Consider the following 55,879-nt stretch of genomic DNA (forward strand, 5'->3'; position numbering starts at 1 on the left):
CGCCAGACGAGGAAACCGTTGATCGAACCAAGCGCTGCGCCGATCACGACTGCTGCAAGGATGAGAACGATGAGCGGCAGTCCGGGAAAGGTGGCATTCATCATCGCGATCGCCATGCCGGTAAAGGCGAGGTTGGCTGCGACCGAAAGGTCGATCGATTTCGTCAGGATGACGGTCATCTGGGCAAGCGCCAGGATGATGAGGATGGCCGTATCGTTAAAGATGCCGGCGAGATTATCCGGTGTCGAGAAATCGGCTGCGCGCGTCGAGAAGACGGCGATCATCACCACGATGATGGCAAAGAGCAGGGTTTCGCGTTTTCTGATCAGTCTCATCATGCCCGTCACCTCATGCATTTCCGGTCGCCGCGCGCACCAGCGCTTCCGGCGAAAGCTGATCGCGTTCGAAGAACCCCGCCGACAGGCCTTCCTTCATGACCAGAACGCGGTCCGACATGCCGATGATCTCGGGCAGTTCGGAAGAGATCATGATGATGGAGAGACCTTCGGCCGCAAGCTCGCTGATGAAGCCATGGACGGCAGCCTTCGAGCCGATGTCGATACCCTTGGTCGGTTCGTCGAGGATGATGACCTTCGGCTTGGTGGCGAGCCACTTGCCGATGACGACTTTCTGCTGATTGCCGCCCGATAGCGTGCCGACAGGTACGGATAGGGCCGCAGCACGCAGGTCCAGGCGCTCGGCATATTTGCGGGCAAGCGCGAATTCTTCCGCAGCCTGCAGGAAGCCCTTGCGCGAGGTGCGAGTCAGCGACGGCAGCGTCATGTTCTGATAGATCGGCATCGGCAGCGCCAGACCGTGGCGGCCGCGCTCTTCCGGCACATAGACGATACCGGCGCGGATGGCATCATGCGGCGAATTGATCGAGATCTCGCGGCCTTCAAGCGTCAGCTTGCCGGAAAGCGGCTTGGTAATGCCGAAGAGCGATTGCGCCAGTTCCGAGCGCCCGGCGCCGATCAGCCCGTAGATGCCGAGGATTTCGCCCTTGCGCAGCGTCAGCGAGATATCGCGGAATTCGGAGCGATGGCTGTATTTTTCGACTTCGAGCACCGGGCCGCCGATTGCCACATCGATCTTCGGGAAGGCGTTTTCGACATCGCGGCCGACCATCATGCGGACGATTTCGTCCTGCGGCGTTTCCTTCAGCTTCCCGTGACCGACGTCGCGGCCGTCGCGGAAGACGACGTAATTGTCGGCGATCTCGTAGAGCTCGTCGAATTTGTGACTGATGAAGAGGATGGCCTTGCCGCTTGCCTTCAAGCCCTCGACGATGCGGAAGAGATCGTCGATTTCCTTGCGCGAAAGGGCGGCGGTCGGTTCGTCCATGATGACGATGCGGGCCTCGATCGACAAAGCGCGGGCGATCGCCACGAGATGGCGCTGCGCGATCGAGAGGTCCTTCAGGCGGATCGTCGGATCGATATTGCTTTCAAGCGAGGTCAGCAGCGCGCGCGAGCGGCTGTTCATTTCGCTCCAGTCGATGGTGCGCCAACGCGTGCGCGGCGCATGACCGAGGAAAATATTCTCGGCAACCGAAAGCTCATCGAAGAGCACGGTCTCCTGGTGGATGGCGGTCACACCTGCATCGATCGCGGCTTGTGCCGTCGCAAAGTGCACCGGTTTGTCGTCGACAATGATCTCGCCCTCATTGGGGCGGTAGATTCCAGTCAGGATCTTGACGAGCGTCGACTTGCCGGCGCCATTTTCGCCGATCAGTGCCGTCACCTTGCCGGGATAGAGCGCGATGCTGACATTATCGAGCGCCTTCACGCCCGGAAAGATCTGCGAGATGCCGCGCATTTCCAGAATGGCGGTCGCGTCATCGGGTTTTGGGTCCGAGACGGGATGTTGAAGGGCAGGGGTCATCAGCAAGCTTACCACCGTCGAAAGAGAAGCCCGGCGGCAAAGCCGCCGGGTGTCCGTTCATGATCTCTGAAATCAGAAGACCTTGGAGAACTGGTCGATGTTCGAGGCATTGTAGACGAAGGGGTCGGCCATTGCGGCTTCGCCGTTGTCGCCAATCTTGATCTTGCCCATGCGGCCGGCTTCGATTTCGCTGCCCGGCTTGCCGTCGGCATCACCCTTTGCCAGGTGATAGGCGATCTGCGTTGCGGAGTAACCAAGGTCGATCGGGTTCCAGATGGCGAATTCCTTCGTGGCACCCGACTTGATCGCGCCAGCCATTTCAGAGGGCAGGCCGAGACCGGTGACGTAGACCTTGCCGACCAGACCCTTGTCTTCGACAACCTTGGAGGCTGCGAGGACGCCGACGGTCGTCGGAGCGACGATGACCTTGACGTTCGGGTTGGACTTCAAGAGGCCTTCGGCTTCACGATAGGACTTGTCCGAAAGGTCGTCGCCGTAGACGGTGGTGACGAGGTTGAGGCCCGGGAAGTCCTTGAGCTGCTTCTTCATCTGGTCGATCCAGATGTTCTGGTTGGTCGAGGTCGTCGTTGCCGACAGGATGGCGAAGTCACCCTTGCCGCCATCAAGATGATCCTTGGCAAGCGTCAGGCACATCTTGCCGATCAGCTCGTTAGACGACGGGTTGAGCTGCAGGATGCGGCCTTCAGGAGCAACGCCGGAGTCCCAGGAAATAACCTTGATACCACGCTGGGTGGCCTTCTTCAGCGCCGGAACGACGGCGTCGGGGTCGTTTGCCGAGATCGCGATGGCATCGACGCCCTGAGCAATCAGCGAGTTGATCACTTCGATCTGGCCTTCGGCCGTCGTGCTCGTCGGGCCGGTGTAAATGACTTCCACCCCGCCGAGTTCCTTGGCCGCTTCCTGGGCACCCTTGTTGGCAGCGTCGAAAAAGCCGTTGCCGAGCGACTTTACGACGAGGCCGATTTTGATGTCCTTGGCGCTTGCGGCGCCAGCCATCATGGCGACGGCAAAAGCCACACCGATTGCAAGTGTCTTTGCAAGTTTCATGTCATGTCCTCCCACTAAGATTTAGACTTCCACACCTCGCCGACGCCTCATGCGACCGACGAGGAATCCTCCTTCACAGCCTGGGCCACCGCGCTTGCCACGACGAGCCGCACACCGGCATTCTCGATCATGCGGGCCGCTTCCTCCGAGATGCCGTCATCGGTGATGACCACAGATACGCGGTCGAGCGGGCAAAGAATGAGGCTCGACCGGCGATTGAATTTGCTTGAATCGACCATGACGATGAGTTCGTCGGCCTGGTGCATCAGTTTCTGCTCGCTCTGGATGATGAGGGCATCCGCCTCCATGATGCCGAGCGGGCCGACGCCCTGGGCGCCGATGAACATGCGCCGCGCATAGAAATTGCGGATCGCATCATTATCGAAAGGGGACAGGATCAGGCTCTGCTCGCGATAGATCGCGCCGCCCGGCACCGTCACACTGTTCTTGGAATGCTTCACCAGATGTTCGGCGATGGCGAAGGAATTGGTCATGACCTGCATGCGATGGCCGGCCATGTAATGCACCATCTGGAAAGTGGTTGTGCCGCCATTGATGATGATGGCATCGCCCGCCTCACAGAGATCGACGGCTGCACGCGCGATTGAGCGCTTTTTATCGATATTGACCGATTCTGATACCCGGAAGGGGCGACCTGCAAGATTTCCGAGCTGCGGCGGGTGCACAGCCTCCGCTCCGCCACGAACGCGCCGGATCTTACCCTGCACGTGAAGAGCCGCAATGTCGCGCCGGATCGTCGCTTCAGAAGCGTCCGTCAGCTCGGAAATGTCCTGAATCGTAACGACGGACTTCTCCTGGACGGCGCTTAAGATAATGCGATGGCGTTCGCGTTCGTGCATTGGGCTCCTCCTCTTGTCATATTTATTTCGCATCCGTTAAAGCCTGTCAATCAGAAACGATCATAAATTTTCATATTGCGATGCAACATAATCGAATTTGATCGTTTTCGATTGACAAGCGCCATTTTGATGCGCGATACCGTGAGCGAAAGGGCGTGCTGATCGCGGCGCCCCGCAGGCCTATACACAAGCCTATATGGGAGGATGACATGGCGGCAAAGGTTCGACTTCTCGAGAACCGGTGGGATGATGCTTATGCGGCAGGCCTCGATGAGCCCGGCAAGCTTCTCTATCGCTCGAATCTGCTCGGTGCCGACAAGCGCATCACCAATTACGGTGGCGGCAATACTTCGGCCAAGGTCATGGAGACCGATCCGCTGACCGGTGGCAAGGTCCAGGTTCTCTGGGTCAAGGGCTCGGGCGGCGATGTCGGCACGATCAAGCTCGACGGTTTCGCGACGCTTTATCAGGACAAGCTGGAATCGCTGAAAGGCATCTACAAGGGCGTCGAAGACGAAGACCGCATGGTCGGCTTCCTGCCGCACTGCACCTTCAATCTGAACGCCCGTGCCGCCTCGATCGACACGCCGCTGCATGGTTTCGTGCCCTTTACACATGTCGACCACATGCATCCGGACGCGATCATTGCGATCGCCGCCTCCAGGAACTCAAGGGAATTGACCAAGCAGGTCTTCGGTGACGCGATCGGCTGGCTGCCCTGGCGCCGCCCGGGCTTTCAGCTCGGCCTCGATCTCGAAGCCTTCGTCAAGGCGAACCCTGACGCAAAGGGCGTCGTGCTCGAAAGCCACGGCCTCTTTACCTGGGACAACGATGCCAAGGCCTGCTACGAGCTGACGCTCGATATCATCAACAAGGCGATCGAATGGTTTGCCGGCGAGACTGAAGGCAAGACGATCTTCGGCGGCGCCGTTGTTGAAAGCCTGCCGGTTACCGAACGTCGTGCCATCGCCGCCCGCCTGATGCCGGAAATTCGCGGTCGCATCGGCAAGCAGGAGCGCAAGCTCGGCCATTTCGATGATCAGGATGCGGTTCTGGAATTCGTCAACTCGAAGAACCTGCGTCCGCTCGGTACGCTCGGCACCAGTTGCCCTGACCATTTCCTGCGCACGAAGATCCGCCCGCTGATCGTCGATCTCGATCCGGCAAAGCCCGACGTCGATGCGATCATCGCCGGGCTCGACAAGGCGCTCGAAGACTACCGCGCCGATTACGCCCGCTATTACAACAGCTGCAAGCATGACAATTCGCCTGCCATGCGTGACGCCAATCCGGTGATCTTCCTGGTGCCGGGCGTCGGCATGCTCTCCTTTGCCCGCGACAAGGCGACGGCCCGTATTGCCAGCGAATTCTATGTCAACGCCATCAACGTGATGCGCGGCTCCTCGACGGTTTCGGAATACCAGGGACTGCCGGAACAGGAGGCCTTCGATATAGAATACTGGCTGCTCGAAGAGGCCAAGCTGCAGCGCATGCCGAAGCCGAAGAGCCTTGCCGGCAAGGTTGCCTTCGTCACCGGTGGCGCCGGCGGCATCGGCCGCGCAACGGCCGCCCGCCTCGTCGGCGAGGGTGCCTGCGTGGTGCTTGCCGATATCGATCAGACGGCCCTTGAATCGACCGAAGCTGAGTTTGTGAAGAAATACGGCGTGGATGCTGTCCGCACTCTAAAGCTTGACGTCACCAAGGAAGATGGGGTCATCGCCTCCTTCGCAGAATCCTGCGTCGAATTCGGCGGTATCGACATCCTCGTTTCGAATGCCGGCATCGCTTCTTCGGCACCGATCGAAACGACTGAGCTGTCGACCTGGAACCGCAACATCGACATTCTCGCGACCGGCTACTTCCTCGTCTCGCGTGAAGCCTTCCGCCTGTTCCGTCGTCAGGCGCTCGGCGGCAATGTTGTCTTCATCGCCTCGAAGAACGGTCTTGCCGCTTCGCCGAATGCGGCTGCCTATTGCACGGCGAAGGCTGCCGAAATTCATCTTGCCCGTTGCCTAGCGCTGGAAGGCGCAGAGGCCGGCATCCGCGTCAATACGGTCAATCCCGATGCGGTGCTGCGCGGCTCGAAGATTTGGAGCGGCGAGTGGCGCGAACAGCGCGCTGCTTCCTCGAAGATCGAGGTGGATGATCTCGAGGAACATTACCGCAAGCGCTCGATGCTGAAGCTCAACGTCTTCCCGGAAGACATCGCCGAAGCCGTCTACTTCCTGGCGTCCGATCTTTCGGCCAAGTCGACCGGCAATATCATCAATGTCGATGCCGGCAACGTTCAAAGCTTCACGCGCTGATAGCGAGCGGCGGGCGGCACTGCCCGCCGCAAAATCTCTGGGAGGAAGACATGGCTGAATTCAGGATTGCGCCGGATCTGGTCGCAACGGAAAACGACAAGCGCGCTGCTGCGCTGAAGGCTGACTATGAAGCGCTTGGTGCAACGCTTGCACGCCGCGGCGTTGATATCGAAGCGATCACTCGCAAGGTTTCGGAATTCACCGTTGCCGTGCCCTCCTGGGGTGTCGGCACCGGTGGTACGCGCTTTGCCCGCTTCCCCGGCACCGGCGAGCCGCGCGGCATTTTCGACAAGCTCGACGATTGCGCCGTCATCAACCAGCTGACGCGCGCCACGCCAACCGTTTCGCTGCATATTCCCTGGGACAAAACCGATGTGAAGGAGTTGAAGGCGAAGGGCGATGCGCTCGGCCTCGGTTTCGACGCGATGAATTCCAACACCTTCTCGGACGCGCCTGGCCAGAAGCTGACCTATAAATATGGTTCGCTCAGCCACACAGATGCGGCGACCCGCCAGCAGGCGATCGAGCATAATCTTGAATGTATCGAGATCGGCAAGGCGATCGGCTCCAAGGCGCTGACCGTCTGGATCGGCGACGGCTCGAACTTTCCCGGCCAGAGCAATTTCACCAGGGCTTTCGAGCGCTACCTTGCCTCGATGGCGGATATCTACAAGGCCTTGCCGGAAGACTGGCGGCTCTTCTCCGAGCATAAGATGTACGAGCCGGCCTTCTATTCGACGGTCGTACAGGACTGGGGCAGCAACTATATGATCGCCCAGACGCTCGGTCCTAAGGCCTATTGCTTGGTCGACCTCGGCCACCATGCGCCAAACACCAATATCGAGATGATCGTCGCCCGGCTGATCCAATTCGGCAAGCTCGGCGGCTTCCATTTCAACGACTCGAAATATGGCGATGATGACCTCGATGCCGGCGCGATCGAGCCCTACCGCCTGTTCCTCGTCTTCAACGAGCTCGTCGATGCCGAACAGCGCGGCGTCAACGATTTCCATCCGGCTCATATGATCGACCAGTCGCACAATGTGACGGACCCGATCGAAAGCTTGATCAACAGCGCCAACGAAATCCGCCGCGCCTATGCGCAGGCCCTGATCGTCGACCGCAAGGCGCTCGAAGGCTATCAGCAGGATAATGATGCGCTGATGGCGTCGGAGACGCTGAAGCGCGCCTACCGCGCCGATGTCGAGCCGATCCTGGCCGAAGCCCGCCGCCGCGCGGGCGGCGCCATCGATCCGATCGCCGCCTACCGCGCCAGCGGCTACCGTAAAAAGGTAGCTGCCGAGCGCCCCGCCTCCATCTCCGGCGGCGGTGGCATCATCTGAATGAACGGAAGCCGTTGATCACGGCTTCCACTTTCCTGCAACCTGCCGGGTGGCGACATTCAGCCGGTTCCAGACATTGATACTGGCGATCGCGATGACGAGGGCCGCAAGGCTCTTGCCGTCGTAGTGACGGGTGCATTCGTCCCAGACCTCATCCGGCACGGGATCGGCGCGGTCACTGAGGCGGGTAACCGCTTCCGTCAGCGCCAATGCCGCACGCTCGGCATCGCTGTAATAAGGGGCGTCACGCCAGCCTGCGACGGCAAACAGCCTCTCATCGGTCTCGCCGTGTTTGCGGGCAATGCGCCAATGACCGTCGATACAGACGCTGCAGCCGTTGATCTGGCTGGCGCGCAGATAGATGATCTCCAGAAATCCCGGCGCGAGCCCGGCTGTGGCCGGCAGTTTGCCGAGGGCATTCAGTGCCTGCATGGCTTCCGGGATGACGAGGGCTGGATTTCCCATTCTCTCTTGCATGTTCAATCTCCTGATGACCTGTTTCGTTTGACGCAGAGCCGGCTGGTTGCCGGTTTTCGTTCGTCATAGGCCTGACGGATCAGAACGAGGCAATGTGACGAGGGGCAGGAGAAAAATATGAGAAGCAGATCCCGGCGGCTCCTATGCCGACGATAACGATATCCGGATCAGAGGTGATCATGGGCGCGAATATAGCGCTTCTTATCTGTGGCTATTTATCTGTGGCTATCCATTATCCCGGTCAGGCGTGGACTTTATAGCGCAGGGCGACCGCGCCGTTGTCCTTCGTCTCGGCGGAGATCAGCGATAGCTGCGTCTTGCCCGCCAGTCCACCTTCGAAGGTTACGACAGGCTGGCCGCCGCTGCCGTCCAGGGCCGGCGCGACAAGCAGATAGAACTCGTCGATTAGCCCCGCAGCAAAGAAGGTGCCGTTGATCGCAGCGCCGCCTTCGAGCAGCAGTTTGCGGATGCCGAGTTCCTTGTTCAACGCATCGAGCGCTGCGGGCAGGTCGATCTCAACTGACGGCGAGACGATATAGGAGATGCCGTCGGCGGCGAGTTCCGCAAGATGTGTGTCCGGCACGTTGTTGCCGAGGATGACGACGATATGGTCGCCATCGATGTCGGGCCGCGTAAAATGCAGCTTGCCCGATGTGTCGAGGGCGATCGCGTAGCTGTTTGCCTTGCGATCGGCAAAATGGTTTGGCCGATCCACCGAGCCTGTCGATTTCGGCGGATGCGGCTCTCCCTTTGCCATTTCGGCCATGGTTATGCGTCCGACGATCCAGGCGTCGCCCTGCAGTTCTTCATGTGTCGTTTGATAGAGAGCTGTCCATTCCTTGCGGCCGCCATCGGGGCTTTCCGTCCACTTGCTCGGGTGCAGGCCGCCGTCGAGCGACGACATCATCAGGCAGACGACTTCCGGTTTCATGGCAATTCCTTTCCGGCAGGTGAGGCAGGCAATCAGAACTTGATCGAAAGGTGGCCGCTGTCAGCAATGACAACGGTCGCGTCGGCATAATGTTCGATCTCGGGATAGCCCTGCAGCGAATGCTTGTGCCCGGCGGCCGTGATCACCATGATGTCGGCTCCGGCTGCTAATCCCGCCTTCACGCCGGCTTCGACATCTTCAAAGACCAGGCATTCATGCGTCGCAAAGCCGAGCTTTTCAGCGCCGAGGATATAGCATTGCGGGTCGGGCTTGCCGATGGTCACGTCTTCAGCCGTCACGATAGCCTGCGGCATTGGCAGCCCGGCTGCCTCGAGCCGTCGCTCCGCAAGGCGACGCGGTGAAGAGGTGACAATGGTCCACCGGTTTGGCGGAAGCGACGCCAAAAAATCGGCAGCACCCGGCAGTGCGACGACGCCTTCGACATCCTGGATTTCCTCTTCGGTGATCTGTGCAGCTTCTGCTTCTGCATCGACGCCCGGAAGGTTCAGCCGCCGGATCGTGTCGATACCGCGCGATCCGTGCATGATCGGCAGGAATTTTTCCACATCCAGTCCGTGCCGCTCGGCCCAGCGTCCCCAGACGCGCTCTGCTGATGCCGTCGAGCTCAGGATCGTGCCATCCATGTCGAACAGGAAGGCGGCATATTGTTTTGAATTATCAGATCGGAAGGACATTGGGAAACACCATAGGGAGGGATATGCGCGCCATCAGCCAACGAAAAATGCGGCAGGTCAAGTCGCCAGTAAAATTTCAGGGGGCTTGATGCGATGCCGCTCCTGTCACATCGTCCCGCTTCCGTTCGTCATGGCATTTGACGCAACAGGATGAGGAATGGACCGATGGACGAGAAACAATGGCTTGCCGATGAATTCGAGGCGAACCGTGGGCATCTGCGGGCCGTCGCCTTCCGCATGCTCGGCTCCCGCACAGAAGCGGAGGACGCGGTGCAGGAGGCGTGGCTGCGCCTGACAAGGTCGGACAGAGGCAACGTCGACAATCTTACCGGCTGGCTGACGACGGTCGTGGCGCGTATCTGCCTTGATATGCTGCGTTCGCGCAAGACACGCCGCGAAGAGCCTCTCGACCTGCCGGTGCACGGCGCGATTGTCGATATCGCCAGCAATCCGGAGCGGGAGGCGGCTTTCGCCGATTCGGTCGGTATCGCCCTGCTCGTCGTTCTGCAAACGCTTTCGCCGGCCGAACGTGTCGCTTTCGTGCTGCATGACATGTTCGATCTACCCTTCGAAGAGATCGCGGCGGTCATCGGGCGAAATGCAGCCGCCGCCCGGCAGCTTGCCAGCCGCGCCCGGCGCAGGGTGCAGGGGCAGCCGGAAACGCCAGACGTCGACCTTGCGCGCAAGCGAAGCATCGCCGAAGCCTTCCTCGTCGCCTCGCGCAACGGCGATCTGGCAGGGCTGATTGCGGTGCTCGCGCCGGACGCGGTCTTCCGGCCGGATGCGGCCGCGATCCAACTCGGCGATGTTGCTCCGCTTCACGGCGCTCAGGCCGTCGCCGAAAACTTCAAGGGACGGGCGACCTCGGCAAAAGTTGCACTTGTCGATGGCGAAATCGGTCTTGTTGTCTTCATCCAGGGACAGTTGCGCGTTGTGCTGGCGCTGAGCTTCGACGGCGACAGGATCTCGACGGTCGATGCAATCGCCGATCCGGATCATCTGCGCGATATCGGTTATTCGATCTTCGAAGGCTGAGCGACCATATTTACTGGTGTTTCAGACAGGTGGCCTCAGATCGGGTCGCCGGGCAAAGCGCAATGCTGGCCCGGCGATGGGCGATCTGCCATTGACCGGCGGACGTCGCGGCACCGGCGGTCCGGATGGCGCTTGCCGTAAGACTGAGGCTGGCGCTTAATGGCTGCGCCAGCCCATCAGTTTTTCGATACGCTCGGCCGAGTTACGCACCTGAGCTGTATAATGGCCTTCGTCCGAAAAGGCCTTCTGTTCCGGCAGAACGATGGAAATGGTGGCGACACACTGGCCCTCACGATCGCAGATCGGCGAGGCGATGCAGGCAACCGCATAATCGGATTCGCCAGCCTGGATCGACAGGCGCGATTCAAAGGCCTTTCCGGCGGATTCCGATAGAGTGGCAGGATCGATTTCGGCGCGTCCCGTCGGCGAGGAGCGGGCGCAGCGCTTGAAGAGTTCGACACGCTCGTCTTCCTGCAGGTGTCCAACCAGCAAGCGGCCAGACGCTGTCCAGTTGAGCGGCACACGAGTGCCGACCCGAGAGGCGACCTGGAAATGGCTGGGGCCATCGGCCATGGCGAGAACCAGCATGAAATCGCCGTCACGGCCGCAGACCTGAACGGTCTCACCGGCCTGCCGACAAAGGTCATGCATTTCGTGCGTCGCGACGCTCATGAAATCGAGCGATCGCGCATAGGCAAGGCCATAATGATAGAGCCGCGCGCCGAGCCAGATCGAGCCGTCGGACTGCCGCGTCAGCATGTTCTTTTCGACCAGGTCGTCAACGATGACATAGACGGTCGAAAGAGGCGCCTTCACGGCTTTGGCGATGGCATAGACGCCAGCCGGCGATCCGGTCTCGTAAAGATGGTCGATCACCTGGAGCGCGCGGTCGATACCGCTGACGCGCGCACGGCGTACGCCCTTGGCGCCGGTCTCTTCGGCCGGGCCCTCATCTTCGGAGTGGATAGCGGGTGATGTCTTTCCGTCCAATTCAACATACCTCTGATATTATGCGTGCCTGTTACATTACTATGGCATAGTTGTTTGCGAAGCAAATCGCAAAATTTTTGGATATAAAACTTCTGGTAGCTGCCGCAGATAATTCTTGAAAGGCGGTGAGTGTTGTCACCGGATTATGCTGCGATTGCAGCCGGCAAATCTATTTGCGAGTGCCTTATCGTGCATCGTCGATGTCAGTGCCGGAACAACGAGCCGCAGCCCGAGTTTTGTCCCATCAGCGATACCGGCTGATCGGATGTGGGCCAAGTCTCCTGCCAGACATTGCGGTCAGCGGTGGCAAGCCAACGCCCCTTTTGCGGGCTTGCCGAAGCCACTGCCGGTGGTGTCGTCAAGAAGACGGCGTCGCCGGCGGCGAGCCTTTCAAGATCGTGGGAAGAAAATATTCAGGAAATCAATGTCGATGTGCGCACTCGTCGCATCGCAAGGGCTGCCGCCTGTTGACAGCGGCAGCCCGTCTGGGAACAGGGCTTATCCCCAGTGCCGATCGGGCCTTGTAGGGCCAGCGGTCAGATCAGCCGAAGCAGGGCATCGCCGGTAGATTGGCGCGGCTGGCAAAGGACCCGATCATTTCGCTCACCGTGGAGGGACGCGGCTCGCGTTTGTGTGCCGCCGTCTCAAGGAGTTGCTTGAAGTCTTCAAGCTTCACGCCATCGGCGCGGAGCACCATGGCGATCAGCGGGTCGCGAAGGGCTTCGGAAATGGTCAAGTCTTCTCTGGTCTTTCTCATGGTACGGTCCTCCTTTCGTGGGCGGTCGCCCGTGTTCCACTCCTGCTGCCAAGCGCTCCTGGCATTGACTTCGGCGAAGAGTGGTGTTACCGGTAAGTAACAATGCATTTGTTACCGATCGGTCACATCGATGTCAAGGACTTCGTCCGCGAAAAAATCAGAATCATTGAATGAAATCTCCGTAGCTGCTTCAGACGATCGAATCCCCCCGCGGGAGCGTATTGTCTCGACCGCTTCGGAGCTTTTCCGTGAGCGCGGCATTCGCGGCATTGGCGTCGATGCCATTGCGGATGCTGCCGCCACCAACAAGATGACCCTTTATCGGCATTTTGGCTCCAAGGATGAACTGGTCTGCGAGACGCTACGCCGCGCCTCCGAAAAGGCCGAGAAGATCTGGCGCGATCTCGAAGCCGCCCATCCCGGCGACGCGCGTGGTCAACTGCTTGCCTGGGTCGAGGACCGGGCTCACTGTCTGAACGGCGAGCCCGCAGGCTGCGATCTCGCCAATGCCGCTATCGAATTGAAGGGTGAAGGTCATCCGGCTCACGAGTTGATCGAGCGCCACAAGGCGATGCAGCGCAATCGTCTCGCCGCACTTTGCGTGGCTGCCGGCGCGCGCGAGCCGGAACTTCTTGCCGACACGCTGACGCTGCTGCTCGAAGGCGCGCGCGTTACCCGCCAGGCCATGACGGACGGTGGCTGTTCATGCCATTTCGAAAAAGCGTGCAACGTCGCGATTTCCGCCTTCGGCTGACATTGATGCGGCCAAGGAGCCCCGGGCTGGAACCTTAGGGGCCGCATGGCCGTTTTCTGCTGATCTGGGGCAATCTGGAGGCAGAGATGAATTATGCTTATCTCCGGCGCCTGTATGCCAGACGTGCCGAGCTTGAAGCCAAGCTCGAATTGCATGACGCACGGTATTGCTTTGGCGAAGAGGAAGTGGACGACGGTACGCAAAATGATCTGAAACAGCGTATCGAGGAAATCTCTGAGGAGATCGCAACGCTGGAGCGTTCTTCGCGCTAGCCCTTGCCGGCACTCAGGATGGAAATTGTCCGTTGGTCGAATTTCCCGTCGTAAAAATGATCGATCACTTTGTGAAAGGGCGAGCCGTGATCGCTGACCGCGGCAAACAGCGTCATGGACGAGCGCAGCTTCAGATCATCCGGTGAGCCCATGATGTCGTGAGCGCTGCGGGTATTGACGGATAGGATTGCTTCCACACAGCGCAAGAGGCGGCTGCCGAGGATCGGATCGGCGAGATAGGCTGAGGCTTCCTCCGCGGAGCGAATGGCATATTTCTCCGCCATGGAAGACGTTCCGAGACCGGCGATTTGGGGGAAGATGAACCACATCCAGTGGGAGCGCTTGCGACCCGCTTCCAACTCCGCAAGAGCTTGCTTGTATATGCCGTTCTGCGCTTCGATGAAGCGGTGAAGGTCGTAATCCAAGTCACCGGCCATGGTCCTTTCCTTTCCTCTGCTTGAAATGCACGTCAGACGAAAGATTCCATGCCCGGCGAAAATCGCTGGCTCTTAGCAGACCTTGTCCGCGTAGGGGCTCGTTTCACGGCAATGGCCGTAGCGTTGGTGGTGCGGCACCAGACTATCACCCGGGGGGGCCCGCTCTTCAATAGCCGAGGTCGTCATCGGATCGGTCGCTGATGTTTGTGCCGACGGTGCTGTGAAGCCTACAAAGCTCAGCAGTACGAGGGCGCCTACGACCACGACCCGCTCCAGGACCGACAGCTTTTGTGCGCTGACGTGGTCGGCGTAGTCGCGTTCAGCTTCGCCGTAGCTCACGTCCTCCTTCACCGGCTGGTGCACCATATCCTGGTGACCGGAGGTCCAAGTTTCAGATTGTGTCATTTCAAGTCTCCTGCAACGCACCGGGATGCGGCTTGGGAAGGCGAGCTAATGGCGTGCCTATCCGCTTCCCGCGTGCAGCACCGCATGTGTGTCTTAACTGCGGTAAATTGAAGAGGGCTAAATCAAACTCAGTGTTCACAAAATCGTACCAATCATCGTGAAAAGCCGTGCAAGGGCTGGTCCTGCGAAATGATAGGCGGTAAATCCTGGGCGATATCCACAGGACTCTCCCCATGGCCCTTACTTTCGGTGCGATGTCTATCGCTCAGCTTTCCCTCATCATCCAGAGCGGCAAGGCCGATCCAGTTGATGTCGCAGAGGCGATCTTCGACGGCATTGAGCAATATGCCGATAAGGCGGTCTTCACGGCATTGTTGCGCGAGCGGGCGATGCGGGAGGCTCACGCTTCCTCGAAGCGTATCCGTGAGGGCCGTTCGCTCGGTGCGCTCGACGGCATTCCGATCGCGTGGAAAGATCTTTTCGACATCGAGGGCATGGCTACCACAGCCGGCTCGGTGGTTCTGGCGAGCGATGCGCCCGCCAAACAGGACGCCGCCATCGTCACAACGCTCAAGAATGCCGGCATGCTCGCTATTGGCCGCACCAACATGAGCGAATTTGCTTTCTCCGGCCTGGGCATCAATCCGCATTACGGCACGCCGGAAAATCCTCACAGCAGGGACGAGCCGCGCATTCCCGGCGGGTCGTCCTCCGGTGCCGGCGTGGCCGTTGCCGCCGGTCTTGTACCGGTTGCGATGGGCACGGATACCGGCGGTTCGGTGCGTATTCCTGCCGCCCTGAACGGCATCGTCGGCTACAAGGCGACACGCGGACGCTATGCCATGGAGGGCGTCTATCCGCTGGCAACGAGCCTCGATTCCCTCGGACCGCTCTGCCGGTCCGTGCAGGACGCGATCTGGGTCGATGCCGCCATGCGTGGTCTGACCGCGCCGAACATTAGCTGGCAGTCGCTGAAGGGCATCGAGATCGTCATACCGCGGAATGTCGTGTTCGACGGTCTGGGGCCTGGTGTCGCCGAAGCCTTTGCAGGCGGTGTCGAACGACTGCGTTCTGCCGGCGCACTTGTCAGCCCGATCGAAATCGCGGCTTTCGACGAGATCCTTGCGCTGATGGCAAAACATGGCGCGCTCGTCACTGCTGAAGCCTTCGCTCTCCATCGCGAAAGGCTTGCAGGGCCGGAGGCGGCGCGCATGGATCATCGCGTCGTCATGCGTACCCGCCTTGGCGAGAAGACGAGCATGCCCGATTACATCGCCATTCTTGCTGCACGCGCCCGGCTGATCGCCGATACCGAGCGGCTGATCGGCAATCGCCTGGTCGCCTTCCCCTCGGTTGCCCATGTTGCGCCGCCGATTGCCGCACTGGAGCGTGACGACGAGCTTTTCGTTGCCACCAATGGCAAGACGCTGCGCAATACGGCGCTCGGCAATTTCCTGGATTGGTGCGGCATTTCCATTCCTTGCGGCAAGGGAGAGGCGGACATGCCGGTCGGCTTCCTTCTCTCAGCCCCGGCTAAGCGGGACGATGCGCTGCTCGCGGTCTCTCTGGCGGCAGAAGCGATCATTCGCGCTGATCGGATCTAGGTGATTGCGGACTTGAAGCCGTGCACCATTCTTGCCAATGTCGTCCCGAGGAAATGGGAGGAGTTGAAAGATGCAGGCTTTGCAGAACGGCCGGTTTGCGGTTTCCACATGGTCGCTTCACCGGATGCTGGGTGCAACTTATCCCTATAGTCCCGATCCGCAGAAAAGCGCGGCACGCCGGGAGCCCTATGGGCCAGGCACCGTCAGCCTGCTCGAAGTGCCGGGCATGCTCGCCGAGCGCGGACTTGGCCGGCTGGAGGTCTGCTCGTTCCATGTGCCGAGCCTCGATGCCGCCTACCTCTCGGAATTCCGTGATGCGCTGAAGGCTTCCAATATTCTCTTCCAGACACTGCTTGTGGAAGACGGCGACCCCAGCAATCCCGAGACGGCGGAACGCGACATAGGCTGGATTGCCGGCTGGATCGAAATCGCCAAGTCTCTCGGTGCCGAGCGCATTCGCGTTATCGCCGGCAAGCAGGCGCCGAACGAGGAGAATCTGGCGCGTTCCGCGCGGCACCTGAAATGGCTGGCCGGGCAGGCGGCGGGAAGCGGCGTGCGTGTCGTCACCGAAAACTGGTTCGCCCTTCTGCCCTCGCCGAAGGAAACGAACTGGCTGCTCGACGAACTCGACGGCAAGATCGGCCTCAATGGCGATCTCGGAAACTGGGTGGCACCCGCCAAATATGAAGGGCTGGCCAATATCATGCGCCGCGCCGAAATCTGCCATGCCAAGGCCGATTACAATGCTTCCGGGCTTGATGCCGCAGACTACCGCCATTGCCTGGAAATGTGTGAAAAGGCTGGTTACGCCGGACCCTACACGCTGATCTACGATTCGCCGTTCTTTGCGGATGAGTGGGATGGCATCCTGCTACAAAAGCGGTTCATCGAGGAATTCCTTGCCGACGCTCCGGCGCGTCGCACAGCCTAGGCTCGCTCCAACCTGTTCTTCTCCCGCTTGCGCCAGTCCTTGGGCGTCTCACCCGCATGCTTGAGGAAAAAGCGGGAGAAATAGGCCGGGTCGGCAAAGCCAAGTCGATAGCTGACCTCCTGAACGTTTGCGAGCGTGAAGACGAGTTCACGCTTGGCCTCGTCGATAAGTTTGCTGGCGATCAGATCGTGAGCCGTCTTTCCGGTCATCGAGCGAACGATGCGATTGAGATGGGTCGGCGAAACGCCGATTTCACTGGCGTAGAACGAAGCGGGTCTGTGTGAGCGGAAATGCTGCTGGATGAGACCTGTCAGCTGCTCCATCCGCCGTTCGTTTTCATCGGCGGGAAACTGGCTGATATCCTCCTGATGGGAAATTCTGGCCGTTAGCCGCAGCGCGACCGCGACATAGGAGGAGAGAAGCTCGCTGCGGCCGCTGCGGTTGTGTCGATATTCTTCGCCGAGCCGCTTCAAGCTCTGGATGAGATAGGCGGCGTCGGGATCTTGCGGATCCAGCGCCGTGAGATGCGGGACGGCGAGCCACTCGCCGAGTAGGCTGCGGTCGCCAGGAAGGTGGCCGAGATTGGCGCTCATCATAGTGATGACAAGACCGTCGATATCGCGCGAAAAACGGAATCCATGGTCGAGCCCGGGAGGAACCGTGACGACTGCAGGCGGCTGAATGGCGTGGCTTCGCTCGCCGAAAATGGCATCGCCTGCGCCGGCATCTATGTACAATATCTGAAAGAATCTCGCGTGCCGGTGCAATTTGATTTCCCAATGATGCAGGCTGCTGCGCGAGGGGATTGTTTCGCAGTGAAGCCAGAAATCGGGTTCTTTGCCCGATGTCTCGCCATAGAGTTCATAGGTCGGCGCATGTCTGGTCATGGGTTTCCTCCCGTTCCCATGTTCGTTTTGTGCAATTTTTCGGTGCGAAAGTCCATTGCTGCCCGAAGGGCTAAAGGTCACAATTTGCCAAAAGCCAATTGCGGGGAGGAACAATTGCGTACCCAAATCGCCATCATCGGTTCAGGCCCCTCGGGTCTGCTGCTCGGTCAGCTGCTGACGGAAGCCGGCATCGACAACATCATTCTCGATCGCGTCGGCAAGGACTACATTCTCGGCCGCGTTCGCGCGGGTGTCCTGGAAGAGGGCACTGTGCGTCTTCTGGATGAGGCCCGGTCGGCTGCCCGGCTGCATGCCGAAGGTCTGCCGCATGACGGCTTTTCACTGGCTTTCGACGGACGCGATCACCGCATCGATCTCTACGGCCTGACTGGCGGCAAGCGCGTCATGGTCTACGGTCAGACCGAGGTGACGCGTGACCTGATGGAGCGGCGCGAGGCAAGCGGCGCCGCGACGATTTATGAGGCCGCCAATGTCACGCCGCATGATTTCGATGGCCGCTCTCCCTTCGTGAGTTACGAGAGGGATGGCGTTACCTACCGTATCGACTGCGATTTCATTGCCGGCTGTGACGGCTTCCATGGAGCAAGCCGCAAGGCGGTTCCCAAAAAGGCGATCAGTACCTTCGAGAAGATCTACCCCTTCGGCTGGCTTGGTCTGCTGGCCGATGTCGCTCCGGTCAATCATGAGCTCATCTATGCCAATCATCCGCGCGGCTTTGCACTCTGTTCCATGCGCTCAGCGACCCGCAGCCGCTATTACATCCAGTGTTCACTCGATGAGAAGGTCGAAGACTGGAGTGATAACCGCTTCTGGGACGAGCTGCGCCGTCGCCTGCCGGCCCATCACGCCGAAGCTCTCAAGACCGCACCATCCTTCGAAAAGTCAATCGCGCCGCTGCGTTCCTTCGTGGCCGAGCCGATGCGCTTCGGCCGCCTGTTCCTTGTCGGCGATGCCGCCCATATCGTGCCGCCGACCGGCGCCAAGGGGCTCAACCTTGCTGCAAGCGACGTGCATTACCTGTTCGAGGGCCTGGGGGAATTCTACGGTGATCGTTCGAGAGCTGGCCTCGAAGCATATTCGCAGAAAGCGCTCGCCCGCACTTGGAAGGCCGTGCGCTTTTCCTGGTGGATGACGACGATGATGCATCGTTTTCCCGATACTGGCGATTTCGATCAGAAGATTCAGGAGGCAGAACTCGACTATCTGACTCATTCGCGCGCCGCCTCGACCGCGCTTGCGGAAAACTATGTTGGCTTACCGTTCTGACGGGCATGTAAAGGCCCATTACATGCTGGCATGGGCTCTGATTGAAGCGTCATCCCGCCCTCGCTTTGATCCGCGCTGTCTCTTGTTGCATATTTCAGCCCTGTCTTCCCACGCCAGACGCGCGTAGAAAATTTCGCAAAAATATCGTCGAGAATCTTGGTTGTCTGTGCAAGAAATCAACAGCCATGAAAGCAGGATCGCCAACAGGCTGAAGCTGCCACCCGGATCAATGGCCGCCCGATTTGACGATTAATGGGGATCGCATGAACGCCGATACCAATACGCAGCTACGACGCTACCGCATCGCCTCCGTTCCCGGCGACGGCATCGGCCCCGAAGTCATCGCTGCCGGCCTCGAAGTGCTTGAAGTGCTGGCTGCCCGCAATGGTACCTTTGTGCTCGACGTCGATCACTATGACTGGAGTAGCGAACGCTACCGCAAGACCGGTGCGTTCATGCCGGACAACGCTTTGTCTCTGCTGAAAGAGGCTGACGCGATTTATTTCGGCGCCGTCGGCGCACCCGACGTGCCAGATCATATCACTCTCTGGGGCTTGCGCCTGCCGATCTGCCAGCGTCTGGACCAATATGCCAATATCCGTCCGACGCGCATCTTTCCGGGCGTGAAAAGCCCGCTGAGGGGCGTGGAGGAAGGCGATCTCGACTGGCTGATCGTGCGCGAAAATTCCGAGGGTGAATATTCCGGCCATGGCGGCCGTGCCCATGTCGGCCTCCCGGAGGAAGTGGCGACCGAGACCTCGATCTTCACGCGCAGCGGCGTCGAGCGCATCATGCGTTTTGCCTTCGGCGAGGCGCGGAAGCGTCCACGCAAGCTTCTGACCGTCGTCACCAAGTCAAACGCCCAGCGCCACGGTCTGGTGCTGTGGGATGAGATCGCCGCTGAAGTGGCCAAGGACTTCCCCGATGTGACCTGGGATAAGGAACTGGTCGATGCCATGACCTTCCGCATGGTCGCAAAACCAAAGAGCATCGACACCGTCGTTGCAACCAACCTGCATGCCGACATCTTATCTGATCTTGCAGCCGCACTTGCCGGCTCGCTTGGTATCGCACCGACCGGCAATATCGATCCCGAGCGTCGCTTCCCATCGATGTTCGAGCCGATCCACGGTTCGGCTTTTGATATCACCGGCAAGGGCATCGCCAACCCGGTCGGAAGTTTCTGGACGGCATCGCTGATGCTGGAACATCTCGGTGAAACGGTTGCGGCAAAGATACTGATCTCGGCAGTGGAACAGGTCTGTGCCGCCGGCATTCTCACTCCGGACCTTGGTGGCAGGGCCACCACGGCGGATGTGACACGCGCCGTTTGCGAGGCGCTGCGAGGATCGAATTTCGCCCCCGGTGGCGAGAATATCCCGGCTGTCTGATCCGCGCCGGCTGCATCTTCCGGGTTGCCGTGGCTCTCGAATTCAGCATTGTCGGTATCGATGAGGGACTCATTTCAACGGTGGCCGCTCTTTTCGGTGACGTGAAGCAGTCCGGCATCGGTCGGGAAGTTTTGAAATACGGCATCGAAGAGTTCCTCGAAGTCAAATATATGGCTATTGGTAGTCTGGCGAACTGAGGAGAATGCCATGAATGCAGCTGACATCGACGGCTTTGCAGCCCGGATCCGGAACCCTGAAAGCCGGATGATCTCCGCCTGGGTGGGCATTCCCGATCCGCTCCTCGTCAATCACCTGGCCCAGGAAGCCTTCGATGCAGTCGTCCTCGACATGCAGCACGGCATGTGGGACCTGCCGTCTGCAGCTGCTGCCGTCAGCCATGTGCGTATTGCCGGCAAGCCGGCGCTCGCTCGTATTCCGGTCGGAGATTTCGCCTCTGCCTCGCGCCTGCTCGATGCCGGCGCGTCCGGCATCATCGCGCCGATGATCAATTCGGCCGAGGATGCGAAGGCCTTCGTGAAGACCACCAAATATCCGCCGGTCGGTGAGCGCAGCTGGGGTCCGTCTTTGGCGCTCAACCATACCGGTCTTTCGGCCGACGACTATCTCAAGAACGCCAATGACCTGACGGTCGCAATCGCCATGATCGAGACGCGGGCTGCGCTTGAGGCGATCGACGATATCCTTGGCGTGCCCGGCATCGATGGCATCTTCATCGGCCCGTCGGATCTCTCCATCGCCCTGTCGAACGGCGATCAGGTGGCGCCGAATGCGGCCGAGATCGATAGCGCCATGCAGCATGCCGTCGCGTGTTGCAGCGCGCATGGAAAATTCGCCTGCGCCTTTGCCGGTGACGGCGAGCGCGCCGGCGAGCTTCTGAAATTCGGCTTCGCTTTCGTTATTGCCGGAGCGGAAACCGCGCAATTACGATCCGGTGCCCGCAAACAGATCAACGCCGCTAGGAAGATTGTTTCCGGCGGCTGATCCATAGGCATATGGGGTCTCACGCGATCATGTAGCCGCCATCGATAGGCATCGAGATGCCGTTGACCATCGCGGCTTCGTCCGACAGCAGGAACAGGATCACCTCCGCCACATCCTCGGGCTCCGCGAACCGACCGACCGGGATGCGCTGTTGCATTCCCGCCGCCTTTTCGGGATCGCTCCAGGCCTTGATCGCCATTGGCGTCAACGTCACCGTCGGATGCACGCCATTTACCCGGATCCCTTGCGGCGCCAGCTCCTTGGCCATGACACGCGTCAGGCCGTCCAGGCCGCCCTTCGAAGCGCAATAGGCTGCATGATCAGGGATGCCGACGAAGGCCGCGACGGAGGACACATTGACGATGGCGCCGTGGCGACCGTCTTCGATCAAGGATCGTGCATATTCCTGTGCCACGATCATCGGAGCGCGCGTATTGACTGCAATCAGGTGGTCAAACGCCTCGACCGTGGTTTTGAGGAAAGGCTGCAGCTCGGTCGTCCCAGCGCAATTGATGAGGAAGTCAGCTGGAAGTGCGGCGCGCGCGGCCTCCCGTGTCGCCTCCGCATCGGCAAGATCGACCTGAATGGCTTGGCAACCCAAGTCCTCACGGAGCGAAACGACATCATCAGCACTTCTGGTCAGTGCCGCGACCTTAGCGCCGCGCTTTACCAATATCTCTGCGACAACGCGACCGATGCCCTTGCCGGCGCCGGTAACGATTACTTTTTTACCTTCGAAATTCATATGCTCCTCGCCTTACAATCGCTGTCCCGTTGCCTGATCAAAGATGTGAACGCGGCGGGGATCAACATGAAAATGCAGCACCTTGCCGGGTGTGACTTCGATACGCTCGCGAATGAGGGCGTCGATCGGTGCTCCGCCGACACGGCCGAAGATCAATGTTTCTGAGCCGGTCGGCTCGAAGACCGACACCTCAACCGGAATACCGTCTTCGGCGATGGTGATATGTTCGGGGCGAATGCCATAGGTAACCGCCTTTCCATCTTCGGCATTTAGGCCTCCCACGGGCAGGACAACGCCCTGATCGGTGACGACGACCTGTTTGCCGTCGCGCGTTGCGATCTTGCCCTGGAGAAAATTCATCGACGGGCTGCCGATGAAGCCGGCAACGAAAAGATTGGCCGGAAAGTCATAGAGATCGAGTGGCTTGCCGACCTGTTCCACCCTTCCGTCGCGCATGACGACGATCTTGTTCGCCATCGTCATCGCTTCGATCTGGTCATGCGTGACATAGACGGTGGTCGTCTTCAGCCGCTGGTGCAGTTCCTTGATTTCGACGCGCATGGTGACGCGAAGCTTGGCATCTAGGTTGGACAGCGGCTCGTCGAACAGAAAGACCTGTGGGTCGCGGACGATCGCCCGGCCCATGGCAACGCGCTGCCGTTGTCCGCCCGATAGCTGCTTCGGATAACGGTCCAGATAACGCGTCAGATCGAGGATTTCGGCTGCCTTGCCGACCTTCTCGTCGATTTCCGATTTCGGGCGCTTCGCCATTTTCAGCGGAAAGCCCATATTCTCGGCGACTGTCTTGTGAGGATAGAGCGCGTAGCTCTGGAAGACCATGGCAATGTCGCGTTCCTTCGGCGGAGCATTGGTGACCACGCGACCGCCAATCCTGATATCGCCGCTGCTGACGGTCTCAAGACCGGCGATCATGCGTAACAGCGTGGATTTACCGCAGCCGGAGGGGCCAACCAGCACGACGAATTCGCCATCCTCGATATCGACGCTGACGCCGTGCATCACCTGAAGCGCGCCATATCTCTTGGTGACGTCGCTAACCTGTACGTTTGCCAATGTCGTTTCTCCCTAGTGCAGCATGGCTTGCGTCTTGATCATGTTAAGGCAATTCACCGGCTCACCCCTTCCAGATGATGTAGGCGCCGAGAACGGCGGAGATTGCCACGGCGAACCATACCGAAAGCCCGAACGGTTCGATGAACCGCATCCAGAGCAGGGAAAGCGCGACCCAGATCACCACGGAGATAAACAACCGGTCGAACCAGTTCGTCTCGATCGGCAGGAAGCCCGGCTGTTTTTCGTTGTTTCGAGAATCCGAAGCCATCTCGCTATCCTTTTACTGCGCCGAAGGTCAGGCCGGCGACGATATGACGCTGCACCACCGAGAAGACGATGAGCGCCGGGATCAATGTCAGCATCGAAATTGCCGCCATGATGCCCCACGCGGTGCCCGTCGTCGTCACGTATTCCGACAGGCCGGTGGTGAGTGTCCGGGCGTTGAAGTTGGTGAGTGTCGCGGCAAGCAGATATTCGTTCCACGCGAACACCCAGGTGAGGATGAGCGTCACTGCAAGGCCCGGACGCGCTAAGGGAAAGACGATATCGTAGAGCACCATCCAGGGGCTTGCGCCATCCATATAGGCGGCCTCGTCCAGTTCTTTTGGAATGGCCTCTACGGTCGGGCGCAAAGTCCAGATGGCGAAGGGAAGGTTGAAGGAGCAGTAGACCAGGATCATACCGAGCCGGGAATCCGCGAGCGAAAAGTCGCCGATCCTGTAGACCTGTGTCAGCAACAGGAAGAGCGGCAGCAGGAAGACCGCCGGAGGCGCCATGCGGTTGGTGATCGTCCAGAAGAAAATGCTTTCCTTGCCCGCAAGATCGAAGCGCGTCAGCGCGTAACAGGCAAGAAAACCAAGGGTCGTCACCAGGATCGCGTTCCCCGAGGAAATGACCAGGGAGTTGATCATGTATCGCCGCAAGGTCTCGTTCGTCAGCACGTCCTGGTAATTCTTCCAGAAGAAGCTCCGAAGGATGACGTCCGGCGTGGAAAACAGGTCGAAGGGCTGCTTCAGCGAGATGACGAAGAGCCAGTAGATCGGGAAGAGAGTTGCAAAGCTTATCAGCGTCCACAGGAGAACCGGAAGCCAGGGGTTCTGTCTTTTCATCGCATCAGCCTCTCTTGGCGCGGGGAGCAATCAGGCCGACGTAGAGCAGCCAGCAGACGACGATGGTGAGATAAAGCACGACGACCGAGATCGCTGAACCGTAGCCGTAGTTCGTCTTCGGAAAGACTTCCCTGAAGATGTGGACACCAATGTAGCGCGTCGACGATCCCGGACCGCCCCCGGTCAGCATCAGGACTTCGTCGACTGTACGCAGCGCGTCCATGAGCCGGATGAACACCGTGGCCAGCAGGGCAGGGCGGATCAGAGGGAGCGTGATATGCCAGAAGATTTGGCTCTTGCCGGCGCCATCGATCTGCGCCTGCTCGAAGGGATCTGGCGGAAGCGAGACCAAGGCAGCAATCAGGGACAGGGTGACCAGCGGCGTCCAGTGCCAGACGTCCATGATGACAGTGATAGTGAATGCCGCGAGCGCACTCTGGCCGATGTTCAGATCGTAACCGAACCAGCTTCGCAGCAGATATGGGATGATGCCGATCGACGGTGTCGTCATCAGCTTCCACACCGATCCGACGATGATGGGCGCCATTATCAGAGGAAGGGTATGGATGGTGCGGAAGAACGCTTTTCCCGGAAAGTCCTTCATCAGCGCCTGCGCGAGTATGTATCCGAGGATCAGTTCGGAAACGACTGCGAAGAAGACGAAGGCGATGGTGATGCCGAGCGAAGCCAGGAACTGTTTGTCGAAAACGAGGGTCCGGTAATTCGAAGCCCAGTTGAAGACCATCAGCGGATTTGCGGCGAAAGGGTTCCACTGGTGAAACGAAACCCAGACAACGTAGATGAAAGGAAAGATGCCGAAGAGCCCGAGGATCAGGATCGTCGGTGACAGCAGCAGCCATCCAAGTTTTTGTGAATGCATCGCCTCATCCTCTTGGCACCCTTGGGGCGGCCTCTCGAGCCAGGAAAGGAGCGGGTCGCCAAGCGAAGACGACCCGCCAAGGTGGGGAGGATGATTTATTTGCGATAGCCGAGCGAGGTGAGCTCCTCTTCCGTCTTCGCGGCCATCTGATCGAGGCCCTCGTCGGGCGCGATCTTGCCGGTCAGGATGTCGAAGAAGATCGGCAGGGTTGCTTCACGCAGCTGGGCATGGAACGGATACGGAGGGGCGCCGGCGAAGAGTTTGCCCTCATCCTTCAGCATCGTGTAGAAACCGCCGAGTTTGACATCCATCGCCTTGACCTTCGGATCGTCGAAGGTCGCCTTGTTGGTGATGCGGGGTGCCGCGATCGCCCAGTCGGGCTGCACATCGTTCTGACCCATGAATTGGAGGAAGAGCAGAGCTGCTTCCTTGTTCTTGGATGTAATCGGCAGGCCGAAGGCGCCGCCGTCATAGTAGCCGATGTAGCCCTTTCCTGACTTCGCATCCTCCAGGACACCCGGCTCGAGCGGCGGTAGGGCAAAACCCACTTTGTCGACCACTTTCGACTGTGCAGGATCACTCGCGATCCATGCGGCGTTTTCGCCATAAATCAATCCTTGAGCGACACGACCGGCAGCGAAGGTCGTTGCGGTTTCCGTCCAGGTCGATTGGGTCGATTCCGGCGGGGCGATGTCGCGCAGATGCAGCCAGTATTTCAGCGCGGCCTTCGCCTTGTCGCTGTTCATTGCGCCGCCGTGCTCGACCGTCGCTGCGTAGTTGTTGCTGGCGTCGATGCCCCAGTTATAGACGCCGAAGGTTGGCGCGATGGATTCGAAATATTCATACCATGACGCGGCGTGACCTGTATGAGCCTGAGCCGTGGTGCCCCAGAGTTCAATGCCGTTATCCTTGCCGTATTTGGTGAAGAATTCGGCGATCTGCGTGTAGTCCTCATGCGTGGTCGCCGGCTTCAGATCCTTGCCGGTTTCCTTCTTGAAGGCCTCCTTGATCTTCGGATCGTCGAAAAGGTCCTTGCGATAGAGGTAGGTCTTCAGGAAGGCTTCCATCGGTACGCCGAAGAGATCACCCTTCTTGTCCTTGAAATAGTCGGCGAAGCTGGTGAAGTTCGCGTCGTCGTAGGTCGGCGCCTTCAGATCCGCCTGATCCTTCAGCGTCTGGGTGATGTTGACGAGGAAATTCCGCGACAGATACGAGTAGATGATGTCCTGTTCGATGTAGACCATGTCATAGATGCCGGTCTTGGCCTCCATGTCCTTGATGGCCTTGTCGTACATCTGATCCCAGGACGTGGTCTCGATTTCGACCTTGATGCCCGTCTTCTTCTCGAATTCCGGAGCCAGCACATCCTTGATGTAGTTGGACGGCGGCGTGCTTTCGGTCACGCCGTGCAGTGTCACGCCCTTGAATTTGGCGCCGGCGTCGGACCAGAAATCTGCCCAGGCAGGCGAGGCGGCGGTGGCGAGACTGAGCGTCAGCGCAAGCGCGCTGGCCTTCAAAGCGTAATTCATTTCAATCCTCCCAGATAGCAGCGAGATCATGTCGCCGGGCCTTTGTGTAGAGGAAAAATGCTGTTCGTGCAATATTTGTTGTCTAAACCTGCAAATATGAAAGCTATGTTGTTGTTTTTGGTGGAAAGTAATTTTCGAAGGAGATATGGGAATGGGATATCTGATTGATATTGCTGCATTGCAACGATTTTTTTCGCAGAGGCAAAATTACGATCCGCAAATTTATTTGTTGCTTTGCCATACTAAATAACATAGCTCTTGCGCAAAGGAAGGTGACCAGCGGAGGAAAGTGGCTATGCGTCGATTGGGTATCCATTCATTTGTATGGACGGGCGGCCAAACGCAGGAAGGCTTGGAAATGGCCCTCAACAAAACGGCCGAGCATGGATATCGCACGATCGAATTCGCTTATCTGCGCCCCGAGAAGTTCAATCTCGATCGTTTGGCGAAGCTCGCGCAATCGCTCGATGTCGAGATCGGCGTGACGATGGGGCTGCCGGTCGACAAGGATATTTCGAGCGAGGATGCCGGCGCGGTATCCGCCGGCAAGCAGACGCTGGCTGATGCGGTGCGTGCGGTCCGCGACATCGGCGGAAATAAGCTCGGCGGTATCCTCTATTCCGCGCACACCAAGTACAACCGGCAACCGACGAAGAAGGGCTGGGACAACAGCGTCGCCGCGATCGCTGCTACTGCGGATATTGCAAGGGACGCCAGCGTCGATCTCGTCCTGGAGATCGTGAACCGCTTCGAAACCAACCTTCTCAACACGACGGCTCAGGGCCTGAAGTTCATCTCCGAGACCGGATCGGATCATGTCCGACTGCATCTCGACACCTTTCACATGAATATCGAGGAGGCAAATCCGGCGGCTGCGATCCGGCTCGCCGGCGACAAGATCGGCTACTTCCACATTGGCGAAAGCAACCGCGGCTATCTTGGCGACGGCGTCATCAACTTCGACCTCATCTTCGATGCGTTGCTGGATATCGACTACAAGCGCGACATCGTGTTCGAAAGCTTTTCGACCACAGTTGTCGACGAAGGCCTGTCGCTCGCCTGCGCAATCTGGCGCGACACCTGGACCGATAATGATCCGCTGGCGGTACATGCCAAGCGCTATATCGAACTGAAATACGAAGAAGCGAAACGCCGCCGCGTCACGAATGCGCGCCCGTGATAATCCTTCTGCCGATTTGCTCCGTAAGTGTAGGCTGGAGCAGTCGATTTGAAGAGAAAAGAATATGAACGACATCGTCTCCATCGGAAGCTCGCCGCGCAGGATCAGGCAGAACAACATCGTCGCTGCCTTGCAGACGATCTACGGCCATCGCCGCCTGAGCCGGGCCGATCTGGCGCGGAAGCTCGGAATGAACCGCTCCTCGTCGGGCGAGATCGTTGCCGAACTGACGGAAAGCGGCTTGGTCCAGGAGTCGGAAGAGAGCAATAAGCAGCGTTCGGAGCAATCCCGCGCCGGCCGTCCGGGGATCATGCTCGAACTGGTGCCGGATGCTGCATTCTTCGCCGGAATAGAACTTGGCGTCGAGCATATATCTGCTGTTGTCGTGGATCTCTCGGCAGATGTCCGGGCCTGCCGCCGGCTGGCCTTCAACGCGCAGTCCTCGACGGTGGAGGAAGCTGTGGCGCGGGGCGTCGAACTCATGATGGACGCCATGGCGAAGGAGATGATTGAGCGCTGCAAGGGGCTTGGCATATCCGTCCCGGCGCATATCCGGCCGGAAGGGATTGTCACGCTTGCGCCGATCATCGGCTGGCGGGAGGTGCCATTGAAGGAGATTGGCCGCTGCACCTTTCCGGCCGAGGTGCCCATCGTCGTGGAAAATGACGCCAATGCCTTCGCGATCGGTGATAGCTATCGTCACGGCCTTGCCGGTGTGACGCTCTTCCTGCTGATGGAGACCGGTGTCGGCGGTGGGATCACGATCGACGGAAAGCTGTTTCGTGGTGGCCATGGCCTTGCGGGCGAAATCGGCCATACTCTCGTGCCGGGAAGCGGCGGACAGAAATTCGAGCAGCTGATCGGCCGTGAGGTGCTGATCCGGCAGTACCGGGAAACGACGGGTCGCACCGACGTCGAGCTGCAGGATTTCCTCACCGACGTTCGCGATCGTGTCCCGGGCGCGGTCAACATAGCGGAGATCTGGTCGCGGCATCTTGCTTATGCGCTGCTGCAGGCCTGCCGGCTGCTCGATCCTGACAGGATCGTACTCGGAGGTTCCGTGGCCTCGCTCTATCCGATGGTGGCTGCCCGTGTGGCGGTCCACATGGCGGAGGGGCAGAACGTTCCTTTTCCGACGCCCGAGATCGTCGTCGACGGCGATGCGGAGTTCGGGTCCGCCTTCGGGGCGGCGTGCATGCTGCACCGACGCTTTCTCTCTCTCGAAAACGAGGAATTCGGCGGCGAAGACGGTGCAATACAACGATCAACAGCGATTTAGCGATATCCATCGAAAGCAGGATTGCAATGGTTTCAGTGCTGGCTCCGGATCATCTCGGTCCCACGGTTTGCGTCGGCGAGATTCTCGTGGAGATCGTTGCCACGACGGTTGGAGACGGCTTTCGCGAGGCCCAGCCGCTCATCGGCCCGTTTGCCAGCGGGGCGCCGGCGATCTTCATCTCGCAATGCGGCCGGCTCGGCGGAGCAGCAGCAATGGTGGGGGCCGTCGGCAACGACGACTTCGGTCACGTCAATATTGATCGCCTCAGGCGTGATGGCGTCGATGTGTCGACCATTTCCATCGACCCAGACTATCCGACAGGAAGCGCCTTCGTCCGCTACCGCAAGGACGGCTCCCGCGACTTTGTCTACAATATCGCCAGGTCCGCGGCTGCCCGCTTCGGCTGGTCTCAGGGCGTCCGCGATCTCATCAACCGCAGCGGACACCTCCACGTCATGGGGTCGGCGCTGTCCGTTCCAAGCGCGCGGGAGGTGATCGACAAGGCGGTCGACATCGTGAAGGCGCGAGGCGGCACGCTCTCGGTCGATCCGAACATCCGCAAGGAATTGCAGCTCGATGAGGATACCGAGCGCCGATTTGCCAGGCTTGTCAGCGCCGCCGATCTTCTCCTGCCGTCAGGGGAAGAGCTTGAGCGGGCTGCGAGCGTCTCGGGCGAAGCCGAGGCGATCCGCCGTCTTTTCGAAGTTGGTGTGAAGGAGATCGTGCTGAAGCGCGGATCGCTGGGTGCGACCTATTTCGGCAGGGACGGGGACCGGATCGATGCTCCTGCATTCCTCGTCGATGAGGTCGATCCGACCGGTGCCGGCGACTGCTTCGGCGGGGCCTACCTTACCTGCCGGCGGCTCGGAATGTCGCCGGACGAGGCTCTCACCTATGGTTCGGCCGCAGGCGCTCGCAATGTGACGATCCGCGGACCGATGGAGGGCGCCGGCACGCGCCAGGAACTCGACGCCTTCATCGCCTCAACGGAAAGGCGCTCCTGATGCAGTTTGCGCTCAATGAACTGGCCACGCTCAGGGCCGAGGGTCGTCCCGCCGGTGTTACCTCTGTCTGCTCGGCCCATCCGATCGTATTGCGGGCAGCTTTGCGTCATGGGCGTGACCATTCGAGCACGGTCCTGATCGAAGCCACCTGCAATCAGGTCAACCATTTAGGCGGCTATACCGGAATGACCCCTGCGGACTTTGCCGCCCTCGTGTCACGCCTCGCCAAAGAGGAGGGATGCCCGGAAAACCTCATCGTGCTCGGAGGCGATCATCTCGGGCCAAATCCCTGGCGGGATCGTGCGGCGGAAGAGGCCATGGCGGAAGCCGAGGGGATGGTGGCGGCCTATGTCGATGCCGGATTCCGCAAGATCCATCTGGATGCATCGATGGGCTGCATGGGCGAACCCGCTGCATTGGACGACGAGACGACCGCCCATCGTGCTGCCCGCCTTGCCGCCGTCGCGGAGGCCTCGGCAAGACGGGCAGGGGACGCCATGCCGGTTTATGTGATCGGCACGGAGGTTCCTCCTCCCGGTGGCGCGGATCATACGCTGACCAGGATCGAGCCGACTGCGGCTTCGGCCGCCAGGCGGACGATCGATGTCCATCGCCGCGTCTTCGCCGAGGCCGGTCTCAAGGAGGCGTTTGGGCGTGCTATCGGCCTGGTGGTGCAGCCCGGCGTCGAGTTCGGCAACCACAATGTCCTCCGCTACGACCGCAGCAAGATCGACGCATTGAAACAGGTGCTCCGGGACGAGCCGCAATTCGTGTTTGAAGCCCATTCCACCGACTATCAGGGCGCCGATCCGCTGACGGCCCTGGTCGAAGACGGGTTTCCCATTCTCAAGGTCGGGCCGGAGTTGACCTTCGTGCTGCGCGAGGCGCTCTATGGGCTGGATCTGATCGCATCCGACCTCGTGCCCGATTATGGCGAGCGTCCCCTGTACGCTGCGATGGAGGCTCTGATGCTGGCGCATCGGGAGCACTGGAGCCGTCACTATCATGGCACGGAGGGCGAGCAGCGCTGGCTTCGGCATTATTCGCTGTCCGACCGCATCCGATACTTCTGGACGGCTGAACAGGCTCAATCCGCCGTCGCCCGTCTTCGCGACGCGCTTGCCGGAAAGTCCGTACCGCTTCCGTTGTTCTGGCAGCACATGCCGGCAGCCGCGCAGTTTTCCGGTGCGCCGCTCGATCTGGAGGAGGTTTTGATCTGGCGGGTGACGAAAAGCCTTGCCGAATATCATGCAGCATGCGGCGGAGCGAAATGAGGCCGCCCAACCAAGGAGGAAGGAATGAACGAGTTGAAAGGGAAGATCGCTGCGATCACAGGCGCGGCGTCGGGTATCGGAATGGCGTCGACGGAGGCGATGATCGCGGCAGGCGCCACGGTTGTTCTCGTTGACCGCGACGAGAAGGCGCTGAAAGCAGCCTGCGAACGTCTCGGTGAACAGGCGATACCTCTCGCTTTGGACTTGCTGGATGCTCGGGCATGCGCTGAGCTTCTCGACCGCGTGCTGTCGAAGGTAGGGCAGCTCGATATTTTTCATGCCAATGCCGGCACTTATATCGGTGGCGACCTCGCGGATGCCAATCTCGACGCCATCGACCGGATGCTGAACCTCAACGTCAATGTCGTTATCAAGAATGTCCGGACCGTCATTCCGCACATGATCGAACGCGGCACCGGCGACATCGTCGTTACGAGTTCCGTCGCGGGCCATGCGCCCGTTCCGTGGGAGCCAGTCTATTCGCCGTCGAAATGGGCGATGCACTGCTTCGTCCAGACGATGCGTCGCCAGCTTCTGAAAAGCGGCATTCGTGTCGGCTCGGTTTCACCGGGTCCGGTCATCAGCGCGCTGCTTGCCGATTGGCCGGAGGAGAACCTGCGCAAGGCGAAGGAGGCCGGAGCCCTGATCGAACCCAAGGAGGTGGCCGATGCGATCATGTTCATGCTGACGCGTCCGCACAACGTGACGATCCGCGACATCGTTGTTCTGCCCAGCGCATTCGACATCTGAGGGGCCGACCATGGGTTATCAGGAAAAATTCCGTCTCGACGGCGAACGCGCTGTTGTCACCGGCGGCGGGCGCGCCATTGGACTTTGCTGCGCACACGCGCTGGCCGAGGCTGGTGCAGCCGTCGTCGTGATCGAGCGTAATGAATCCGACGCAGAACAGGCTCTGTCTCTCAAAGACAAGGGGTATGACGTCGAGCTGCGTCTTGGTGACGTGACCGATTCCGCCCGCATGGAGGCAATCGCCAACGAGCTCGCCGACGGTGGCCGCCCGGCGACAATCCTGGTGAACAATGCCGGGATCGGCCAGAACGGGATTGCTGCGGAGGACGTCACGGACGCCGATTGGCTGCGGATGATGAATGTCAACGTCAATGGCGTGTTCTGGTGCTCGCGCTCCTTCGGCCGCCATATGGTCGCGATGAAGCGCGGGGCGATCGTCAATCTCGGCTCGATGTCCGGTATCATCTGCAATCGGCCGCAGCCGCAGACGGCCTATAATGTTTCCAAGGCTGCTGTTCATCACCTCACCCGTTCCATGGCCGCCGAATGGGCTCAGCACGGTGTAAGGATCAATGCGGTCGCGCCAACCTATATCGAGACGCCGATGGTCGCGGCAGTCGAAGCCAATCGCGCGCGGATTCCGATCTGGCTTGCCGATACGCCGATGGGGCGAATGGGAACGCCGGAAGAGGTCGCAAGCGCGGTTCTCTTCCTCGCATCAGGTGCGGCAAGCCTGATGACGGGAGCAATCGTCAATGTCGATGCAGGATTCACCTGCTGGTAGACCGGTTCGGGTGAGAGTTTTCGAGGCGCCTGCGATCCCGCTGGCGTCTCGCTTCCGTCCGCTATTCTGCCGATCTGTAGAGTGGCTCGTCAGCTTTTGGTCGGATCGTCCTTCACGGCATCCGCGAACTTCCGCATCAGTCGGACCAGGTTATCCAGATCATCTGGATCCCATGTCTTGAATATCTCGATCCCTATCCTCTCACGCGCCGCATCGACGCGGTCCGTCATCGCCTTGCCCTTCGCAGTAACGGTCGCTTCGCTGACGCGACGGTCCGACGCGCTCGGCTGCCGCTTGACGAGGCCGAGGCTCTCGAGCTTGGCGACCTGACGGCTGACCGTCGTGTGGTCCCGGCCGGCGCGATCAGCCAATTCGACCACGCCAATCGGTCCCAGTCTTTCAATGCCCACCAGCAAGGGGAAGAGGGCGCGGTCGAGCGAAATTCCGGCCTCCTGGACCATTGCTTCATCCCGTTGCGGCCGGTTCATGACGCTGACGATCTCAAGCAGCGATCCATGAAGCTCACGGATACGATTTGAGATATGTGTATTTTGCACATTTTTTGTTGACGGCATTCCTGATCTCCTATTATGTGCATAATACACATAAATAGGAGCAGCAGCAATGACAGAAGATACCGCAATCGATGTATTAATTTGTGGTGCCGGCGCGGCCGGCCTGACGCTGGCGATCGATCTCGCCCGGCGGGGTGTATCCTTCCGGCTGATCGAGAAGATGGATGACCCGTTCCGAGGTTCGCGCGGCAAGGGAATACAGCCGCGAACCCTGGAAGTGTTCGAGGACCTTGGCATTGTCGACAAGATTGCCGCGTCCGGCGGTTACTACCCGCAGCAGCGCGAATATCACGACGACGGCAGCGTGAAAGATGCCGCGCTTGTCGAGGCCTGTGAGCCGATCCCATCGGAACCCTACGGAACGCCTCTGCTCGTGCCTCAATTCCTGACGGAGAAGACGATGCGGGAACGCCTTGTCGAACTCGGCCATGCTCCGGAGTTCGGCTGCGCATTGGTCGCCTTCGAACAGGATGGGCAGGGTGTAACAGCAAGGCTTGCCAGTGGTGGTGAAGAACAGACTATCCGCGCACGTTATCTCGTCGGCACCGACGGTGGCCGAAGCTTTGTGCGCCAGACGCTCGCCGTCGGTTTTCCCGGAAAGACGCTCGGCGTCCGCGCCATTGTTGCCGACGTGACGCTGACAGGCCTCAGCCGCGATGTCTGGCATCGCTTCAACGAGGGGTCGATGGAGACACAAATATCTTTTTGTCCCTTGACCGAAACTGGGTTTTTCCAACTGCAGGGACCAGTGCCTCTCGAAGGCGAGATCGATCTCTCGGCCGAAGGGCTTACGACACTGACTGCCGAACGCACCGGCCGCGCCGATATCTTCATCCAGTCTGTCTCCTGGGCATCGGCATTCAACATGAATGCCCGGCTTGCTGACAGCTATCGCGTCGGCCGCATCTTTCTCGCCGGAGACGCCGCCCATACCCATCCGCCGACGGGCGGCCAGGGTCTGAACACCAGCGTTCAGGACGCCTACAATCTGGGCTGGAAGCTGGCAGCCGTCCTATCGGGTGCCCCGGAGACGCTTCTCGATAGCTATGAGGAAGAGCGCCGCCCGATCGCGGCAAGCATGCTGGGACTTGCCGTCAGATTGCTCGAAGACATGAAGCGCGGCGACCTTCGGCGTGGTCGTGAGGTCCGGCAACTGGACATCGGCTATCCCGGTTCGAGTCTGTCACTCGAAGAGCCCCAGCGTCAGGCTCGCGTGCTTGCCGGCAACCGCGCTCCCGACGCGCTATTGAAGGGCGCCGCTGGCCAGCCAGTGCGGTTGTTCGATCTCTTCAAGGGCTCTCATTGGACGCTGCTGGAATTTGAAGTGGAGAGGGTTGCCATCCACCCACGCAAAGGGCTGCATATTTATCGCATCAGCCAAGGCGGTGATCTCATCGACAGCGAGAACCGGTTCAGCGACACCTACGAAGCTACCCCAGGTGACCGGATTCTTATTCGTCCGGATGGCTATGTCGGCGCAATCGTATCGCAACGCGAAACGGCGGCATTGGAAACCTATCTTCACGATGTCGGATTGCGAACCGGGCCTGCTGCCAGAGGATGAAAAATGCTTTCGCGGCATAACTTCGCCAGCGGATGCCATCCCACCCGCCTGTCATCATCATGACTGCGCACGGGGAACAAGGACGTCGAGCCCTCCGTCTTTCAGGCGGGCGCGATCGCCTTTCTATGACGGACATTCCGTAGAAATAGAACGACTTCAACAGTAGGACGGAGCGGTCTGAAGGGGTTGACTGCTGCCGTTAAGCGCTCCCCATCAATGACAAAAAAGCGCCCCATCCGCCACGCCCGCTTTTGGGCATAAGGGGATCGGGCGCTGACGATGCGACGATCAATGCCTAGTCGGCAAAGCCGACATACTTCTGGCGCGTATCGTCAAGCAAAACCGTTATTACGGACCTGAGCGCAGCCTTTACTTGATCGATACTGGTTTCGAAGCCGTCAACGATGCGCAGGGCCTCGTTCAGCAATGCTTCCTTCTCGTCAAGATCCATCAGGTTTTGCGTATCGTTGACGTATGAGGTAGTGGTAGAGTTCATAAGCAGCCCCCAGCTGACAATCAATGCGAGAAGATACATCTCAAGCGCGAATTTTAATCAAGAACCTTTTCTGGACTTTTGTGCTGTAACCTGCAATTTTCTCGGGCGAGCAATGTTCGCAAGTAACCGGAAAGAACATGTCACGTAATTTTCGTGATGCAACCGGCTTTTATCGCAAAGGTTAGCAAGTAAGGTTAAGCGCTATCCTTCAGCCCACTTCCCGGACTGCGCTCCAGCGTTGCCGCAAAACACCATCCCCGCGCCGAACAGCTCATCGGTGTGATTGTGTGGACCGCGGTGATTGCGGCACCAAAATGCGGCACGCCACCATGCCTTCCGCTGGTTCGCAGGAGATGGTTCGCCAGGTCGGTGGGACGCTCTTCAACGTAGTCTCGTTCGCAACCCCGATCGGCGATTGCTGCAATCTATCGGGTGTATCCTCGTTACAATAGCTGATTATTGAAGCGCTACAGCGTACTCACAATTGAATTCGGGATACTCTGGATACGGCTTCGTCGGCAATGTTAACCCAGATAACCGTAAGTATAGAGCCGCGCATTGCGAACATGCGATCCGTGGTGTACTTCGATCGCGAGACGGGACTTGGGGGAAATATTGCGATACAAGCAACTGGACGCGCTGCGAGGGATTGCGGCTATGACGGTGGTCATCCATCATCTTTTTATGGCTTTTCCCGGATCTGAGGCTCACCTGAACGTTCTCGACCTATCGAGCTGGACGTTCTGGGAGACGTGGGTGAAGTACACGCCGCTCAGAGCGTTCGCCAATGGAAGGCCTGCCGTTGTCCTCTTCTTCGTCCTCAGCGGATTTGTTCTGGCGGCAAGCTTTGAGAAGCAAACACTATCGTATCCGGGTTACTTGATCAGAAGGTTTTGCAGAATCTATTTGCCATTCGCCACCGCAATAGCCTTTGCCGTTGCTCTCTTTATACTATCACCAAGTGGACCGATAGAAGGCTTGACCGAGTGGTTCAACGCCAGTTCGTGGACCGCTGCACCAAGTTCTGACGTGGTGGCAGGACACCTCACGATGACGGGACGTGATGCACATATTCAACTGAACAACGTCATGTGGAGCTTGATCCACGAGCTTCGAATCTCTGTGCTTTTCCCACTGATCGTCCTGCTGGCCATATGGAACTGGAGGGTCACGCTCACCGCACTTGCATGCCTTTGGCTCCTCAGTGAGGCAGTGGGCCGTCTGACCCCGGAGGGAAGCATCCTGGCGTCGATCCTCGATACTGCTGGATACATTCTCTTATTTGCCGTCGGCGCAATCTGCTTCTACCATCGGCAGCTGCTCGCATCGATCGCCGGCAGAGCGCCCGTCTGGGCTGTCGCCATCACGGCACTTGTCCTGATGGCGATCCCTGCAGGTGCTCCGGCTTCCGAGCTCCTTTACGGACTGGCCTCCGTTGCGCTGATCGGCGCGGCAATCGGACATAAAAACGCCCAGTCGTTTTTTACATCCGCTCCCCTTTTGTGGCTGGGCACCATTTCATACAGCCTTTATCTCTTTCATCTGCCCATAGTCCTATTTACTCTTCGCCATTGGTATGGGGTAGTCGACAACCGCTTCCTCGTTGTCGGAATTATTGCTTCGAGCCTGGCGGCTGCTCAACTTGCCTACTGGCTGGTCGAGAAGCCATCGGACCAGCTTGGTCGCGTTCTTTCTCGCAGGCAAAAACCGGCCTGAGGTTTTCACTAGACCTGGATGATCGGAAAACCTGTTCAGACCATCGAACGACCTGTCTGAATGGCGCAGAGCTTCCATAATGATCTCACCCACAACCAAGTGGCGCAAGCCGGCAGATGCTCGGCAAACATTGACTAGCTGCAAGCCAAAGAACCGCAACTCCACGTTTTTCTGCTTATACGGAGTAATTACTTTTAGTTATATGCCTGCTTCCAGCTTTTGCTGATTATTCCGACGATCTGAAGTAATCTTAATCGAAGCAAACAGCGTGGCTCATATATTTCAACTTTATTCTGCGGCAGAAAAATAAAACGCTGAAATGGTATTTTGCTGTAGAGAATGTTTTGAAGGATGAAAATAATATGCTGCCTATGGTCAATAGCGCCAGTGAGGTTCGACTTAAATACATTGAGGACAAAATAGACGCGCTAAAGATGGCGGAAACCTTGCTGAACAGTCCTGAGGTTACGAACGAGGATCTGAGGTCGGCGCTCAAGGTTCTGCTGGAAGTGGTGATCGCCCAGCTGCAGGAATCCGTTAGATATTAGTGCAAGACTTTACGCACCGGTTAAGCCGGTAAGCAGCCAGCCACCAGTCGATAACGGGGATGGCTGGCCGTACTGACGTTGGCCGCCTGCCGAATGCTCCCTGCCTTGCAGCAGCTGATATCTCATCCCTCGACCAGCGCATCGATCCATCGGTCGGAATCACCCGCGACCACTCGACGCATGATTGCATTACATCTGTCACCCCATCCTTCAGACCGCCATAATGGCCATATTATTGTTACGTGCGAGCATTGACGATAACTGCGCCAGAACCGGCATATTCGAAGCATCGAAAATATTGCGATATCTTCTGGACAATAAGTCAGGTGGCCTGCCGGCCAATTCTGCTTAGGATGCACAGCAGAATCAGCAGAACGTTTTTGGAGGCACGTGAATGCCAACGATTACCGGAACGGATGGAAACGATACGTTGATCGGCGGCAAGGCCTCCGAGGTCATCATCGGCCTTGCCGGCGACGATGTCATCTACGGCAATGAGGGCAATGACATCATCGATGGCGGCGCCGGCTCTGACCAGCTCTATGGCGGCGCGGGTGACGACACGATCAAGTCATGGCGTCATGAAGGGCCTGACTATATCGACGGAGGCGACGGCATCGACACGCTGGCGCTGAAACGCAGCTATGAATATGTCGTCGAGCACATCGATATTTCTACGGCGGCGAAGATAGCCACGCCCCAGGATCTCGGCGAAGGAACTGTTATCGTCAACATGGAGCGCCTGAACATCACGGGCGGGTACATGGGCGACCATTTCGTCGGTGGCGCGCTGGGCGACGAGATCCACGGCTGGAACGGCGACGATACGCTCGAAGGCAATGGCGGCGACGACTACATCGACGGCGGCGCCGGCAATGACGTGCTGATCGGCGGATCGGGCCACAATACGCTGATCGGTTACAGCGGTGACGACAAATTTGTCTCCGCCGTCGATGCGGTCGACACGATCGACGGCGGAACGGGCAACGATTCTCTCGTACTCGACCGGCGCGCGGCGACCGTGGACCTGACGCTCGACCTGTCGCAGCCCACGACCACCGTGCAGGCGCTTGGCGACGGCACGACGGTCAGCGGCATCGAGCAGATCGAATTTTATGGCGGCAGCGGCGCCGATACTGTTACCGGTGGCGGCGGTAACGATCTCTTTTCGGGCAGCGGCGGCAATGACAGGTTCGATGGCGGCGCGGGCTTCGATACGGCCAATTACGCCGGCGACTTCGCAGATTACGCGATCGACCGGGTGCTCGGCACGGTCGCAAGTGCCGCCGAAGGCACCGATACGCTCGCCCATGTCGAGAGGCTGCATTTCCTCGACGGCAACTATGATTGGGCCACCGGCGTTTTCACTCCGTTCAACAACGCGCCTCTGCTGGCTGCGGGTGAGCCGAGCAACGGTCTCGTCGAGGCCGGCAGTAGCGGCCCCGGCGTCGATACCGCCAGCCTGCAGCTGACGGCATCAGATCCCGATGCCGGCGACACTATCTCCTACATCACCGACGGCTGGACCAGCCTCGGCGGCGGACAATGGAGCCTTTCCGGTGTCTACGGCATGGCAATCCTGAACACCGCGACCGGACAGGTGACCTATCTGCTGGACAACGACCGGGCCGCGACCCAGGCCCTGGCGGAAGGTGCGGCGGCACAGGACACGTTCGACCTGACGATCAGAGACAGCCACGGGGCCAGCGCCACGCAGAGCATCGCCTTTTCGATCGTCGGAGCGCGCGACAATATTGCCGGCGCAACGATCCACGGGACCGACGGCAACGACTTCATCGCGCCGGGCGCAACCGTCGCGGGCCAGCCGCTCGTCACCGTCAACGACGACACGATCTACGGCGCAGGCGGCAATGATTACGTCGATGGCGGCGCAGGCGCCGACAAGATGATCGGCGGAAGCGGCAACGACACCTACTTCATCGACAATGCCGGCGACCGTGCCGTCGAAACGGCCGATAGCGGCACCGACACGATCCAGGCCACCATCAGCGTCGATCTCCACGATCACGCCTTCGTCGAAAACCTGCGTCTCAAGGAAGGCGCCGGCGCGATCGGCGGCACCGGTAACGATATTGCCAATCTCATCACCGGCAATGCCTCGGCCAATGCGATTGCCGGCGGCGCCGGTATCGACAGCCTGTATGGCAAGGGCGGCGCTGACATTTTCTATTTCAACGAAATGGGCGCGACCAACAAGGATTCCATCTGGGATTTCGATGCCGACGACAAGGTCAGGCTCGGCTCCGCCTTCGCCGGCCTCGACAACAATCACGATGGCATTCTGGACACGGATGCCTTTATGATCGCCTCCAAATACGGCGCCACGGCCACCGCCGATCACGCGCAACTGATCTACAATGCGGCGACCGGCAACCTCTCTTACGACGCCGATGGCACCGGCGGCCAGGCAGCGCAGGACATCGTCTTCCTCGGCGCCAACAAGGCCTTCTTTGATCACGGGGATATCGTTCTGGTGTAAGGGCCGGAAGAGCGGAGTTGCCCGGCCTTTGACCTCTCATCCGGTCCCGCCGCCCGATCGGGTGTGTAAGTCCTTCTCGCCGGCCCCGTTCGTGAACGGAATCGAACTCCATGTCGACAGAGGCATGTGCGCGGCCTGACCCCAAGTGTGGTCGGATTTTTGGGTGGCCAGTCGCTGCCGGCCACAACAATCCCTTGTTTAGTCGCTCTTGGAGCGACGCCAGCCGTGGCGGGAACGGTGCGCGCGAAAAGCGAAATCAAGCATGCGATTGGATTTATCGAATGAGGGACGTATGCCGGACGGCGTCAAGATAAAGTCTGATAGCGCGGACCGACGCTCCGGCAAAGCAGCTCCGAGGTGGCCAGTGGGCGGTCCTGTGTCCATACCGCTCGGAAAGTCTTAGATACGGCTGCTCGCGTTTGCGATCGCAGCGCATGGCCTGACGTCCGAAACGTTCCTCATCCAGTTGCTTGCTACCAGTTGAACAAAAAGTGACTCGACATATGAATTGCGTCATATTAAATTGTGTGCAATTCAAAAAGGAGATCAATCGATGCACAGAATCTTGAAAACCGCATTCGTAGTCGGCGCACTGGCGGTTCTTGCCGCCCCTGCCGCCGCTGAGTCTGCAAAGCCGACGGTGGTGCTCGTGCACGGCGCTTTTGCCGATGCATCAAGCTGGAACGGGGTCATTGCCCGCCTGGAAAAGGATGGTTATCCGGTCGTCGCCGTTGCCAATCCGCTGCGCGGCGTAAAGTCGGATGGTGATTATGTCGGCCGTATCGTCGCCGGCATAAAGACCCCGGTCGTTCTCGTCGGCCATTCCTATGGCGGCGCGGTCATCAGCGAGGCTGCCGCGGAGACGAAGAATGTCGACGCGCTGGTCTATGTTGCTGCCTTTGCCCCTGACAAGGGCGAGTCCGCCGCCGACCTTTCGGGCAAGTTCCCCGGCAGTACTCTGGCGCCGACGCTTGCCGAGCCGGTGGCATTGGAAAATGGCGGAAAGGATCTGTACATCCAGCAGGACAAGTTTCATGAGCAATTTGCTGCTGACGTCCCGGCCAAGGCCGCAAAGCTGATGGCAGCAACCCAGCGTCCGATCACCGAAGCGGCCCTGACCGAGGGAGCGCCCGGTGCGGCGTGGCAGACCATTCCGTCCTGGTTCATCTACGGTGATGCAGATAAGAACATCCCCGCCAAGGCTCTCGGCTGGATGGCAGAGCGCGCCCATTCCAAGGAGACCGTCGTGGTCAAGGGTGCCTCCCACGTCGTAATGGTTTCTCATCCTGATAAGGTTGCGAAGATCATCGAAGACGCGGCTTCCGCCAAGTAACGCCAAATCTTCATCTTGTTCTTGAATGGGCTCCGTCCTCGTTGACGGAGCCCAAATGCGCTATGTGCCTTGCGAGGGCTATTGCCGAGTGGGGCCGCTTGAAGCTGGTTTTCTATGCCGCCGTGGCGCGATATTCGAACCGGGTCACATGGAAGTTTTTTTCCAGGGATGCAGCAATTTGATCGGCGCCTGGAAGGCCTCGGACAGACTTCCACCTGATCTCGTAGATCAGTTCGCGATGCCCGTCCTCGATATCCCTCAGCCCGGTGAAGATCGCCTCGGAAAGCTCAGGAGCCACGGCCTTCACGTCAGGAATTCCTGAACCGTTCTCCAGTCTGATCGCTACCGTGCCCTTCTGATCGCCTGATATCCATCGGTCCACACGCTTCATCGGCGAAAGGATCAGGACGGCAAGGACGGTAACGACGGAACCCGCAGCGATCTGCCCGCCGCCGAAACACAGGCCGATTGCCGTTATCAGCCATAAGGTCGCCGCAGTGGTGACGCCAGTTGCGATGTCGCCGCGCCGCAGGATCGCGCCTCCGCCGATGAAGCCCACGCCGGTCAGGACGCCGAGCGGGAAGCGCAAGATGTCCATCGAACCGTTTACGCTCTGGCTCGTCGCCAGGAGGATATTCGCCTGGATCATCGAAAGGCAGGCGGCGAGCCCAACGAGGATGGTCGTCCGTAATCCCGCGGCATGGCCGCCTCGTTCCCTGTCGAGGCCGATGAATGCGCCGGCGATGACCGTTGCTGCCAGACGGAGCGCGATATCCGTCCAGTTCGGCGTTATGGGCATCAGGTCGATCAGATCCAACTCAGCCGCTCCCCGTTCTGTTGCCAAAAGTTTTAAGTGCAGGAAGCTAGAGCGCGGCCGGCGGACCGGCCAGTGGAGCAGCGAAAATCACCTTTCGATACCGTGGCGTGCGGGATCGGCGTACTGATGCAGGCTTGTGGCCGAGCGGCGGATGACCTCCGAAATCTGCAGCAGTTGTTTGACCAGGGGCGTCGAATTGCGCCAGATGATGCCGATCGTTCTTAACGGCTGAGGCGTGCGGAACCGGGAAATGGAGACATCCGCCGAGCGCGTCTCCACCGGCACGGCCATTTCCGGAATCAGGGTGACACCGATGCCGGCGCTGACCATTTGCACAAGTGTCGAGAGCGAGCTGCCCTCCATGATTTCGCGTGGGCGTGTCGATTCGATGCCGCAGAAGGATAGGGCCTGATCGCGGAAACAGTGCCCTTCCTCAAGCAGAAGCAGGCGCATTTCCCGCAGGGCCTCGGGTTCCGGCACCGGCTTGCCCTCATCTTCGCGATGGCGGACCAGCACGAATTCCTCTTCGAACAGCTTGATCTCGGTGAGCGTTGGTTGAGATACCGGTAGTGCGACGACAGCGAGGTCCAGCTCGCCCTGCGCAACCTCGTGAACGAGCCTCGTCGTCTGGGTTTCACGCACCTGGATCTCGATATTGTCGAACGTTCTGTTCAGATCGCTGATGATCGCCGGCAGCAAATAGGGGGCGATGGTCGGAATGATGCCGATTCTGAGCCGTGTAAGCAGTCTGTCCTGTGATGCGCGGGCGAGGTCCCCAAGCTCGTCCACGGCTCTGAGAATGTCGCGTACCCGCAGCGCGAAGAGTTGTCCGAAGGCGGTCAGCCGCACTTCGCGTGCACCACGTTCGAAGAGATTTCCGCCGAGTTCTTCCTCCAGCTCCTTGATCTGCATGGATAAAGCGGGCTGCGAAATCGCGCAGGCATCGGCTGCATGGCGAAAGCGGCCGTGGCGCGCCAGGGCTTCAAAATAGCGAAGCTGTTTGAGTGTAAGATTGGTCATAAGATGAGCTTATCGCAGCGATCAGTAAATCCAACTTAAAATTATCACAAGCTTCGGATAAAAAGGAGGGAAGGGAGGATGTGTGCAAAGCCCGTCGATCGACGGCGAGGCATCCGGCACGCAATCAGGCCCAATAGTTTAACGGACAGACGGCTCCTGGTGACCGTCTGAAGCAACAGGAGAAAACTATGGACCAGAAACCTGACAGCGCGGGCAAATGTCCCGTTGATCATTCGGGAGCAAGCGCAAGACGCAATCGCGACTGGTGGCCGAGCCAGCTCGACCTGCAGATGCTTCACCATCATTCCGGTCTTTCGGATCCTATGGGCAGGGATTTCAACTATGCCGAGGAGTTCAAGAAGCTCGATCTCGATGCGGTGAAGAAGGATCTTCATGCGCTGATGACCGATTCGCAGGACTGGTGGCCGGCAGACTTCGGCCACTACGGCGGTCTCTTCATCCGCATGGCCTGGCACAGCGCCGGCACCTATCGCATTACCGATGGCCGTGGTGGCGCCGGTCAGGGTCAGCAGCGCTTCGCGCCGCTCAACAGCTGGCCTGACAACGTCAACCTCGACAAGGCTCGCCGCCTGCTCTGGCCGATCAAGCAGAAATACGGCAACAGCATTTCCTGGGCTGACCTTTTGATCCTCACCGGCAACGTCGCTCTCGAATCCATGGGCTTCAAGACCTTCGGTTTCGCCGGCGGCCGTGCCGACGTCTGGGAGCCGGAAGAGCTCTACTGGGGTCCGGAAGGCACCTGGCTTGGCGACGAGCGCTACAGTGGCGAACGCGAGCTGGCCGAGCCGCTTGGCGCCGTGCAGATGGGCCTCATCTATGTCAACCCGGAAGGTCCGAACGGCACACCCGATCCGCTTGCCTCGGCCCGCGACATTCGCGAGACTTTTGCCCGCATGGCAATGAATGACGAAGAGACCGTAGCGCTGATCGCCGGCGGTCACACCTTCGGCAAGACCCATGGTGCCGGCGATCCCTCGTTTGTCGGCGTGGATCCTGAAGGCGGAGAGATCGAGGCCCAGGGCCTCGGCTGGGCGAGCAAGTTCAACACTGGTGTCGGCCGCGATGCCATCGGCAGCGGTCTGGAAGTCACCTGGACGACGACCCCTACCAAGTGGAGCAATAATTTCTTCTGGAACCTGTTCGGCTACGAATGGGAGCTGGAAAAGAGCCCTGGCGGTGCCCATCAGTGGGTCGCAAAGGGCGCTGGCGCCACCATCCCGGATGCCTTCGATTCTTCGAAGAAGCACCTGCCGCGAATGCTCACTTCCGACCTCGCGCTGCGCGTCGACCCGGTCTACGAGGCGATCTCGCGTCGCTTCCTTGAAAACCCGGATCAGTTCGCGGACGCCTTTGCTCGCGCCTGGTTCAAGCTCACCCACCGCGATATGGGCCCGAAAGTCCGTTATCTCGGCAAGGAAGTCCCGGCAGAAGACCTGATCTGGCAGGACGTCATCCCGGCCGTCGATCACGCGCTCATCGACGACAAGGACATTGCGGACCTCAAAGCCAAGGTCGTTGCCTCCGGCCTCTCCGTCCAGGAACTCGTCTCGACCGCATGGGCATCCGCTTCGAGCTTCCGCGGTTCCGACAAGCGCGGCGGCGCCAATGGCGCGCGCATCCGTCTTGCCCCGCAGAAGGACTGGGAAGTCAACGAGCCGGCACAGCTCGCCAAGGTTCTCGGCACTCTCGAAGGTATCCAGAAGGACTTCAATGCAGCCCAGACCGGCGGCAAGAAGGTCTCTCTCGCCGACCTGATCGTACTTGCCGGTGCAGCCGGTGTCGAAAAGGCCGCCAAGGCCGGCGGCCAGGACATCGTCGTGCCGTTCACGCCGGGCCGCATGGACGCATCGCAGGAGCAGACCGATGCTGCTTCCTTCGCAGCCCTCGAACCGCGTGCCGACGGTTTCCGCAACTATGTGAACGGCAAGCGCCTGCAGTTCATGAAGCCGGAAGAAGCTCTCGTCGATCGCGCGCAACTGCTGACGCTGACCGCGCCTGAGATGACGGTTCTCGTCGGTGGCCTGCGCGTGCTGACGGTCGGCAAGCCGGAACATGGCGTCTTCACCGCGCGTCCGGAAGCGTTGACGAACGACTTCTTCGTCAACCTGCTCGACATGGGTACCGTCTGGGCGCCGGTCGCAGGCAAGAACGGCGTTTATGAAGGCCGTGACCGCAAGACCAACGCGGTCAAGTGGACCGGCACGCGCATCGACCTGATCTTCGGCTCGCATTCGCAGCTGCGCGCGCTTGCGGAAGTCTACGGCCAGTCTGATGCCAAGGCGAAGTTCGTGAAGGACTTCGTTGCCGCATGGAACAAGGTCATGAATGCAGATCGTTTCGATCTCGTCTGATTGAAAAGTTCTCTCTGGACGCGGCGGCAACGCCGCGTCCAGACGTCAAATACAGGCGAATATCCCTGTTCGCCTGTTGCGCGCGCGATGGTCCGTTGCAGCCGGCGCGGCCAGGCTCATGAAAATTACCTCTTGAAACAAATCCGGTAAAAAGGGTGGCCCACAGGCCGGATCAGTTATACAAAACTGATTGATTGAGACCATTCGATATCGACTGCACCGGGCTTGCGATTGCCAAGAGTTATGCCCGCGGCTACGCAATTGCGCAGCTATTGCTCGATTCAGATTTTCAGCTTTTTGGCAAGCCGTATACTGCGACAGTTTTATGTTAGAAGTTTCTTTAATTCCCCTTCAATCCGATTTCGTTATCATGGCCATATGAGAATAAGCACCATTACGAACTGGGCGTATGGCATAACCGTGATCCTCACGGCGCTTTCGGCTGTTGCTTTCATCATGTCGTCCCGCAGCGCCGAGGACGAGCGGCGTGCAGTTGAGGAACATCTCGCTTTCGATTCGCTGACCGAACAGCTTGAGATGGGTGCCGAAGTCTCCAGCGATGAAGCAAGGCTCTACGTCATGCGCGGCGAACAGCGTCATCTTGATGCCTTCAAGGCGGACGAGGAGGCCGAACGACGACATGAAGCCGCGGCCGAGCAGATTGCGGCAAGAGACACATCCGTCGTCGAGCGGAATATTCTCGAGGACATAGTCAAACAGGCCGAGGCACTTGACGCGGTGGAGGCAGCCGCTGTCGATGCCTTCCAGAAGGGAGACAGGCAGGCAGCGCAACAGATGCTTTTCGGGCCGGAGCATGAGCGGTTGCAAACTGCCCTCCTGGGGTCGGCCGCGCATCTGCGCGACGTCACGGCGACACGCACGGGAGCCGCGCTCGACGATGCACGCCGGCGCAGCAATCAATGGAGCCTTGTCGCCAAGATCATGCTGTCGATGACCGGCCTGCTCTTTCTGGCCGTACTCTATTTTATCCTCCGGCGTCGCGTGGCCATGCCTCTCGTGCGCATGACGGGCATCGTTACCCGGCTCGCCAAGCAGGATTATGCGGTCGAGGTCCCTGACGACCACCGCCGGGATGAAATCGGCGAGATGAACGAGGCCATCCAGATCTTTCGCGAAAACGGGCTTGAGCGTGAGCGCCTGGATGCGGAGCGACGGGCTGACCAGCATACCAAGGATCTCATCCTGCAGATGATGCATCGCCTTCAGGCCTGTGAAAATCAACATGAACTGGCCGATGTCGTTGCGCGCTTCGCGCCACAGATCTTTCCAGGCATTGCCGGAAGTCTTTATATCCTCAACGAGGAAAAGTCCGCTCTCGCGCAAGCCGGCACGTGGCTGAAGCCTGTCAATGCGCAGATCGCCTTTCCGGCCAATGCCTGCTGGGCTCTGCGGCGCGGCCGCCCGCATTTGAGCGGCACTGGCGACGGCGATGTGTCCTGCCAGCATGTCGAGGGGAGTGGTGTTGCTACCTCCTGTTTCCCGTTGACGGCACAGGGCGACATGATTGGTCTTCTTTATCTCGAGGAGCGTCACGGGCAGACGCCGGTGCTGGATAATGTTCGTCTCTATCTGGAGTTGATCGCCGAGAACATCGGGTTGGCGGTCGCCAATCTGCAGTTTCGTGAAAAGCTGACCGATCTTGCCATCCGCGATCCATTGACCGCGCTCTTCAATCGCCGTTTCCTCGACGATACGCTGCAGCGGCGTGGGCGCGACAATGGCGAAGAGCCGCTCACCTGTCTGATGATCGACATCGACCACTTCAAGCGTTTCAACGACCAGTTCGGTCACGATGCCGGCGACATGGTCATGCAATATGTCGGGCAGATCCTGCGTAGTGCTGTTGTCGATATCGGCAACGCATTCCGTTTCGGCGGGGAGGAATTTACCGTTCTGCTGCCTGACTGCAGCGAAGAAGATGGTTTCGAATTCGCTGAAAAGCTGCGTGCGCAGATCAGTGGGGCAGCACTTTCACACTCAGGTCAGATCATCGGCACAGTGTCGGTATCAATCGGTGTGGCGGTATCGCCTGCAGAAGGCGCAGTCGATACGCTGGTGAGCCGCGCCGACGCGGCCCTTCTCGACGCCAAGGCCAAAGGCCGCAATAAAACTGTTCTTGCAAGCAGTTTGAACGGGCCACCGCAGGAAACGCGACGCGCCTGATATTAGAAAAAGTGGCGATACGCCGATCAGTTACCGACGACGCCATGCGGCGCATGTTCGGCTATCTCGCGGGCTGCGCCATAATCGCGCTCGTGGGCGGAGCGGAAGCGATGTTCGGTGCGGCCGGTCAGATCATGATAGCGGTCGGTCATGCCGTCGGCATAGGTGCCGGTATCAGCGTCGAAATCTTCATTCGACGGCTTGATCGAGAAAAATTTGAACATTTTCAGGGTCCTCCACAGCGTGCTGTCAACATCCGGACGTGTCGTTCGGTTCCTTCCATCAGATGATTATAATGAAAAAATTAACCATGTTTAAACAAACGGCATGTGTTTGAGGCGCATGCCGCCTGATTGCTTAAGATTTTTATGCCTGATGCAAAAGCAGCGCCAGCAACTGTTGCAGCGAAACACCGCCCAGCGGCTGACCCTCCTGTGATATGACAGCGGCAGAGGAGACGTCGGCCCGCGACATTTCCCGCAATGCTCCTTCGATATCCATATCTTCGCAAAGCTGCAGCTGGCTTTCGACCGAGACCTGCTTCGCGACGGCTCCAATCTTGATGACCCGGCCGCGATTGACCTCCTTGACGAAGGCGGCGATGTAATCATTGGCAGGGTTGAGGACGATTTCGGCCGCCGAACCCTGCTGGATGACCTCGCCATCACGCAAGATGGCGATTTTCTCCCCGAGCCGGAGAGCTTCGTCGAGATCGTGGGTGATGAAAACGACCGTTTTCTTCAGGTCCTTCTGTAGATCGAGGAGGACGGTCTGCATGTCCACGCGGATCAGCGGATCGAGCGCAGAATAGGCCTCATCCATCAGCAGGATTTCGGCATCATTGGTGAGTGCCCGCGCGAGCCCGACACGCTGCTGCATGCCACCGGAGAGTTGGTTCGGATAGTGCCCATCAAAGCCCTCCAGGCCGACGCGCTTGATCCAGGCATTGGCCCGTTCCTCACGCTCCGCCTTGGCAACGCCCTGGATTTCCAGACCGTAGACGGTGTTCTGCAGCACGTTGCGATGTGGCAGCAGGCCGAAACGCTGGAAGACCATGGCGGTCTTCCGACGGCGGAATTCGCGAAGCTGCAAGGCATCCATGCGACAGACATCCTCGCCGCCGTAGAGGACTTCACCCGATGTGGGATCGATCAGCCGGTTGATGTGGCGGATCAGCGTCGATTTGCCGGAGCCGGAAAGACCCATGATGACGGTGATCTTGCCGCCGGGGATGGTGATGTTGATGTCTTTCAGCCCCAGCACATGACCGTGCTCCTTGTTGAGCTCGGTCTTCGACATGCCCTTGCTGACGGCGTCCACATAGTCGCGCCCGCGCGGACCGAAGATCTTAAAGAGGCTCCGGATCTCGATGGAATTACTAGCCATGCACGATCTCCCGGTGCTTCTGGAGCCGCAGACCGTAGGCCTGGCTGATCCGGTCGAAAATGATGGCAATGCCGACGATTGCGAGACCGTTGAAGACGCCGAGGGTGAAATACTGGTTGGAGATGGCCTTGAGAACAGGCTGGCCAAGCCCTTGGACACCGATCATCGAGGCAATGACCACCATGGCGAGCGCCATCATGATCGTCTGGTTGATGCCGGCCATGATGGTCGGCAGCGCCAGCGGCAGCTGGACGTTGCGAAGCTTCTGCCAGCTCGATGAACCGAAGGCGTCTGCTGCCTCCAGTACATTCTCGTCCACCATGCGGATGCCGAGATTGGTGAGGCGGATCATCGGCGGCAGGGCGTAGATGACGACGGCAATGACGCCGGGGACACGGCCGATGCCGAGAAGCATGACGACGGGGATCAGGTAGACGAAGCTCGGCATGGTCTGCATGACGTCGAGGATCGGATTGACGATCCCCTGCATCCTGTTGGATCGCGCCATCAGGATGCCGAGCGGTAGTCCGATCACGATCGAGAGCACGGTACAGACGAAGATCATCGACACGGTCTTCATCGTATCCTGCCACATGTCGAAATAACCGATGACAAGAAGCGTCAGAACACAGCCGATGACGACCTTCCAGTTGCGGCTGGCAAACCACGCAATGGCGGCAAAAGCAATCAGAATGACCGGCCAGGGTGTGCCGGTCAGTAGCCGTTCGGCCCATATGAGAAAACTTTGCAGCGGGCTGAAGGCAGCTTCGATGCTGTCGCCATAGGCGCGGGTGAAGGCGCGAAATCCTTCATCCACGCTCTTCTTCAGCTCGCGCAGCGTGTCGTCGTTCATTGTCGGAAATTTCCAGAGCCAATCCATACCGGTCCCCAAAATAGATAGTGGCGGCGGCCGATTGTTATTTTGGCCGTCGCGCCGAAGGATTGTCTGGGCAGCGGCGAGGCTGCCCATGTCGTGTCTGAGTGATTAGAGCGAAGCCTTGATCTTTTCGGCGGCTTCCGGCGAGACCCAGTCCTTCCAGAGAGGCTCGTTGTTCTTCAGGAAGTATTTGGCGCCGTCTTCGCCGGTTGCCTGGTTGTCCGTCATCCAGGCGATCAGCTTGTTGACGGTGTCGTTGGTCCAGGCACGCTTCTTCAGGTAATCGATTGCAGGGCCGCCGCGATCGGCAAAACTTTTGCTGATCAGCGTCTGCACATCGTCGGCCGGCCAGGCATTCGGCTTGGGATCGGCGCAATCGGCAATCGAAGTGCAGCGCTTCCATTCGGCCGCGTCATATTCCGTGCCGTATCCAAGCTTGACCATCTCATATTTGCCGAGCAGCGAGGTCGGTGCCCAATAATAGCCGACCCAAGCCTGCTTGCCTTCGTAGGCCTTGGCGATCGAGCCATCGAGACCTGCGGCAGAACCGGTATCAACGAGCGTGAAGCCTGCTTTCTCAGCATCATAGGCCTTGAAAAGCTGTGCGGTCACGACAGTGCCGCCCCAGCCCTGCGGGCCGTTGAAGACGGCACCCTTGCTCTTGTCTTCGGGGGCCGGGAAGAGCTCCGGATGTTTCAGGAGATCGGGGATGGTCTTGATATCGGGATGGGCGTCGGCGATGTATTTGGGGATCCACCAACCCTGTATCGCGCCGTCCGAGAGGATCTTGGCGCCCTCGACGACCTTGCCGCCTTCAAGGCCGCGCTTGACCAGCTCCGGCTGCAGGCTGACCCAGGCTTCCGGCGCGACGTCCGGCTCTCCCTTTTCCGCCATGGAGGTGAGTGTCGGGACGGTGTCGCCGCTGACGATTTCCGCCGTGCAGCCATAACCTTCCTCGAGGATCAACTTATCGAGGCTCGCAGCCACTTCTGCCGACTGCCAGTTCATGCTTGCGATTGTGATATTGCCGCAATCGGCTGCAAAAGCGCCTCCGCTCGCGAGCATGGCGCCAGCTGTGAGAATGGTGGATGCCAAAAGTACTTTCATTTTTTTGTTCCCTCTGGTCGCGGTGCATCCTGAACCCGGCCGCCGGCGGCACCGCGCGCCGACCCCTGCATTGAGCCTGCTTTAGGGCCGTAACGGCCATTCTGGTTACGCCAAAAAATGGCGCATTAGAGCCTTCTTTCAATGCTGTCTTAAATACGGCGTCGCTGACGGCACAATGGTGTGGGCTAGTCGCGCCTCGGTTGCGCTTTTCATTCGAAGAAGTCATCGGCTAGGAGCTCGGTCCACCACTCAAATGCGGCAGACGGCTGCCCGAGAATTGCGTCGAATAGACCGCGTCGACACCCTCGTCCTCTGTACACTTGGCAGCTTCCCATCTCGGTCTCGTTTTCCACAGCCGGAAAAAACGGCTCACTGACGCGCTTGCTAGAAGTTGGATACTAATATACTACTTTCTCGTCGGGCCGAGCGGAGGCGGTTCTTGATGATTTCAAACTTTCGATTCCTGATCTGCTTCTTGGAAGGAATGCGATGAACTCGCCCTCTGGAATCGTGCGCAAGAAGCGCTCCCTGCAAGGGGTCACGATGCTTTCGCATCAGCGGGCGGCCGCCCCTCGGGCAGCGACGCTGGTCTATAATGCGCTTCTCGATGACATTGTCTCGCTGCGTCGCAAGCCAATGGAGCTGCTGAACGAGAAGGAACTCGAGGCGCAATTCGGCGTCAGCCGCACGCCGATCCGTGAAGCCATCATCCGACTTGCCGATGACGGCCTCGTCGACGTCTTTCCGCAATCGGGCACCTTTGTCTCCCGCATTCCGCGTCGCGCGCTTTACGAAGCGATCCTCGTGCGCAAGGCGCTGGAGGACACGACGGTTTCAATGGCGGTCGAGAAGATGACGCCGGCCGGTCTTAGGGCGCTGGAACGCAATCTTGCCGATCTTGATGCCTGTCACCGCGAAGGTGATGTCGCGGCCTTCCATATCATCGACAATGATTTCCACCAACTCATCAGCACTATCGCCGGCTTCCCCGGCATCTGGGCAATCATCCAGCAGGTCAAGGTTCACAGCGATCGTTACCGCCTGCTGACGCTGCCGCAGCAAGGCCGCCTGACGCGCGTCATCGACGAACATGCAGCCGTGATCGATTGCATGCGGACGGGCGACAAGGATGGCGCAAAGGCCGCCATGGAGTTCCATCTCGGCAAGCTGCTGCACGAGGTCGAAAAGGCCGAGATGCTCGACCCAGCCTATTTCATTGAGGATGCCCCGCAGATGGTGGCCTCCGGAGGAGAGAAGGATAATTCCAATGCAGATTGACGTGCGACACGCCTCCCATCCCGAAGCTGTCAAGGGTTTCGATACGGAAACCCTGCGGCGTCACTTCCTGGTCGAGGCGGTGTTTGTGCCTGGCGACATCCGGCTCACCTATTCCCACTATGATCGCATGGTAATCGGCGGCGCTGCGCCGCTCGGGGCGGCTCTCGCGCTGACCGCGCCAAAGGCGATTGGCCAGGAAACGTTTCTGGCCGAGCGCGAGCTCGGCGTGTTGAATGTCGGCGGCGCCGGTCGCGTGATCGTCGATGGCACCAGCTACGCTCTGGCGAAGTACGATTGCCTCTATGTCGGCAAAGGCGCCGTCGACGTCAGTTTCGAAAGTGCCGATGCCGGCAGTCCGGCAAAATTCTACCTGGTTTCGACGCCCGCTCATGCCAGCCATCCGACGGTGCTCTTGACGCGTGACAAGGCTCGGCACCTGACGCCGGGCGAGGCGGCAACCGCCAACAAGCGTTCGATCTACCAATATATTCACCCGGAGGTCTGCCAGTCCTGCCAGCTGACCATGGGCTTCACCAGCCTCGAGACCGGCAGCATCTGGAATACCATGCCGAGCCATACGCATGACCGGCGCATGGAAGCCTATCTCTATTTCGACCTCGATGCCGACCAGCGCGTCTTCCATTTCATGGGCGAGCCACAGCAGACACGTCACATGCTCGTCGCCAACGAGCAGGCGATCATCTCGCCGCCCTGGTCGATCCATTCCGGCGCCGGCACGAAGAACTACAGTTTCATCTGGGCGATGGCCGGCGACAACAAGAGCTTTACCGATATGGACCATATCGCAATCGGCGATCTGAGGTGACAGCGATGCAGGCCCTTTTCGATCTCTCCGGCAAGACGGCTGTCGTCACCGGTGCCAATACCGGCATCGGGCAGGGCATTGCGGTCGCACTGGCCAAGGCGGGTGCCTCTATCGCCGCCGTTGGTCGCTCATCAATGGACGAGACGGAGGCGCTGGTGACGGCAGTGGGCGCGAAGTTCCACGTCATCAAGGCGGATCTCGGCACGATCGAACCGGTCAAGCCGATCGTCGCGGAGACACTGGAGCGCTTTGGCGATCTCGATATTCTCGTCAACAATGCCGGCATCATCCGCCGCGCTGACGCGATCGACTTTACTGAGGCGGACTGGGATGCGGTGATGGACGTCAACCTGAAGACGGCCTTCTTCCTGTCTCAGGCAGCAGCACGCCATATGCTCGAAAAGGGCCGCGGCAAGATTGTCAACATCGCTTCGCTCTTGTCCTTTCAAGGTGGCATTCGCATTCCGTCCTACACGGCTTCGAAGAGCGGTCTGGCGGGACTGACGCGGCTGCTCGCCTGCGAATGGGCCGGCAAGGGCGTGAACGTCAACGCGATCGCGCCCGGCTATTTCATCACCAACAACACGACGGCGCTGCGCGAAGATCCGGATCGCAATGCGAGCATCCTTTCCCGCATTCCGGCTGGCCGCTGGGGTGAGCCCGGCGATATCGGCGGTGCCGCCGTGTTCCTGGCGTCGTCAGCATCCGACTATGTACACGGCACGGTTCTGCCCGTCGATGGAGGCTGGCTGGCGCGCTGACGCGACAACCGAGAAGGGACATGACGTCTTCCTATGGGAAGACGAGGTCGCGTCAGTGGAGTTGGCGTGGCCGGAATGGAGGAGGACATGCAGTACCAGTTCGATTTTTCGGCCTTGCTGCCCTATTGGAGCGATTTCCTGTCGGGCGCGCTCGTCACGATCGAGATTACGGTCTTTTCGGTGATCATCGGTCTGCTGATTGGCGTTGCCTGTGCGATCGCCCGCCGCTCGACCATCGGGCCGCTACGTACCCTCGTCAGCACCTATGTCGAGGCGGTGCGTAACACGCCCTTCATCGTGCAGATCTTCTTCATCTTCTTCGGCCTGTCCTCGGTCGGGATCCGCCTGCCGATCATCGCGGCGGCCGTCTTCGCCATGGTTATCAACGTTGGCGCCTATACGGCCGAGATCGTGCGGGCCGGCATGGATTCCATCCATCCGAGCCAGATCGAGGCGGCTGAAGCGCTTGGCCTGTCGAAGCTGCAGATCTATCGCGACATCATTCTCCTGCCGGCGATCGAGCGGGTTTATCCTGCGCTTTCCAGCCAGTTCATCTTGATGATGCTATCGACCTCGATCGCGTCGCAGATCTCCGCTGAGGAACTGACGGGCGTCGCCAACAACATCCAGTCGAACACGTTCCGATCGCTCGAAACCTATATGGTCGTCGCTGTCCTCTATATCGCCATCACCTATCTGATGCGGGCCGGCTTCTACGGCCTCGGTCTCATCGCTTTCCCGCGCCGTCGCCGGCTCGGCACGTCGCTCTAGAGGTCGCCATGCTCGGTGGGTTTTCCTTCAATCACCTGATCTATCTGCTGGATGGTCTTGTCTGGACGGTGGTTCTGTCCGCGCTCGCCTTCCTGCTGGGTGGCGTTGCCGGCTTCTTTGTGATGCTGTGCCGCATCTCGCGCTTCCTGTGGCTGCGCCGCGCGGCCCTCATCTATATCCAGATCGTTCAGGGCACGCCGCTCCTGATCCAGATGTTCATCCTCTATTTCGGCCTTGGGGTCATCAACATCTCCGTGCCCCCGCTAGTCGCAGCCGGCCTCGGTATGATGATCTATTCGAGCTCCTATCTCGGCGAGATCTGGCGCGGCTCGGTCGAATCCATCTCGCGCACGCAGTTCGAGGCGGCCGAATGTCTCGGCCTGACGCGCTGGCAGGCGCTGCGCGATGTTATCCTGCCGCAGGCGTTGAGGATCGCCACGCCGCCGACGGTCGGTTTCCTCGTCCAGCTCGTCAAGAACACCTCGCTCGCCTCTGTCGTCGGCTTCCTGGAGCTGACCCGCGCGGCGCAGGTCATCAACAACTCCCTGTTCCAGCCCTTCCTGGTCTTCGGCATAGCAGCGCTTCTCTATTTTGCTCTCTGCTACCCGCTGTCGGTCTGGAGCCGCTCTCTCGAGAGGAAGCTCAATGTCGGTCGCCGTTAAACTCACCAATGTCGTCAAGCGCTTTGGCGCGCTGGAGGTGCTGAAGGGCGTCTCCTTCAAGATCAATTCCGGTGAAGTCGTGGCTCTGATCGGCCAGTCCGGCTCCGGCAAGAGCACTGCGCTGCGCTGCATCAACCGGCTGGAGACGATCCAGGACGGCTC

55 protein-coding genes and 1 pseudogene (1 of these 56 cut by a window edge) are annotated in these 55,879 nt (G+C 59.4%); 30 read left to right on the forward strand and 26 right to left on the reverse strand.

From position 1 onward, the window contains the following. The 4 genes and pseudogenes from H4W29_RS20985 to H4W29_RS21000 form a co-directional block, all read right to left on the reverse strand. A pseudogene (locus H4W29_RS20985) lies at positions 1-338 on the reverse strand (ABC transporter permease); the annotation flags it as partial. 10 nt (positions 339-348) lie between these two features. Next, positions 349-1,884, reverse strand: coding sequence for a sugar ABC transporter ATP-binding protein (locus H4W29_RS20990; RefSeq protein WP_192730826.1), 1,536 nt, complete (start codon positions 1,882-1,884; stop codon positions 349-351). 72 nt (positions 1,885-1,956) lie between these two features. Continuing rightward, complete coding sequence (rhaS, locus tag H4W29_RS20995; protein ID WP_007825786.1) at positions 1,957-2,952, reverse strand: rhamnose ABC transporter substrate-binding protein; 996 nt, start codon at positions 2,950-2,952, stop codon at positions 1,957-1,959. 47 nt (positions 2,953-2,999) lie between these two features. Continuing rightward, positions 3,000-3,812 (reverse strand): DeoR/GlpR family DNA-binding transcription regulator, encoded by an 813-nt coding sequence (locus H4W29_RS21000; protein WP_018114481.1) that lies wholly within the window; start codon positions 3,810-3,812, stop codon positions 3,000-3,002. Positions 3,813-4,021: 209 nt separating this feature from the next. Between H4W29_RS21000 and H4W29_RS21005 the strand changes: the two genes are divergently transcribed. Both H4W29_RS21005 and rhaI read left to right on the forward strand, forming a co-directional pair. Continuing rightward, positions 4,022-6,118, forward strand: a complete 2,097-nt coding sequence (locus H4W29_RS21005; RefSeq protein ID WP_192730827.1) for a bifunctional rhamnulose-1-phosphate aldolase/short-chain dehydrogenase — start codon at positions 4,022-4,024, stop codon at positions 6,116-6,118. A gap of 50 nt (positions 6,119-6,168) precedes the next feature. After that, complete coding sequence (gene rhaI, locus H4W29_RS21010; RefSeq protein WP_192730828.1) at positions 6,169-7,461, forward strand: L-rhamnose catabolism isomerase; 1,293 nt, start codon at positions 6,169-6,171, stop codon at positions 7,459-7,461. Between the two features lie 18 nt (positions 7,462-7,479). On the opposite strand, the gene H4W29_RS21015 is transcribed toward rhaI, so the two are convergent. The 3 genes from H4W29_RS21015 to H4W29_RS21025 all read right to left on the reverse strand — a co-directional run bounded on the left by H4W29_RS21015 (position 7,480) and on the right by H4W29_RS21025 (position 9,564). Beyond that, positions 7,480-7,938 (reverse strand): carboxymuconolactone decarboxylase family protein, encoded by a 459-nt coding sequence (locus H4W29_RS21015; protein ID WP_192730829.1) that lies wholly within the window; start codon positions 7,936-7,938, stop codon positions 7,480-7,482. Positions 7,939-8,179: 241 nt separating this feature from the next. Further along, positions 8,180-8,869, reverse strand: a complete 690-nt coding sequence (locus H4W29_RS21020) for a RibD family protein (RefSeq protein WP_192730830.1) — start codon at positions 8,867-8,869, stop codon at positions 8,180-8,182. A 32-nt stretch (positions 8,870-8,901) separates the two neighbouring features. After that, positions 8,902-9,564: an HAD family hydrolase gene (locus H4W29_RS21025; RefSeq protein ID WP_192730831.1), complete on the reverse strand. Its 663-nt coding sequence runs from the start codon at positions 9,562-9,564 to the stop codon at positions 8,902-8,904. Between the two features lie 165 nt (positions 9,565-9,729). On the opposite strand from H4W29_RS21025, the gene H4W29_RS21030 reads away from it, so the two are divergent. Further along, positions 9,730-10,599 carry a sigma-70 family RNA polymerase sigma factor gene (locus H4W29_RS21030; RefSeq protein ID WP_192730832.1) on the forward strand — a complete coding sequence of 290 codons (870 nt, stop codon included), beginning with the start codon at positions 9,730-9,732 and terminating at the stop codon, positions 10,597-10,599. Positions 10,600-10,755: 156 nt separating this feature from the next. On the opposite strand, the gene H4W29_RS21035 is transcribed toward H4W29_RS21030, so the two are convergent. After that, a complete protein-coding gene (locus tag H4W29_RS21035) occupies positions 10,756-11,589 on the reverse strand; it encodes an IclR family transcriptional regulator (RefSeq protein WP_192730833.1) in 834 nt (277 codons plus the stop codon). A 541-nt stretch (positions 11,590-12,130) separates the two neighbouring features. Further along, positions 12,131-12,346 (reverse strand): hypothetical protein, encoded by a 216-nt coding sequence (locus tag H4W29_RS21040; protein ID WP_007825758.1) that lies wholly within the window; start codon positions 12,344-12,346, stop codon positions 12,131-12,133. Positions 12,347-12,476: 130 nt separating this feature from the next. Between H4W29_RS21040 and H4W29_RS21045 the strand changes: the two genes are divergently transcribed. Both H4W29_RS21045 and H4W29_RS21050 read left to right on the forward strand, forming a co-directional pair. Further along, positions 12,477-13,100 carry a TetR/AcrR family transcriptional regulator gene (locus tag H4W29_RS21045; protein ID WP_192730834.1) on the forward strand — a complete coding sequence of 208 codons (624 nt, stop codon included), beginning with the start codon at positions 12,477-12,479 and terminating at the stop codon, positions 13,098-13,100. A gap of 86 nt (positions 13,101-13,186) precedes the next feature. Beyond that, the gene (locus tag H4W29_RS21050; protein WP_192730835.1) at positions 13,187-13,372 is read left to right on the forward strand and encodes a hypothetical protein; all 186 of its coding nucleotides are present in this window, start codon (positions 13,187-13,189) and stop codon (positions 13,370-13,372) included. On the opposite strand, the gene H4W29_RS21055 is transcribed toward H4W29_RS21050, so the two are convergent. Further along, positions 13,369-13,809: a DUF1810 domain-containing protein gene (locus tag H4W29_RS21055; protein ID WP_192730836.1), complete on the reverse strand. Its 441-nt coding sequence runs from the start codon at positions 13,807-13,809 to the stop codon at positions 13,369-13,371. The genes H4W29_RS21050 and H4W29_RS21055 overlap by 4 nt on opposite strands. Before the next feature lie 72 nt (positions 13,810-13,881). Continuing rightward, positions 13,882-14,175 (reverse strand): hypothetical protein, encoded by a 294-nt coding sequence (locus H4W29_RS21060; RefSeq protein ID WP_192732744.1) that lies wholly within the window; start codon positions 14,173-14,175, stop codon positions 13,882-13,884. 272 nt (positions 14,176-14,447) lie between these two features. Between H4W29_RS21060 and H4W29_RS21065 the strand changes: the two genes are divergently transcribed. Continuing rightward, positions 14,448-15,818: an amidase gene (locus H4W29_RS21065; RefSeq protein ID WP_192730837.1), complete on the forward strand. Its 1,371-nt coding sequence runs from the start codon at positions 14,448-14,450 to the stop codon at positions 15,816-15,818. Positions 15,819-15,888: 70 nt separating this feature from the next. Beyond that, a complete protein-coding gene (locus tag H4W29_RS21070) occupies positions 15,889-16,749 on the forward strand; it encodes a sugar phosphate isomerase/epimerase family protein (RefSeq protein ID WP_192730838.1) in 861 nt (286 codons plus the stop codon). Here H4W29_RS21070 and H4W29_RS21075 read toward each other — a convergent pair. Continuing rightward, on the reverse strand, positions 16,746-17,636 hold the full coding sequence (locus H4W29_RS21075; protein WP_192730839.1) for a helix-turn-helix domain-containing protein: 891 nt from the start codon (positions 17,634-17,636) through the stop codon (positions 16,746-16,748). The two genes, H4W29_RS21070 and H4W29_RS21075, sit on opposite strands and share 4 nt — an antisense overlap. A gap of 114 nt (positions 17,637-17,750) precedes the next feature. On the opposite strand from H4W29_RS21075, the gene pobA reads away from it, so the two are divergent. The 4 genes from pobA (at position 17,751) to H4W29_RS21095 (ending at position 21,316) form a co-directional block, all read left to right on the forward strand. Then, positions 17,751-18,923 (forward strand): 4-hydroxybenzoate 3-monooxygenase, encoded by a 1,173-nt coding sequence (gene pobA, locus H4W29_RS21080; RefSeq protein WP_192730840.1) that lies wholly within the window; start codon positions 17,751-17,753, stop codon positions 18,921-18,923. A 263-nt stretch (positions 18,924-19,186) separates the two neighbouring features. Next, positions 19,187-20,314, forward strand: coding sequence for a tartrate dehydrogenase (locus tag H4W29_RS21085; RefSeq protein WP_192730841.1), 1,128 nt, complete (start codon positions 19,187-19,189; stop codon positions 20,312-20,314). Then, complete coding sequence (locus tag H4W29_RS21090) at positions 20,254-20,511, forward strand: aldehyde dehydrogenase family protein (RefSeq protein WP_192730842.1); 258 nt, start codon at positions 20,254-20,256, stop codon at positions 20,509-20,511. The genes H4W29_RS21085 and H4W29_RS21090 overlap by 61 nt, the downstream gene beginning before the upstream one ends. 10 nt (positions 20,512-20,521) lie before the next feature. Beyond that, on the forward strand, positions 20,522-21,316 hold the full coding sequence (locus H4W29_RS21095; protein WP_192730843.1) for an HpcH/HpaI aldolase family protein: 795 nt from the start codon (positions 20,522-20,524) through the stop codon (positions 21,314-21,316). Positions 21,317-21,335: 19 nt separating this feature from the next. Here H4W29_RS21095 and H4W29_RS21100 read toward each other — a convergent pair whose 3' ends face one another. The 6 genes from H4W29_RS21100 to H4W29_RS21125 all read right to left on the reverse strand — a co-directional run bounded on the left by H4W29_RS21100 (position 21,336) and on the right by H4W29_RS21125 (position 26,653). Continuing rightward, positions 21,336-22,061 (reverse strand): SDR family oxidoreductase, encoded by a 726-nt coding sequence (locus H4W29_RS21100; protein WP_192730844.1) that lies wholly within the window; start codon positions 22,059-22,061, stop codon positions 21,336-21,338. Between the two features lie 12 nt (positions 22,062-22,073). Continuing rightward, positions 22,074-23,135: an ABC transporter ATP-binding protein gene (locus H4W29_RS21105; RefSeq protein WP_192730845.1), complete on the reverse strand. Its 1,062-nt coding sequence runs from the start codon at positions 23,133-23,135 to the stop codon at positions 22,074-22,076. A 61-nt stretch (positions 23,136-23,196) separates the two neighbouring features. Beyond that, positions 23,197-23,403, reverse strand: a complete 207-nt coding sequence (locus tag H4W29_RS21110) for a DUF2160 family membrane protein (protein WP_192730846.1) — start codon at positions 23,401-23,403, stop codon at positions 23,197-23,199. A gap of 4 nt (positions 23,404-23,407) precedes the next feature. After that, complete coding sequence (locus H4W29_RS21115; RefSeq protein ID WP_192730847.1) at positions 23,408-24,244, reverse strand: carbohydrate ABC transporter permease; 837 nt, start codon at positions 24,242-24,244, stop codon at positions 23,408-23,410. Positions 24,245-24,248: 4 nt separating this feature from the next. Then, a complete protein-coding gene (locus H4W29_RS21120) occupies positions 24,249-25,124 on the reverse strand; it encodes a carbohydrate ABC transporter permease (protein ID WP_192730848.1) in 876 nt (291 codons plus the stop codon). A gap of 95 nt (positions 25,125-25,219) precedes the next feature. Further along, positions 25,220-26,653: an extracellular solute-binding protein gene (locus H4W29_RS21125; protein WP_192730849.1), complete on the reverse strand. Its 1,434-nt coding sequence runs from the start codon at positions 26,651-26,653 to the stop codon at positions 25,220-25,222. Positions 26,654-26,948: 295 nt separating this feature from the next. Between H4W29_RS21125 and H4W29_RS21130 the strand changes: the two genes are divergently transcribed. The 6 genes from H4W29_RS21130 to H4W29_RS21155 all read left to right on the forward strand — a co-directional run bounded on the left by H4W29_RS21130 (position 26,949) and on the right by H4W29_RS21155 (position 32,924). After that, complete coding sequence (locus H4W29_RS21130) at positions 26,949-27,833, forward strand: sugar phosphate isomerase/epimerase family protein (RefSeq protein WP_192730850.1); 885 nt, start codon at positions 26,949-26,951, stop codon at positions 27,831-27,833. A 64-nt stretch (positions 27,834-27,897) separates the two neighbouring features. Next, a complete protein-coding gene (locus tag H4W29_RS21135; RefSeq protein WP_192730851.1) occupies positions 27,898-29,112 on the forward strand; it encodes an ROK family transcriptional regulator in 1,215 nt (404 codons plus the stop codon). A gap of 26 nt (positions 29,113-29,138) precedes the next feature. Beyond that, positions 29,139-30,116, forward strand: a complete 978-nt coding sequence (locus tag H4W29_RS21140) for a tagatose kinase (protein ID WP_192730852.1) — start codon at positions 29,139-29,141, stop codon at positions 30,114-30,116. Next, a complete protein-coding gene (locus H4W29_RS21145; RefSeq protein WP_192730853.1) occupies positions 30,116-31,390 on the forward strand; it encodes a class II D-tagatose-bisphosphate aldolase, non-catalytic subunit in 1,275 nt (424 codons plus the stop codon). Before H4W29_RS21140 ends, H4W29_RS21145 begins: the two co-directional genes overlap by 1 nt. Before the next feature lie 24 nt (positions 31,391-31,414). Beyond that, on the forward strand, positions 31,415-32,140 hold the full coding sequence (locus H4W29_RS21150; RefSeq protein ID WP_192730854.1) for an SDR family oxidoreductase: 726 nt from the start codon (positions 31,415-31,417) through the stop codon (positions 32,138-32,140). A gap of 10 nt (positions 32,141-32,150) precedes the next feature. Next, positions 32,151-32,924 carry an SDR family NAD(P)-dependent oxidoreductase gene (locus H4W29_RS21155; RefSeq protein WP_192730855.1) on the forward strand — a complete coding sequence of 258 codons (774 nt, stop codon included), beginning with the start codon at positions 32,151-32,153 and terminating at the stop codon, positions 32,922-32,924. An 89-nt stretch (positions 32,925-33,013) separates the two neighbouring features. Here the strand turns inward: H4W29_RS21155 and H4W29_RS21160 are convergent, their stop codons facing one another. Continuing rightward, entirely contained in the window at positions 33,014-33,499 is a 486-nt protein-coding gene (locus H4W29_RS21160; RefSeq protein ID WP_192730856.1) for a MarR family winged helix-turn-helix transcriptional regulator, read from the reverse strand. A gap of 49 nt (positions 33,500-33,548) precedes the next feature. Between H4W29_RS21160 and H4W29_RS21165 the strand changes: the two genes are divergently transcribed. Further along, positions 33,549-35,063: an FAD-dependent oxidoreductase gene (locus H4W29_RS21165; protein WP_192730857.1), complete on the forward strand. Its 1,515-nt coding sequence runs from the start codon at positions 33,549-33,551 to the stop codon at positions 35,061-35,063. Positions 35,064-35,358: 295 nt separating this feature from the next. Here H4W29_RS21165 and H4W29_RS21170 read toward each other — a convergent pair whose 3' ends face one another. After that, entirely contained in the window at positions 35,359-35,559 is a 201-nt protein-coding gene (locus H4W29_RS21170) for a hypothetical protein (RefSeq protein ID WP_192730858.1), read from the reverse strand. Positions 35,560-36,174: 615 nt separating this feature from the next. Here H4W29_RS21170 and H4W29_RS21175 point away from each other — a divergent pair. The 4 genes from H4W29_RS21175 (at position 36,175) to H4W29_RS21205 (ending at position 41,656) form a co-directional block, all read left to right on the forward strand. Continuing rightward, positions 36,175-37,275 (forward strand): acyltransferase family protein, encoded by a 1,101-nt coding sequence (locus H4W29_RS21175; RefSeq protein ID WP_281401461.1) that lies wholly within the window; start codon positions 36,175-36,177, stop codon positions 37,273-37,275. A 344-nt stretch (positions 37,276-37,619) separates the two neighbouring features. Beyond that, positions 37,620-37,823 carry a hypothetical protein gene (locus H4W29_RS21180; protein WP_192730860.1) on the forward strand — a complete coding sequence of 68 codons (204 nt, stop codon included), beginning with the start codon at positions 37,620-37,622 and terminating at the stop codon, positions 37,821-37,823. Between the two features lie 394 nt (positions 37,824-38,217). Next, positions 38,218-40,323, forward strand: coding sequence for a calcium-binding protein (locus H4W29_RS34235; protein ID WP_210332348.1), 2,106 nt, complete (start codon positions 38,218-38,220; stop codon positions 40,321-40,323). 553 nt (positions 40,324-40,876) lie between these two features. Next, positions 40,877-41,656, forward strand: a complete 780-nt coding sequence (locus H4W29_RS21205; protein ID WP_192730861.1) for an alpha/beta fold hydrolase — start codon at positions 40,877-40,879, stop codon at positions 41,654-41,656. A gap of 112 nt (positions 41,657-41,768) precedes the next feature. On the opposite strand, the gene H4W29_RS21210 is transcribed toward H4W29_RS21205, so the two are convergent. Continuing rightward, complete coding sequence (locus H4W29_RS21210; protein WP_417716673.1) at positions 41,769-42,473, reverse strand: MgtC/SapB family protein; 705 nt, start codon at positions 42,471-42,473, stop codon at positions 41,769-41,771. An 87-nt stretch (positions 42,474-42,560) separates the two neighbouring features. After that, on the reverse strand, positions 42,561-43,493 hold the full coding sequence (locus H4W29_RS21215) for a hydrogen peroxide-inducible genes activator (RefSeq protein WP_192730862.1): 933 nt from the start codon (positions 43,491-43,493) through the stop codon (positions 42,561-42,563). Positions 43,494-43,681: 188 nt separating this feature from the next. Here H4W29_RS21215 and katG point away from each other — a divergent pair, with 188 nt between their 5' ends. Both katG and H4W29_RS21225 read left to right on the forward strand, forming a co-directional pair. Beyond that, complete coding sequence (gene katG / locus H4W29_RS21220) at positions 43,682-45,865, forward strand: catalase/peroxidase HPI (RefSeq protein ID WP_192730863.1); 2,184 nt, start codon at positions 43,682-43,684, stop codon at positions 45,863-45,865. 378 nt (positions 45,866-46,243) lie between these two features. Then, entirely contained in the window at positions 46,244-48,049 is a 1,806-nt protein-coding gene (locus H4W29_RS21225; protein WP_192730864.1) for a sensor domain-containing diguanylate cyclase, read from the forward strand. A 26-nt stretch (positions 48,050-48,075) separates the two neighbouring features. Here H4W29_RS21225 and H4W29_RS21230 read toward each other — a convergent pair whose 3' ends face one another. From H4W29_RS21230 to H4W29_RS21245, 4 genes are all read right to left on the reverse strand, one after another. Beyond that, complete coding sequence (locus tag H4W29_RS21230; protein WP_192730865.1) at positions 48,076-48,273, reverse strand: hypothetical protein; 198 nt, start codon at positions 48,271-48,273, stop codon at positions 48,076-48,078. 142 nt (positions 48,274-48,415) lie between these two features. Beyond that, on the reverse strand, positions 48,416-49,435 hold the full coding sequence (locus H4W29_RS21235) for a quaternary amine ABC transporter ATP-binding protein (protein ID WP_192730866.1): 1,020 nt from the start codon (positions 49,433-49,435) through the stop codon (positions 48,416-48,418). Then, the gene (locus H4W29_RS21240; protein WP_192730867.1) at positions 49,428-50,315 is read right to left on the reverse strand and encodes an ABC transporter permease; all 888 of its coding nucleotides are present in this window, start codon (positions 50,313-50,315) and stop codon (positions 49,428-49,430) included. The genes H4W29_RS21235 and H4W29_RS21240 overlap by 8 nt, the downstream gene beginning before the upstream one ends. 105 nt (positions 50,316-50,420) lie before the next feature. Next, positions 50,421-51,419, reverse strand: coding sequence for an ABC transporter substrate-binding protein (locus tag H4W29_RS21245; RefSeq protein ID WP_192730868.1), 999 nt, complete (start codon positions 51,417-51,419; stop codon positions 50,421-50,423). A gap of 489 nt (positions 51,420-51,908) precedes the next feature. Here H4W29_RS21245 and H4W29_RS21250 point away from each other — a divergent pair, with 489 nt between their 5' ends. The 6 genes from H4W29_RS21250 to H4W29_RS21275 all read left to right on the forward strand — a co-directional run. Further along, positions 51,909-52,697, forward strand: a complete 789-nt coding sequence (locus tag H4W29_RS21250; RefSeq protein ID WP_192730869.1) for a GntR family transcriptional regulator — start codon at positions 51,909-51,911, stop codon at positions 52,695-52,697. Continuing rightward, positions 52,687-53,523, forward strand: a complete 837-nt coding sequence (gene kduI, locus H4W29_RS21255; protein ID WP_192730870.1) for a 5-dehydro-4-deoxy-D-glucuronate isomerase — start codon at positions 52,687-52,689, stop codon at positions 53,521-53,523. Before H4W29_RS21250 ends, kduI begins: the two co-directional genes overlap by 11 nt. Positions 53,524-53,528: 5 nt before the next feature. Beyond that, positions 53,529-54,284, forward strand: a complete 756-nt coding sequence (kduD, locus tag H4W29_RS21260) for a 2-dehydro-3-deoxy-D-gluconate 5-dehydrogenase KduD (protein WP_192730871.1) — start codon at positions 53,529-53,531, stop codon at positions 54,282-54,284. Positions 54,285-54,371: 87 nt separating this feature from the next. Next, entirely contained in the window at positions 54,372-55,055 is a 684-nt protein-coding gene (locus tag H4W29_RS21265; protein ID WP_192732746.1) for an amino acid ABC transporter permease, read from the forward strand. An 8-nt stretch (positions 55,056-55,063) separates the two neighbouring features. Then, positions 55,064-55,717: an amino acid ABC transporter permease gene (locus H4W29_RS21270; RefSeq protein WP_192730872.1), complete on the forward strand. Its 654-nt coding sequence runs from the start codon at positions 55,064-55,066 to the stop codon at positions 55,715-55,717. Then, on the forward strand, positions 55,701-55,879 hold the start of the coding sequence (locus H4W29_RS21275) for an amino acid ABC transporter ATP-binding protein (RefSeq protein ID WP_192730873.1). 550 nt of this gene lie beyond the right edge of the window; the window shows 179 of its 729 coding nt (coding positions 1-179); its start codon is at positions 55,701-55,703; its stop codon lies off the right edge, out of view. The genes H4W29_RS21270 and H4W29_RS21275 overlap by 17 nt, the downstream gene beginning before the upstream one ends.

The sequence above is a fragment of the Rhizobium viscosum genome (genome assembly GCF_014873945.1).
Lineage (GTDB): Bacteria > Pseudomonadota > Alphaproteobacteria > Rhizobiales > Rhizobiaceae > Rhizobium > Rhizobium viscosum.

What these genes read in the sequence shown, in the direction of transcription:
- H4W29_RS20990 (WP_192730826.1), bottom strand. Translation starts at nt 1,884, where the DNA reads ATGACCCCTGCCCTTCAACATCCCGTCTCGGACCCAAAACCCGATGAC.
- rhaS (WP_007825786.1), bottom strand. Translation starts at nt 2,952, where the DNA reads ATGAAACTTGCAAAGACACTTGCAATCGGTGTGGCTTTTGCCGTCGCC.
- H4W29_RS21000 (WP_018114481.1), bottom strand. Translation starts at nt 3,812, where the DNA reads ATGCACGAACGCGAACGCCATCGCATTATCTTAAGCGCCGTCCAGGAG.
- H4W29_RS21005 (WP_192730827.1), top strand. Translation starts at nt 4,022, where the DNA reads ATGGCGGCAAAGGTTCGACTTCTCGAGAACCGGTGGGATGATGCTTAT.
- rhaI (WP_192730828.1), top strand. Translation starts at nt 6,169, where the DNA reads ATGGCTGAATTCAGGATTGCGCCGGATCTGGTCGCAACGGAAAACGAC.
- H4W29_RS21015 (WP_192730829.1), bottom strand. Translation starts at nt 7,938, where the DNA reads ATGCAAGAGAGAATGGGAAATCCAGCCCTCGTCATCCCGGAAGCCATG.
- H4W29_RS21020 (WP_192730830.1), bottom strand. Translation starts at nt 8,869, where the DNA reads ATGAAACCGGAAGTCGTCTGCCTGATGATGTCGTCGCTCGACGGCGGC.
- H4W29_RS21025 (WP_192730831.1), bottom strand. Translation starts at nt 9,564, where the DNA reads ATGTCCTTCCGATCTGATAATTCAAAACAATATGCCGCCTTCCTGTTC.
- H4W29_RS21030 (WP_192730832.1), top strand. Translation starts at nt 9,730, where the DNA reads ATGGACGAGAAACAATGGCTTGCCGATGAATTCGAGGCGAACCGTGGG.
- H4W29_RS21040 (WP_007825758.1), bottom strand. Translation starts at nt 12,346, where the DNA reads ATGAGAAAGACCAGAGAAGACTTGACCATTTCCGAAGCCCTTCGCGAC.
- H4W29_RS21045 (WP_192730834.1), top strand. Translation starts at nt 12,477, where the DNA reads ATGTCAAGGACTTCGTCCGCGAAAAAATCAGAATCATTGAATGAAATC.
- H4W29_RS21050 (WP_192730835.1), top strand. Translation starts at nt 13,187, where the DNA reads ATGAATTATGCTTATCTCCGGCGCCTGTATGCCAGACGTGCCGAGCTT.
- H4W29_RS21055 (WP_192730836.1), bottom strand. Translation starts at nt 13,809, where the DNA reads ATGGCCGGTGACTTGGATTACGACCTTCACCGCTTCATCGAAGCGCAG.
- H4W29_RS21060 (WP_192732744.1), bottom strand. Translation starts at nt 14,175, where the DNA reads ATGGTGCACCAGCCGGTGAAGGAGGACGTGAGCTACGGCGAAGCTGAA.
- H4W29_RS21065 (WP_192730837.1), top strand. Translation starts at nt 14,448, where the DNA reads ATGGCCCTTACTTTCGGTGCGATGTCTATCGCTCAGCTTTCCCTCATC.
- H4W29_RS21070 (WP_192730838.1), top strand. Translation starts at nt 15,889, where the DNA reads ATGCAGGCTTTGCAGAACGGCCGGTTTGCGGTTTCCACATGGTCGCTT.
- H4W29_RS21075 (WP_192730839.1), bottom strand. Translation starts at nt 17,636, where the DNA reads ATGACCAGACATGCGCCGACCTATGAACTCTATGGCGAGACATCGGGC.
- H4W29_RS21085 (WP_192730841.1), top strand. Translation starts at nt 19,187, where the DNA reads ATGAACGCCGATACCAATACGCAGCTACGACGCTACCGCATCGCCTCC.
- H4W29_RS21095 (WP_192730843.1), top strand. Translation starts at nt 20,522, where the DNA reads ATGAATGCAGCTGACATCGACGGCTTTGCAGCCCGGATCCGGAACCCT.
- H4W29_RS21100 (WP_192730844.1), bottom strand. Translation starts at nt 22,061, where the DNA reads ATGAATTTCGAAGGTAAAAAAGTAATCGTTACCGGCGCCGGCAAGGGC.
- H4W29_RS21110 (WP_192730846.1), bottom strand. Translation starts at nt 23,403, where the DNA reads ATGGCTTCGGATTCTCGAAACAACGAAAAACAGCCGGGCTTCCTGCCG.
- H4W29_RS21115 (WP_192730847.1), bottom strand. Translation starts at nt 24,244, where the DNA reads ATGAAAAGACAGAACCCCTGGCTTCCGGTTCTCCTGTGGACGCTGATA.
- H4W29_RS21120 (WP_192730848.1), bottom strand. Translation starts at nt 25,124, where the DNA reads ATGCATTCACAAAAACTTGGATGGCTGCTGCTGTCACCGACGATCCTG.
- H4W29_RS21125 (WP_192730849.1), bottom strand. Translation starts at nt 26,653, where the DNA reads ATGAATTACGCTTTGAAGGCCAGCGCGCTTGCGCTGACGCTCAGTCTC.
- H4W29_RS21130 (WP_192730850.1), top strand. Translation starts at nt 26,949, where the DNA reads ATGCGTCGATTGGGTATCCATTCATTTGTATGGACGGGCGGCCAAACG.
- H4W29_RS21135 (WP_192730851.1), top strand. Translation starts at nt 27,898, where the DNA reads ATGAACGACATCGTCTCCATCGGAAGCTCGCCGCGCAGGATCAGGCAG.
- H4W29_RS21140 (WP_192730852.1), top strand. Translation starts at nt 29,139, where the DNA reads ATGGTTTCAGTGCTGGCTCCGGATCATCTCGGTCCCACGGTTTGCGTC.
- H4W29_RS21145 (WP_192730853.1), top strand. Translation starts at nt 30,116, where the DNA reads ATGCAGTTTGCGCTCAATGAACTGGCCACGCTCAGGGCCGAGGGTCGT.
- H4W29_RS21150 (WP_192730854.1), top strand. Translation starts at nt 31,415, where the DNA reads ATGAACGAGTTGAAAGGGAAGATCGCTGCGATCACAGGCGCGGCGTCG.
- H4W29_RS21155 (WP_192730855.1), top strand. Translation starts at nt 32,151, where the DNA reads ATGGGTTATCAGGAAAAATTCCGTCTCGACGGCGAACGCGCTGTTGTC.
- H4W29_RS21160 (WP_192730856.1), bottom strand. Translation starts at nt 33,499, where the DNA reads ATGCCGTCAACAAAAAATGTGCAAAATACACATATCTCAAATCGTATC.
- H4W29_RS21165 (WP_192730857.1), top strand. Translation starts at nt 33,549, where the DNA reads ATGACAGAAGATACCGCAATCGATGTATTAATTTGTGGTGCCGGCGCG.
- H4W29_RS21170 (WP_192730858.1), bottom strand. Translation starts at nt 35,559, where the DNA reads ATGAACTCTACCACTACCTCATACGTCAACGATACGCAAAACCTGATG.
- H4W29_RS34235 (WP_210332348.1), top strand. Translation starts at nt 38,218, where the DNA reads ATGCCAACGATTACCGGAACGGATGGAAACGATACGTTGATCGGCGGC.
- H4W29_RS21205 (WP_192730861.1), top strand. Translation starts at nt 40,877, where the DNA reads ATGCACAGAATCTTGAAAACCGCATTCGTAGTCGGCGCACTGGCGGTT.
- H4W29_RS21215 (WP_192730862.1), bottom strand. Translation starts at nt 43,493, where the DNA reads ATGACCAATCTTACACTCAAACAGCTTCGCTATTTTGAAGCCCTGGCG.
- katG (WP_192730863.1), top strand. Translation starts at nt 43,682, where the DNA reads ATGGACCAGAAACCTGACAGCGCGGGCAAATGTCCCGTTGATCATTCG.
- H4W29_RS21225 (WP_192730864.1), top strand. Translation starts at nt 46,244, where the DNA reads ATGAGAATAAGCACCATTACGAACTGGGCGTATGGCATAACCGTGATC.
- H4W29_RS21230 (WP_192730865.1), bottom strand. Translation starts at nt 48,273, where the DNA reads ATGTTCAAATTTTTCTCGATCAAGCCGTCGAATGAAGATTTCGACGCT.
- H4W29_RS21235 (WP_192730866.1), bottom strand. Translation starts at nt 49,435, where the DNA reads ATGGCTAGTAATTCCATCGAGATCCGGAGCCTCTTTAAGATCTTCGGT.
- H4W29_RS21240 (WP_192730867.1), bottom strand. Translation starts at nt 50,315, where the DNA reads ATGGATTGGCTCTGGAAATTTCCGACAATGAACGACGACACGCTGCGC.
- H4W29_RS21245 (WP_192730868.1), bottom strand. Translation starts at nt 51,419, where the DNA reads ATGAAAGTACTTTTGGCATCCACCATTCTCACAGCTGGCGCCATGCTC.
- H4W29_RS21250 (WP_192730869.1), top strand. Translation starts at nt 51,909, where the DNA reads ATGAACTCGCCCTCTGGAATCGTGCGCAAGAAGCGCTCCCTGCAAGGG.
- kduI (WP_192730870.1), top strand. Translation starts at nt 52,687, where the DNA reads ATGCAGATTGACGTGCGACACGCCTCCCATCCCGAAGCTGTCAAGGGT.
- kduD (WP_192730871.1), top strand. Translation starts at nt 53,529, where the DNA reads ATGCAGGCCCTTTTCGATCTCTCCGGCAAGACGGCTGTCGTCACCGGT.
- H4W29_RS21265 (WP_192732746.1), top strand. Translation starts at nt 54,372, where the DNA reads ATGCAGTACCAGTTCGATTTTTCGGCCTTGCTGCCCTATTGGAGCGAT.
- H4W29_RS21270 (WP_192730872.1), top strand. Translation starts at nt 55,064, where the DNA reads ATGCTCGGTGGGTTTTCCTTCAATCACCTGATCTATCTGCTGGATGGT.